Annotated in this window: 54 protein-coding genes and 1 tRNA gene (2 of these 55 running past the window's edge); 39 read left to right on the top strand and 16 right to left on the bottom strand. The window is 59.1% G+C overall.

The genetic code is table 11. The annotated features are described in order from the left end of the window. Window positions 1-41 carry the end of a UDP-2,3-diacylglucosamine diphosphatase LpxI gene (gene lpxI, locus JJ917_04925; protein ID MBO6698157.1) on the top strand. The gene continues 850 nt to the left of window position 1, outside the view, so only the last 41 of its 891 coding nucleotides appear in the window; the start codon falls outside the window, past its left edge; it ends in the stop codon at window positions 39-41. Further along, window positions 38-1,249: a lipid-A-disaccharide synthase gene (gene lpxB, locus JJ917_04920; protein ID MBO6698156.1), complete on the top strand. Its 1,212-nt coding sequence runs from the start codon at window positions 38-40 to the stop codon at window positions 1,247-1,249. Before lpxI ends, lpxB begins: the two co-directional genes overlap by 4 nt. A 40-nt stretch (window positions 1,250-1,289) precedes the next feature. Here the strand turns inward: lpxB and gltA are convergent, their stop codons facing one another. Next, window positions 1,290-2,594 carry a citrate (Si)-synthase gene (gene gltA / locus JJ917_04915; protein MBO6698155.1) on the bottom strand — a complete coding sequence of 435 codons (1,305 nt, stop codon included), beginning with the start codon at window positions 2,592-2,594 and terminating at the stop codon, window positions 1,290-1,292. A gap of 237 nt (window positions 2,595-2,831) precedes the next feature. After that, window positions 2,832-4,274 carry a glutamate--tRNA ligase gene (locus tag JJ917_04910; protein MBO6698154.1) on the bottom strand — a complete coding sequence of 481 codons (1,443 nt, stop codon included), beginning with the start codon at window positions 4,272-4,274 and terminating at the stop codon, window positions 2,832-2,834. Window positions 4,275-4,436: 162 nt separating this feature from the next. Between JJ917_04910 and JJ917_04905 the strand changes: the two genes are divergently transcribed. Beyond that, window positions 4,437-6,692 (top strand): ComEC family competence protein, encoded by a 2,256-nt coding sequence (locus tag JJ917_04905; protein ID MBO6698153.1) that lies wholly within the window; start codon window positions 4,437-4,439, stop codon window positions 6,690-6,692. Here JJ917_04905 and lipB read toward each other — a convergent pair. Further along, on the bottom strand, window positions 6,689-7,429 hold the full coding sequence (gene lipB / locus JJ917_04900) for a lipoyl(octanoyl) transferase LipB (GenBank protein ID MBO6698152.1): 741 nt from the start codon (window positions 7,427-7,429) through the stop codon (window positions 6,689-6,691). The genes JJ917_04905 and lipB overlap by 4 nt on opposite strands. A 114-nt stretch (window positions 7,430-7,543) precedes the next feature. On the opposite strand from lipB, the gene JJ917_04895 reads away from it, so the two are divergent. Then, window positions 7,544-7,780, top strand: a complete 237-nt coding sequence (locus JJ917_04895) for a FliM/FliN family flagellar motor switch protein (protein ID MBO6698151.1) — start codon at window positions 7,544-7,546, stop codon at window positions 7,778-7,780. 125 nt (window positions 7,781-7,905) lie between these two features. Continuing rightward, window positions 7,906-7,992: transfer RNA gene (locus JJ917_04890), tRNA-Leu, on the top strand. Between the two features lie 54 nt (window positions 7,993-8,046). Here JJ917_04890 and ggt read toward each other — a convergent pair. Further along, window positions 8,047-9,834, bottom strand: coding sequence for a gamma-glutamyltransferase (ggt, locus tag JJ917_04885; GenBank protein ID MBO6698150.1), 1,788 nt, complete (start codon window positions 9,832-9,834; stop codon window positions 8,047-8,049). Window positions 9,835-10,214: 380 nt separating this feature from the next. On the opposite strand from ggt, the gene JJ917_04880 reads away from it, so the two are divergent. Next, window positions 10,215-11,015 (top strand): helix-turn-helix transcriptional regulator, encoded by an 801-nt coding sequence (locus tag JJ917_04880; protein ID MBO6698149.1) that lies wholly within the window; start codon window positions 10,215-10,217, stop codon window positions 11,013-11,015. Window positions 11,016-11,420: 405 nt separating this feature from the next. Further along, entirely contained in the window at window positions 11,421-12,530 is a 1,110-nt protein-coding gene (locus JJ917_04875) for a SagB/ThcOx family dehydrogenase (protein ID MBO6698148.1), read from the top strand. 4 nt (window positions 12,531-12,534) lie between these two features. Here JJ917_04875 and JJ917_04870 read toward each other — a convergent pair whose 3' ends face one another. After that, window positions 12,535-13,530, bottom strand: coding sequence for an ester cyclase (locus tag JJ917_04870; GenBank protein ID MBO6698147.1), 996 nt, complete (start codon window positions 13,528-13,530; stop codon window positions 12,535-12,537). 133 nt (window positions 13,531-13,663) lie between these two features. Here JJ917_04870 and JJ917_04865 point away from each other — a divergent pair, with 133 nt between their 5' ends. The 10 genes from JJ917_04865 (at window position 13,664) to JJ917_04820 (ending at window position 23,762) form a co-directional block, all read left to right on the top strand. Continuing rightward, complete coding sequence (locus JJ917_04865) at window positions 13,664-14,710, top strand: ABC transporter ATP-binding protein (protein MBO6698146.1); 1,047 nt, start codon at window positions 13,664-13,666, stop codon at window positions 14,708-14,710. An 83-nt stretch (window positions 14,711-14,793) separates the two neighbouring features. Then, window positions 14,794-16,020, top strand: a complete 1,227-nt coding sequence (locus JJ917_04860) for an extracellular solute-binding protein (GenBank protein ID MBO6698145.1) — start codon at window positions 14,794-14,796, stop codon at window positions 16,018-16,020. 84 nt (window positions 16,021-16,104) lie between these two features. Beyond that, window positions 16,105-17,127, top strand: a complete 1,023-nt coding sequence (locus JJ917_04855) for a sugar ABC transporter permease (GenBank protein ID MBO6698144.1) — start codon at window positions 16,105-16,107, stop codon at window positions 17,125-17,127. Window positions 17,128-17,301: 174 nt separating this feature from the next. Then, a complete protein-coding gene (locus tag JJ917_04850) occupies window positions 17,302-18,279 on the top strand; it encodes a carbohydrate ABC transporter permease (GenBank protein ID MBO6698143.1) in 978 nt (325 codons plus the stop codon). Window positions 18,280-18,451: 172 nt separating this feature from the next. Further along, the gene (locus tag JJ917_04845) at window positions 18,452-18,994 is read left to right on the top strand and encodes an ester cyclase (protein ID MBO6698142.1); all 543 of its coding nucleotides are present in this window, start codon (window positions 18,452-18,454) and stop codon (window positions 18,992-18,994) included. Next, on the top strand, window positions 18,991-20,055 hold the full coding sequence (locus tag JJ917_04840; GenBank protein MBO6698141.1) for an ester cyclase: 1,065 nt from the start codon (window positions 18,991-18,993) through the stop codon (window positions 20,053-20,055). Before JJ917_04845 ends, JJ917_04840 begins: the two co-directional genes overlap by 4 nt. Beyond that, window positions 20,052-21,026 carry a nuclear transport factor 2 family protein gene (locus JJ917_04835; protein ID MBO6698140.1) on the top strand — a complete coding sequence of 325 codons (975 nt, stop codon included), beginning with the start codon at window positions 20,052-20,054 and terminating at the stop codon, window positions 21,024-21,026. Before JJ917_04840 ends, JJ917_04835 begins: the two co-directional genes overlap by 4 nt. 3 nt (window positions 21,027-21,029) lie before the next feature. Next, the gene (locus JJ917_04830) at window positions 21,030-21,995 is read left to right on the top strand and encodes a cupin domain-containing protein (protein ID MBO6698139.1); all 966 of its coding nucleotides are present in this window, start codon (window positions 21,030-21,032) and stop codon (window positions 21,993-21,995) included. Beyond that, window positions 21,988-22,629, top strand: coding sequence for a class I SAM-dependent methyltransferase (locus tag JJ917_04825; protein ID MBO6698138.1), 642 nt, complete (start codon window positions 21,988-21,990; stop codon window positions 22,627-22,629). Before JJ917_04830 ends, JJ917_04825 begins: the two co-directional genes overlap by 8 nt. Before the next feature lie 8 nt (window positions 22,630-22,637). Then, window positions 22,638-23,762 (top strand): cobalamin-independent methionine synthase II family protein, encoded by a 1,125-nt coding sequence (locus JJ917_04820; GenBank protein ID MBO6698137.1) that lies wholly within the window; start codon window positions 22,638-22,640, stop codon window positions 23,760-23,762. Window positions 23,763-23,769: 7 nt separating this feature from the next. Here JJ917_04820 and JJ917_04815 read toward each other — a convergent pair whose 3' ends face one another. Next, window positions 23,770-25,335 (bottom strand): altronate dehydratase, encoded by a 1,566-nt coding sequence (locus JJ917_04815; GenBank protein ID MBO6698136.1) that lies wholly within the window; start codon window positions 25,333-25,335, stop codon window positions 23,770-23,772. A gap of 150 nt (window positions 25,336-25,485) precedes the next feature. Between JJ917_04815 and JJ917_04810 the strand changes: the two genes are divergently transcribed. From JJ917_04810 to JJ917_04800, 3 genes are read left to right on the top strand one after another with little or no spacing between them, the layout of a single operon-like run. Continuing rightward, window positions 25,486-26,286, top strand: a complete 801-nt coding sequence (locus JJ917_04810; GenBank protein MBO6698135.1) for a GntR family transcriptional regulator — start codon at window positions 25,486-25,488, stop codon at window positions 26,284-26,286. After that, entirely contained in the window at window positions 26,283-27,266 is a 984-nt protein-coding gene (locus tag JJ917_04805) for a TIM barrel protein (GenBank protein MBO6698134.1), read from the top strand. Before JJ917_04810 ends, JJ917_04805 begins: the two co-directional genes overlap by 4 nt. Further along, a complete protein-coding gene (locus JJ917_04800) occupies window positions 27,263-28,177 on the top strand; it encodes a bifunctional hydroxymethylpyrimidine kinase/phosphomethylpyrimidine kinase (protein ID MBO6698133.1) in 915 nt (304 codons plus the stop codon). The genes JJ917_04805 and JJ917_04800 overlap by 4 nt, the downstream gene beginning before the upstream one ends. A gap of 8 nt (window positions 28,178-28,185) precedes the next feature. Here JJ917_04800 and JJ917_04795 read toward each other — a convergent pair whose 3' ends face one another. After that, complete coding sequence (locus JJ917_04795) at window positions 28,186-29,214, bottom strand: aldo/keto reductase (protein MBO6698132.1); 1,029 nt, start codon at window positions 29,212-29,214, stop codon at window positions 28,186-28,188. A gap of 108 nt (window positions 29,215-29,322) precedes the next feature. Here JJ917_04795 and JJ917_04790 point away from each other — a divergent pair, with 108 nt between their 5' ends. Genes JJ917_04790 through JJ917_04775 form a run of 4 tightly spaced genes read left to right on the top strand, consistent with a single transcriptional unit; the run spans window position 29,323 to window position 33,261 of the window. Continuing rightward, window positions 29,323-30,129, top strand: coding sequence for a BtpA/SgcQ family protein (locus JJ917_04790; GenBank protein MBO6698131.1), 807 nt, complete (start codon window positions 29,323-29,325; stop codon window positions 30,127-30,129). Then, on the top strand, window positions 30,126-31,217 hold the full coding sequence (locus tag JJ917_04785; GenBank protein MBO6698130.1) for a M42 family metallopeptidase: 1,092 nt from the start codon (window positions 30,126-30,128) through the stop codon (window positions 31,215-31,217). The genes JJ917_04790 and JJ917_04785 overlap by 4 nt, the downstream gene beginning before the upstream one ends. Then, entirely contained in the window at window positions 31,214-32,713 is a 1,500-nt protein-coding gene (locus JJ917_04780) for an FGGY-family carbohydrate kinase (protein ID MBO6698129.1), read from the top strand. The genes JJ917_04785 and JJ917_04780 overlap by 4 nt, the downstream gene beginning before the upstream one ends. After that, window positions 32,710-33,261 (top strand): 6-phospho-3-hexuloisomerase, encoded by a 552-nt coding sequence (locus JJ917_04775; GenBank protein MBO6698128.1) that lies wholly within the window; start codon window positions 32,710-32,712, stop codon window positions 33,259-33,261. The genes JJ917_04780 and JJ917_04775 overlap by 4 nt, the downstream gene beginning before the upstream one ends. A gap of 13 nt (window positions 33,262-33,274) precedes the next feature. On the opposite strand, the gene JJ917_04770 is transcribed toward JJ917_04775, so the two are convergent. From JJ917_04770 to JJ917_04760, 3 genes are all read right to left on the bottom strand, one after another. Beyond that, window positions 33,275-34,195 carry a carbohydrate ABC transporter permease gene (locus JJ917_04770; protein ID MBO6698127.1) on the bottom strand — a complete coding sequence of 307 codons (921 nt, stop codon included), beginning with the start codon at window positions 34,193-34,195 and terminating at the stop codon, window positions 33,275-33,277. Between the two features lie 9 nt (window positions 34,196-34,204). Next, window positions 34,205-35,230: a sugar ABC transporter permease gene (locus JJ917_04765; GenBank protein ID MBO6698126.1), complete on the bottom strand. Its 1,026-nt coding sequence runs from the start codon at window positions 35,228-35,230 to the stop codon at window positions 34,205-34,207. A 179-nt stretch (window positions 35,231-35,409) separates the two neighbouring features. Next, window positions 35,410-37,083: an extracellular solute-binding protein gene (locus tag JJ917_04760; GenBank protein MBO6698125.1), complete on the bottom strand. Its 1,674-nt coding sequence runs from the start codon at window positions 37,081-37,083 to the stop codon at window positions 35,410-35,412. Between the two features lie 337 nt (window positions 37,084-37,420). On the opposite strand from JJ917_04760, the gene ugpC reads away from it, so the two are divergent. The 6 genes from ugpC to JJ917_04730 are packed head-to-tail and all read left to right on the top strand — an operon-like array spanning window position 37,421 to window position 42,928. After that, window positions 37,421-38,470 (top strand): sn-glycerol-3-phosphate ABC transporter ATP-binding protein UgpC, encoded by a 1,050-nt coding sequence (gene ugpC / locus JJ917_04755; protein ID MBO6698124.1) that lies wholly within the window; start codon window positions 37,421-37,423, stop codon window positions 38,468-38,470. Next, a complete protein-coding gene (locus JJ917_04750) occupies window positions 38,467-39,114 on the top strand; it encodes an SGNH/GDSL hydrolase family protein (protein ID MBO6698123.1) in 648 nt (215 codons plus the stop codon). Before ugpC ends, JJ917_04750 begins: the two co-directional genes overlap by 4 nt. Window positions 39,115-39,132: 18 nt before the next feature. After that, on the top strand, window positions 39,133-39,585 hold the full coding sequence (locus tag JJ917_04745) for an RbsD/FucU family protein (protein ID MBO6698122.1): 453 nt from the start codon (window positions 39,133-39,135) through the stop codon (window positions 39,583-39,585). Between the two features lie 9 nt (window positions 39,586-39,594). After that, window positions 39,595-40,527 carry a ribokinase gene (locus JJ917_04740; GenBank protein MBO6698121.1) on the top strand — a complete coding sequence of 311 codons (933 nt, stop codon included), beginning with the start codon at window positions 39,595-39,597 and terminating at the stop codon, window positions 40,525-40,527. Between the two features lie 9 nt (window positions 40,528-40,536). After that, window positions 40,537-41,286, top strand: coding sequence for an SDR family oxidoreductase (locus JJ917_04735; GenBank protein MBO6698120.1), 750 nt, complete (start codon window positions 40,537-40,539; stop codon window positions 41,284-41,286). After that, a complete protein-coding gene (locus JJ917_04730) occupies window positions 41,279-42,928 on the top strand; it encodes a thiamine pyrophosphate-binding protein (GenBank protein MBO6698119.1) in 1,650 nt (549 codons plus the stop codon). Before JJ917_04735 ends, JJ917_04730 begins: the two co-directional genes overlap by 8 nt. On the opposite strand, the gene JJ917_04725 is transcribed toward JJ917_04730, so the two are convergent. Then, a complete protein-coding gene (locus JJ917_04725) occupies window positions 42,925-44,358 on the bottom strand; it encodes an FAD-binding protein (protein MBO6698118.1) in 1,434 nt (477 codons plus the stop codon). The two genes, JJ917_04730 and JJ917_04725, sit on opposite strands and share 4 nt — an antisense overlap. A gap of 176 nt (window positions 44,359-44,534) precedes the next feature. Between JJ917_04725 and mgtE the strand changes: the two genes are divergently transcribed. Next, window positions 44,535-45,950: a magnesium transporter gene (gene mgtE, locus JJ917_04720; protein MBO6698117.1), complete on the top strand. Its 1,416-nt coding sequence runs from the start codon at window positions 44,535-44,537 to the stop codon at window positions 45,948-45,950. Window positions 45,951-45,954: 4 nt separating this feature from the next. On the opposite strand, the gene JJ917_04715 is transcribed toward mgtE, so the two are convergent. Then, window positions 45,955-46,428 carry an isoprenylcysteine carboxylmethyltransferase family protein gene (locus JJ917_04715; protein MBO6698116.1) on the bottom strand — a complete coding sequence of 158 codons (474 nt, stop codon included), beginning with the start codon at window positions 46,426-46,428 and terminating at the stop codon, window positions 45,955-45,957. A gap of 197 nt (window positions 46,429-46,625) precedes the next feature. On the opposite strand from JJ917_04715, the gene JJ917_04710 reads away from it, so the two are divergent. Continuing rightward, entirely contained in the window at window positions 46,626-46,994 is a 369-nt protein-coding gene (locus JJ917_04710; GenBank protein MBO6698115.1) for a hypothetical protein, read from the top strand. On the opposite strand, the gene JJ917_04705 is transcribed toward JJ917_04710, so the two are convergent. Further along, window positions 46,963-47,904, bottom strand: a complete 942-nt coding sequence (locus JJ917_04705; protein ID MBO6698114.1) for a DMT family transporter — start codon at window positions 47,902-47,904, stop codon at window positions 46,963-46,965. The two genes, JJ917_04710 and JJ917_04705, sit on opposite strands and share 32 nt — an antisense overlap. Before the next feature lie 320 nt (window positions 47,905-48,224). Between JJ917_04705 and JJ917_04700 the strand changes: the two genes are divergently transcribed. Further along, window positions 48,225-48,635, top strand: coding sequence for a rhodanese-like domain-containing protein (locus tag JJ917_04700; protein ID MBO6698113.1), 411 nt, complete (start codon window positions 48,225-48,227; stop codon window positions 48,633-48,635). 10 nt (window positions 48,636-48,645) lie between these two features. On the opposite strand, the gene JJ917_04695 is transcribed toward JJ917_04700, so the two are convergent. After that, window positions 48,646-48,975 carry a helix-turn-helix transcriptional regulator gene (locus tag JJ917_04695; protein MBO6698112.1) on the bottom strand — a complete coding sequence of 110 codons (330 nt, stop codon included), beginning with the start codon at window positions 48,973-48,975 and terminating at the stop codon, window positions 48,646-48,648. A gap of 258 nt (window positions 48,976-49,233) precedes the next feature. On the opposite strand from JJ917_04695, the gene JJ917_04690 reads away from it, so the two are divergent. Then, a complete protein-coding gene (locus JJ917_04690) occupies window positions 49,234-49,674 on the top strand; it encodes a DUF1489 domain-containing protein (protein MBO6698111.1) in 441 nt (146 codons plus the stop codon). Here the strand turns inward: JJ917_04690 and JJ917_04685 are convergent. Continuing rightward, window positions 49,671-50,504, bottom strand: a complete 834-nt coding sequence (locus tag JJ917_04685) for a pantoate--beta-alanine ligase (GenBank protein ID MBO6698110.1) — start codon at window positions 50,502-50,504, stop codon at window positions 49,671-49,673. The genes JJ917_04690 and JJ917_04685 overlap by 4 nt on opposite strands. 106 nt (window positions 50,505-50,610) lie before the next feature. Here JJ917_04685 and JJ917_04680 point away from each other — a divergent pair, with 106 nt between their 5' ends. Then, complete coding sequence (locus JJ917_04680) at window positions 50,611-51,318, top strand: VWA domain-containing protein (GenBank protein MBO6698109.1); 708 nt, start codon at window positions 50,611-50,613, stop codon at window positions 51,316-51,318. Further along, a complete protein-coding gene (locus tag JJ917_04675) occupies window positions 51,315-52,046 on the top strand; it encodes a DnaJ domain-containing protein (protein MBO6698108.1) in 732 nt (243 codons plus the stop codon). Before JJ917_04680 ends, JJ917_04675 begins: the two co-directional genes overlap by 4 nt. A gap of 44 nt (window positions 52,047-52,090) precedes the next feature. Here the strand turns inward: JJ917_04675 and JJ917_04670 are convergent, their stop codons facing one another. Continuing rightward, entirely contained in the window at window positions 52,091-53,386 is a 1,296-nt protein-coding gene (locus JJ917_04670; GenBank protein ID MBO6698107.1) for a D-alanyl-D-alanine carboxypeptidase, read from the bottom strand. Between the two features lie 330 nt (window positions 53,387-53,716). On the opposite strand from JJ917_04670, the gene JJ917_04665 reads away from it, so the two are divergent. The 3 genes from JJ917_04665 to clpA form a co-directional block, all read left to right on the top strand. Further along, window positions 53,717-54,049 (top strand): phasin family protein, encoded by a 333-nt coding sequence (locus JJ917_04665; protein ID MBO6698106.1) that lies wholly within the window; start codon window positions 53,717-53,719, stop codon window positions 54,047-54,049. A gap of 437 nt (window positions 54,050-54,486) precedes the next feature. After that, a complete protein-coding gene (gene clpS / locus JJ917_04660; protein MBO6698105.1) occupies window positions 54,487-54,840 on the top strand; it encodes an ATP-dependent Clp protease adapter ClpS in 354 nt (117 codons plus the stop codon). Between the two features lie 9 nt (window positions 54,841-54,849). After that, window positions 54,850-56,669: the 5' portion of an ATP-dependent Clp protease ATP-binding subunit ClpA gene (gene clpA / locus JJ917_04655; protein ID MBO6698104.1), read on the top strand. 640 nt of this gene lie beyond the right edge of the window; only the first 1,820 of its 2,460 coding nucleotides appear in the window; the start codon lies at window positions 54,850-54,852; the stop codon falls past the right edge of the window.

Below are 56,669 nucleotides of genomic sequence, written 5' to 3'. Positions count from 1 at the left end.
CGGCGTTTGTGCCGACCAGTGCTGAAGATATGCCAGCATGACCGAGCCAGCTGCCGATCCCAAACGCGTGTTTTTCGTCGTCGGCGAAGCGTCCGGCGACCGGTTAGGCGCCTCGCTGGCTGCCGAACTGCGCCAAGGTCATGGTGATGCGGTCACGTTCGAAGGTCTTGGCGGCGAAGGGCTTGCCGAGCAAGGCTTGGACAGCCTTTTCGACATTGAAGACATCGCGGTCATGGGCCTTGCGCCCGTGGTCGCGCGGCTACCGACGATCCTGAGACGGATCAAGCAAACGGCTGATGCGATCATCGCCTCCAAGCCGGATGTGGTCGTCTTGATCGACAGTCCCGACTTCACCCACCGCGTCGCCAAGCGTGTTCGCAAAGCGACGCCCGAGATCCCGATCATCGGTTGGGTGTCGCCATCCGTCTGGGCGTGGCGTCAGAGCCGGGCGGCGACAATGCGTGCCTACATCGATCACCTTTTGGTTCTGTTACCCTTTGAGGTCGAGGCCCATTCAAGACTTGGCGGGCCGCCGGCCAGCTATGTTGGCCATCCCTTGATCGACGAGTTGGAAAGTCTGCGCCCACAGTCCGCCGACGAACGTCCCGCGCTCGGCGAAGGCGCCACGACTGTTCTCGTCATGCCAGGAAGCCGGGGCGGTGAAATCGCCCGCCACTTGCCGGTTCTGAGGGAGACGCTCGCCCGTGCCAATGAGTTGATGAGGCAACGCGGCGCGCCGACACCCATCTATGTCCTGCCGTCCGTGCCGAAGCACGCTGCTCACATTACCCAGTTTGTGAAAGACTGGCCGGTGACGATCACCGTTGTCGGTGATCAGGAGGGCAAGCGTGCTGCGATGCGCAGGTCCCATGCTGCCATCGTCGCGTCCGGTACGGCGACTCTGGAGGTCGCGCTCGCTGGTATCCCCATGGTCGTACTCTACAAGCTGGATTTTTTGGCGCACCTGTTTCGCCGTCTGGTGAAGGTTTGGACCATCATCCTGCCCAATCTGGTGCTCGGACGACCTGTGGTGCGCGAATATGTCGATGAAACCGCGCGACCGGAGGCGCTGGCGCGCGCGCTTGTGCCGCTGATAACGGACACGCCCGAGCGCCGGGCGCAGATTGAAGCCTTTCAAGAGCTTGATGCGCTGATGGCTGGACCGGATGATCAAAGCCCCGCTGCGCGCGCGCGCGTGGTGGTTGATCGGTTTTTATCTTTAGACAGAACATTAAAAAGCCGGCCTTAATGGCCGGCTTTCTCGTTTGCTCGTTGACTGTTCAACGAACCTATTTGCGGCGCGACATCGACACATAGTCGCGTTGCGCTTCACCCGTGTAGAGCTGGCGCGGGCGGCCGATGCGTTGTTGCGGATCTTCGACCATCTCTTTCCACTGGGCAATCCAGCCGACCGTGCGGGCAAGCGCGAACAGCACGGTGAACATGTTCGGCGCAAACCCAAGCGCTTTCAGCGTGATACCGGAATAGAAATCGATGTTCGGGTAGAGTTTCTTGTCGATGAAATACTCATCCGTCAGCGCAATGCGCTCCAGCTCCATCGCCACTTCCAGCATGGGATCATCGGTGATGCCGAGCTCGCCGAGAACCTCATGGCAGGTCTTCTGCATGATCTTGGCGCGTGGATCGTAGTTTTTATAAACCCGGTGGCCAAAGCCCATCAGACGGAAGGGATCGTCCTTGTCCTTGGCGCGGGCGACATAGGCCGGGATGTTCTCCACCGAGCCGATTTCGGCCAGCATGTTAAGCGCGGCCTCGTTGGCGCCGCCATGGGCAGGACCCCAAAGGCAGGCAATACCAGCCGCGATGCAGGCAAATGGGTTGGCGCCAGACGAACCTGCCAGGCGAACCGTCGATGTCGACGCGTTCTGCTCATGGTCGGCATGCAGTATGAAGATGCGATCCATGGCACGGGCGAGCACAGGATTGATCTTGTACTCCTCGCACGGCACCGCAAAGCACATGTGCAGGAAGTTGGCTGCGTAATCGAGATCATTGCGCGGATAAACGAACGGCTGACCGATCGAGTATTTCAGCGCCATCGCCGCAATCGTCGGCAGCTTGGCGATCATGCGAAGCGAGGCCACCATCCGCTGGTGCGGGTCGGAAATGTCGGTGGAGTCGTGATAGAACGCCGACAGAGCGCCGACGACGCCACACACAATCGCCATCGGGTGTGCGTCACGACGGAAACCGGTGAAGAACCGCGCCATCTGCTCGTGCAGCATGGTGTGGCGGGTTACGCGGTTGTCAAAGTCGGCCTTCTGAGCGGACGTTGGCAACTCGCCGTAAAGCAGCAGGTAGCAGGTCTCCAGAAAGTCACCATGCTCGGCCAATTGATCGATCGGATAACCGCGGTGCAGCAGAATGCCCTTGTCGCCATCGATATAGGTGATTTCGGATTCACAGGATCCGGTTGAGGTGAACCCAGGATCATAGGTGAAAGCGCCAGTCGTCGCGTAAAGCTTTGATATATCAATGACATCCGGACCAATCGTTCCGGAGCGCACCTTGAATTCATGCGTATTGCCATCAAGGCTCAGGGTCGCTGTTTTGTTGCCGTTGGTATCGCCCATATGAGACGCTCTCCTCTTTTTGTCGGACCGGAGCGTGGGCTGGGCGAGGTCGATCCATCAGTCTTTCCCAAGTCGGGAAAAACGGATGGTTATGCCGCAACGCACCCATCGGTCAGGCTGTGGGGAGTGGGTAGCGAAATTACCGCCTGCCCACAAGCCGCCAAAGGACGCATAGACAGGCGAGTTTTGACGCCTGTCTTCGTCAAAATATGCCATAGATTCAAACCGTTGAGAAATCTATGCGGCAGCTTGGTCGCCGATGCGCGCCAAGGACTCATCGCGGCCCAGCGCAATCAGAACATCATAGATCCCAGGACTGGTCTTCGAGCCCGTCAACGCGGCCCGCAAGGGCTGGGCAACGGCACCGAGTTTGATGCCGGCGTTTTCCGCATAGGCTTTCGTGGCCGCTTCAAGCGCTTCAGCATCCCAATCGGTAAGACCCGAGTAAGTGCCATGAAGGGCTTTCAGATGGGCGCGGGCCTCGTCGGTCAGCAGAGCGGCAGCTTTTTCTTCCAAAACCAGAGGGCGCGCGGCGAACAGGAACGCAGCGCTGTCAATGAGTTCAACCAGGGTGCGGGCACGTTCGCGCAGGCCCGGTAGCGCCACGTCGAAACGGTCTTTGGCCTCGCCCTCAAGCGGATCGGGCAGTTTATCGCGATTGGGCAGGTAGGGCAGGCTTGTCGCCAAGGCCACCTTGAAGTCGGCTTCGTCCATTGAGCGCATATAGTGCGCGTTGAGGGCCGTCAGTTTCTGCACATCAAAGCGCGCGGCTGACTTGCCCATGCCGTCAAATCCGAACCATTCAATGGCTTGTTCGGTGGAGAAAATTTCATCGTCGCCATGTGCCCAACCGAGGCGCGCCAGATAGTTACGCATGGTTTCCGGCAGGAACCCATCGGCGCGGTAGGCTTCTGCCCCCACAGCGCCATGGCGTTTGGAAAGCTTCGCCCCATCGGGGCCGTGGATCAGGGGAATGTGGGCAAACACCGACCGGTCCCAGCCGAGCGCATCATAGATGACGCTCTGTCGGGCGGCATTGGTCAAATGATCATCGCCGCGAATGACGTGCGTGACGCCCATATCATGGTCGTCCACGACGACGGCGAGCATATAGGTCGGCGTGCCGTCGGACCGCAAGATGATGAAATCGTCGAGGTCTTTGTTCGGCGTTTTGACCGAACCCTGGACCTTATCGTCTACCACCGTCGCGCCATCCTGCGGCGCCTTGATCCGCACCGCAAAGGGCGCGCCGGCTGGTGCATCGCTGTCGGGCCTGTCGCGCCAGCGACCATCATAGCGGGGTGGTTTACCGGCGGCGCGCGCCTCTTCGCGCATCTGCGTCAGCTCGTTCGGTGTCGCGTAGCACTTATAGGCTTTGCCTTCGGCGAGCAGTTGGTTGGCCACCTCAGCATGCCGGTCGCCACGCTGCGACTGGAAAACCGTCTCGCCATCATGATCGAGACCAAGCCAAGCAAGGCTGTCCAAGATCGCGTCGATAGCCTCGCTGGTGGATCGCGCCTTGTCGGTGTCTTCGATGCGCAGCCGCATTACACCGCCAACCGACTTGGCATAGAGCCAGTTGAACAGGGCCGTGCGCGCGCCACCAATGTGCAAAAAGCCGGTGGGCGAGGGGGCAAAACGGGTGACGATCGGCGGGGTGGCGTGACCGGATTGGCTCATATCAGGCAGGGCTCGCTTGTGGCAGGATAGGATCGCCGCGCGGCGCGTAGGCTGCAAGGCGGCAGATGAGGGTGTTCAGGGAAATGGCGTGCTCGCACTTACCATGTTTGGCGCTGCACACAACCATTGGCCAGCACGCCCAGAACGTATGGCTCGCGCGCCATGGCTGAGGAAAACCACAAGACAGGCGCCAATCCAAAGGCGCTCTCATCCATTGCGCTGGAACGGCTTGTCGCCGTCGGTGGCGTCGGCCGATCGCGACCGTTCAGCGTCGTTGAAGACGATGTGGACAACGAAAAATCTTGGGTTTCCCGCGGGGTTCTTGCCCTTGGCCGCGCGGTGGATGCCTCGCTATCCATGGGCCATGGCCCTGCTTGGTTGGTGGTTGCATTCGGCGCGGGCTTGATCGGCTATTTCGCGCTACCGCACGAACCGGCGCTCTGGGCATTGTATCCTGCGGCGCTGGTGCTGGGAGTTTTGAGCTGGCGTAATCGCAATCAGGCATCAATTCATGGAGTTCTGCTGGCGTTCTCCTTGGTTCTTGGCGTGCTTCTCGGTGCGCAAACCGCGCGCATCGCCGATGCGCCGCAAATCTTGCGCGAGACGACGGACGAGGTCACGGGGCGGATTGTTCGCTTGGAACAACGCACGCCGACGCGCGCCAGGCTGACGCTCGATCAACTCGCGATCGAGGATATCGCGCCCGACGCCACGCCTGACCGCATCCGCATCACCGTCATCGCTGAACCCGGCACCCTAGCGCCCGGCGATCACATCGAGGTTCTCGCCCGGCTTGGATCACCGCCCGAACCGGTGATGCCTGGTGCGCGCAACATGCGCCGTGAGCTTTACTTTGATGGCATCGGCGCAACGGGGTTTAGCTATGGCCGACCAACGCGCATCAGTGCGCCGTCGGTGGACGATCTTGGCGTCGGTTCGGTCCACCAGGCCATTGAGCGGACGCGGTTAGGTGTTGCGCAGCGGATCACCGAGGTCCTGCCTGGCGACACCGGCGCCATCGCTGCGGCGCTCTTGGTTGGTATCCGTGATGGACTATCGGAAGAAAGCGCCGAGGAATTGCGTCGTGCTGGTCTAGCCCATTTGCTGGCGATCTCAGGCATGCACATGGCCATGATGACCCTGTCGGCCATCGCGCTCATCAATTTGCTGCTCGCGCTTCACCCGTCAGCATCAGCGGCAAGCTCCACGATGCGATGGGCAGCGCTCGGCGGGTTGATCATTGCATCGGGTTATCTGGCCTTGTCGGGCGCCAGCACGGCCACGCAGCGTGCCTTCGTCATGATCGTGCTTGTGCTGGTGGCCATGATGGCGAGCCGGCGAGCGTTGACGATACGCGGCGTGGCGTTCGCCGCCATCGTGGTGTTGGTCATCCACCCCGAGAGCATCCTCGGGCCGAGCTTTCAGATGTCTTTTGCCGCCACGCTCGCATTAATCGCCTTCTACGGCGCATGGACGACCTCGCGCAGCACCTGGGCGTGGCGCATGGCGTTGGAGACCAGTCGGGCAGGGGCACTCTTCCGACCTCTCTCGGTAATTGGCGGAATTGCGCTAACCTCGCTGGTCGCGGGGCTCGCCACAGCGCCGTTCGCCGCCTACCACTTCTCTTTCGGTGCACCGCTCGGATTGATTGGCAATGTGCTGGCGTTGCCGCTGGTCTCGCTCGTCATCATGCCGGCAGGCCTGTTGGCACTGTTTTTGACGCCCTTTGCGCTGGAATCCGCCCCGCTCGCGGCCATGGGGTTTGGGATCGACGCGGTCATGGCCGTTGCACGATGGGTCGCGAGCCTTGAGGCATCGCGCATTGGCGTGCCGGCGATCACGCCGCAAGCCTTGCTCCTGATGACCTTTGCCGGATGCGTGGCGGCGCTTTTTGTCGGCAGGGCGCGTTTGCTGGGCTGCGTGCCGCTCGCTCTGATTCCAGTGGTCGGTCTGTTTCAACCCGTGCCGTTGCTGATCGTGGAACGTCAGGCGCAGACGGTCGCCCTGGTTGATGATGCACAAGGCAGCGTAACCAGCATCGATCGGTCGATCAGGCGCGGCAGTCGCTTTTCGGTCGATATGTGGCATCAGCGGTTAGCGCTTGATCCGTCTCAGTCAAACGGGTCATCGCTCTGGACCTGTGATCCGCTCGGCTGCGTGGCAAGGCTCGACACAGGTGTCGTCGTCGCCCACATTCTCGACCCGGCCGCGCTGGACGAGGACTGTCGGCTAGCATCAGTCGTGATCACAGAGCTTGACGCGCCATCAGACTGTGAGGCAGCCGTCATCATCGATGCAAGCACATTGCGTGACCATGGCGCCGTGACTTTGGTCGCCGATGACGTTGAACCGTCTGGATTGCGCTTTTGGCCGACCTTTGAGCGCCGGACGCGCCCCTGGGAAGTGGTGGCGGACTAAGCCGGTTGCGACACCGCGAGCGGCCCAAACAGGCTTTCCGCTTCCCCCTTGAGGGCCAGGTCGAGATCTTCCATCGTCACGGGCAGTCCGAGATCGACCAAGCTCGTGACCCCATGCTCGGTCACCCCGCACGGCACGATGCCGGAGAAATGCTCCAGGTCCGGCTCAACATTGATGCTGATGCCGTGAAAGCTCACCCATTGGCGCACCCGTATGCCAATCGCCGCAATTTTGTCCTCAGCAACGGTCCCAGGAATGGGTGAGGGCTTTTCCGGCCTTCGCACCCAAACGCCAACGCGATCCTCACGCCGCTCGCCGCGAACATTAAAGCGATCAAGCGTCGCAATGATCCAAGCCTCAAGACCGGCAACGAATGCGCGCACATCCTTGCCGCGCCTGTTGAGGTCGAGCATCACATAGGCAACGCGTTGGCCGGGGCCGTGATAGGTGTACTGGCCGCCTCGACCGGTCCTGAAGACAGGGAACCGATCCGGCGCCACCAGATCGGCGGCGTCTGCACTGGTGCCAGCCGTGTAAAGTGGCGGGTGCTCGACCAGCCAGATCAGCTCATCTTTGCGACCATGGCGGATGTCTGCAACACGCTCCTCCATCGCCTCAACAGCAGAATCATAGTCCACCAAGCCGGGCTCAACGCGCCATTCAATGGGCTGGTCCGCCAAGAACAGCTGATCGCCATCAAGGGTTGCTTCGCGAAGAATGGGATGGATCTCCTGGATTTCCGGTGCGAGGGGCGCGGAAGGCCCGCCAACGCTAGGGCCTTAAACATGCGTTAACCATCCGGCCCCAATGGTGGGAACGCAATCGTTCCTCCTAATGAGTTTCCGTGCCCGATGCAAAATCCCATTGAAAGCATCTCCGTTGATATCGCCGTCGAGCTTGGCGCCGCCGTTATGCCGGTTCACCAGCTTCTGCGGATGGGCCGTGGCGCGGTCATTGAACTGGAAACGCTGCCCAACGAGCATGTAAAGGTTTTGGCCAACAATATGCAGATCGCCGAAGCCGAAGTCGTTGTCAGCGGCGACGCCATTGCCGTTGCGATCACGCAAATCGGCAAGTCTGAGCTTTAACGCCTGATTTCAAAGACCTTTTGGTTGGTAGGCGAAAAAAACATGTTTTCGCTGACACCAGCCCTTGAGACTGTAAGCGGCCTTTGGTATCAGCGCCGCTCTGGACGAAAATTTCAGAACATTTTGCGGTCGTGGCGGAATTGGTAGACGCGCAGCGTTGAGGTCGCTGTCCGGTAACACGGGTGGAAGTTCGAGTCTTCTCGACCGCACCAAATGAATAAGCCCCATGGTTTCCCATGGGGCTTTTTTGTTGAAATTTCAGGGCGTTATTCGCCGAGCGCAATGCCTTCGCGGCGTGGGTCGGCGCCACCGGACAGGCCATCGCCGATGGCGATAGCGTGCAGGCCAGACGTCAATGCGCGGACATTCACCTCATAGCCCATTTCTTCCAGCGGCCCTTGAAAGTCGACAGCGTTCGTACCTTCCTCAACGTCATAGGTGCCAAAGCGATTGACCAGATGCGGCATGTTGATGGCCGCCTGAACATCCATGCCCCAATCCAGATGGGCAATGATCGTTTGCGCGACGTAACCGATAATCCGGCTGCCACCCGGCGACCCGATGACGAGGATCGGCGCACCATCCTGCAATACGATGGTTGGGGACATGGATGAGCGCGGCCGTTTGCCAGGCTCGATCCGGTTGGCAATCGGCACACCGTCACGTTGGGTTCTGAAGGAGAAATCAGTCAGTTCATTGTTGAGCAGGAACCCGCCCGGCGCCATGACGCGCGATCCGAATCCGTTCTCGATCGTTGTTGTCATCGACAGTGCATTGCCGAAGGCATCGACAATCGAGATGTGACTGGTCGATGGAAACTCCAGCGATTCATCATCCGCCAGCAGCATTGCATGATCCCATTCGGGCATCCCGGCTGATACTTCCGGCAAAGCATCATCACCGGCCAGCAGTTCGGCCCGCATGGCCAGATAGCCTGGATCAACCAGCCCTTCGGTCGGCATCGGAACAAAGTCACTGTCGGCCATGTAGCGACCGCGATCGGCGAACGCCAAACGCGAGGCATCGCCAATGATCCGCCACGCGTCAGCACTCTCCGGTCCCATGCCTGCAAGATCGTAGGAGGCCGCCATGCCGAGGATCTGGCCCACTGTCAGCGCACCGGACGACGGTGGCCCCATGCCACAGACGTCGTGACCGCGATAATCAGCGCACACCGCCTCGCGCTCGATCACCTCATAGAGTTCCAGGTCGGTGAGACTGAGATGCCCGGGATTACCCTCAGCGCTGCGCACCGCCGCGACGATACCCTCCGCGATTGGGCCGGTGTAGAAAGCCGATGTGCCTTCGGCCGCGATGGCGCGGAGCGTATCGGCATAGGCCTGATTGGTCAGCGTTGATCCTTCGGCGAGCGGTGCGCCGCTGGGGAGAAAATAGTTCGCCGTCGCAGGAAAACGGCTGAGCCGTTCAGCATCGCCAGCTACCAGCGTTGCGAGGCGCGGCGAGACAGTGAAGCCCTCTTCGGCGTGATTGATGGCAGCGTCAAACAAGCTGCCCCAATTGGCGTTGCCCCATTGGCGATGGGCCGCCTCCATGAGGGCAGGGGTGCCTGGCGTGCCAACCGACAAACCGCCAACCACCGCATCGAAAAACCGTAACGGCTCACCAGTTTCGTCTTGAAACAGCGTTGGTGTGATCGAAAGTGGAGCCGTTTCGCGCCCATCAAGCGTTGTGACCTCGCCGGATTGCGCATCGTACCAAACCAGAAACGCGCCGCCACCAAGGCCCGAGGACTGCGGCTCGACCAGACCCAGAACCGCTTGGACGGCGACCATCGCATCGGCAGCTGTCCCACCTGCGCGCAGAACATCGGCGCCGGCCTCAACCGCCAGCGGATTGGCCGCTGCGACCATCCAATTGTCCGCCTCAACAGGCAGTCCGGCTTCTTTGGCCTCCATCGCGGCCATGGCCGCATCGCTGAGCTCTGAAAATGCGCTTTGCGACGCCATTTCCGGTGAAACATCATCGGCTGCTTGCTGGGCCAAGGCCGTGGACGTCATCAACGCCGCCACTGTTAGGGCAAAGGTGATCCGCATGCTGGTTCCTCCTCAAGGTGTTTTCTTATGAGGGTGGATCAGTGAGTCAAAACCGGCAAGCCAATTATCAGCGACATCGCGTTTCGACTGCCAAATGTGATCGACTGAAAGGTTGGATACCTGTTCCGTGCATGCACGTTCAAAATTGAAAAGACGGCTCACTATCGGTTATTCACGATATTCAGCGGATTTTCACCAATCTGCGCACTGGCGGTACCAGGAATACTTGTTCGATCCTTGACGACGGTTGCAACCTTCGGTGAAGTTGGGCCTTCGGTTGGCACCGGCATTGGCATGGATGTGATCAGGACCTCAGACTATCGCCAATGCATGTCTTGATGTGAGCAGAAGAGGGCGCTCTTTCGCCCCGGGGATCGACGATGGAAGTACGCGAAGTGTTCGCGCGAAATCTGCGCAATCTGTGTGAAACGCAGCCAAGCATTGCAAGCGTTTGCAGAGATGTCGACATTAACCGCCAACAGTTCGCACGTTACCTGAGCGGCAAGGGTTTGCCCAATGCGGGGAATCTTGAGAAAATATGCGAGTATTTCGGCATCGTCGAAGCCGAATTGTTCAGCTCCAATAGGTTGGTCGATGCGAACCAGGACCTCAAAAACAAACACCCCGTCAGCCATCAGCTCATGAGCATGCTGGACGACGAGGAACTCGCCCATATCGACCCCGGGCTTTATTTTGTCGATTTCACTGGCCCGCAACACGAGAACACTGTGGTGCGGTCTGTGCTCATCGTTAGGCGCCTTGGCAACATCATGGCATTTAGACGCATCACTGGGTTCGGGGAGCGTCGGAGCAGCTGGTGGTCCCAATATTATGGTGATCACCAGGGCGTCATCATAGAGCGTCGCGGGAATTTCTATTTTTTGGGCATTAACAGCACCGGGACCCGTGAACCATCGATGCTGGTGCTGCGCTACGCAGTAACCGATCGGTTTGTGCTGGTCGGTCATGCTTCCATCATCGGCCCAACCGGACCAACAACGATGGCAGCCGTGATCACCGCTGCACCGAAAGCGATGAATTTGCGCGGTGCGTTGCGCAATGCCCGCTCGCACGCGGTGGACGCACCGACCATACCGATGGACGTGATCGATTTGTTGGATATCGAGCGACACAATCTCGCCAAGAAACCGGCCCCCTTGATCCACGCCATTCCGCCGTGATCTCAAACGAAATCGATAAGCCATTGTGGCCCGCCCCGTTGAAAGGGGCGGGCCTTTTTCGTTGTCTCCACAGCCTCCGGAAGCGATACATTCGCACCCTTCGCACTTTGTGCGAAGGGCGTGTGCGCATCGTTCAATCTGCGCGCACCCTTCGCAATAGGTGCTGCTCGCGAACTTCGGTCCGAAATTTCATGGTCAAGGCGGTCGCAATGAGGCGGCGAAAAACACCTTTTTGGAGAATGACCATGACCCTTGATCTGACCGTAATCACTGTCTCTTCCATCGACGGCGTTGACACACCTGCAATGTCCTACGACAAGCGCTAAGGCGTTGGACTGCAGACTGGCAGCTTAACAAGCTGCCAGTCTTCGTCCTCATGCCAGTTAAGCCTATCAGGGGAATTGCATGCACTATCGGGCGGCGCACGCCTTAGTTTTTTATGCCGAAGGCGAGACTGGACTGATCGGTCTCAACTACCTCCAAAACAAGCGATTTGCCGGCAAGGCCGACATCATCACTTTGCTAAGCTCGATGGGCGACTGGAACACGGTCGATGCCCTCGCCAAAACTCTCGGAGTGACCGACCCGGCACTCCTTTCCCAAAATCTTGAAAACCTTGCCGATGCTGGCATCGTGATCCGCGAAGGATCGAGCGAAGCCGCACTCGAGGACGCGCATTTCTCCGCCTGGAAATGGGGGGCGCCGGCCGCCCTTTACCACCACATCGTCCAGGATCGACAGGTTATGTCGGTCGATGAGGCCCTGGAAAAACAGCGCGAGAAGATCGACACCACCGATCAGCCTGACGCCTATTTCGTGCCCGACACCGACGCAGACAAAATCGAGCTGCCGCGCGCATGGGCGGTCGACGGTGCCAAACTTGGCGCGACGATGGATGCCCGGCGCAGCGTTCGCGAGGTCACCGGCGCGCCGGTGTCGCTGGACGCTCTATCCGACTGCCTGCGCGCCGGCTTTGGCATCAATGGCTACACGCAAAATGAAGCCGGTGTAAGGTTGCCCTATGGGCTGACGCCATCGGGCGGCGCGCGCAATCCTTATGACGCCTTTGTCTACGTTGATGCGGTCGACGGCTTGGCGCCAGGCATCTATCGCTATGCGCCGCTTGCCCATGCCTTGGTGCCAGTCGGTGAAGCGGGCAGCAGCTTCTCAGAAATGCTTGGCGGGCAGGATTGGCCCGACCGCATGGCGTGCTTCATCCTAATGCGGGCCGATTTCGCCCGTAGCATGTGGAAATATGATGATGCGAACGCTTATCGCGTCATGCTCATCGAGGCCGGGCACATCGGTCAAAACATTATGCTGGCCGCCACAGCGCATGGCCTGACGGCGTGTCCTTCGGCGGCCCTCAACCACGCGCAGGTGGCGCACGATCTCGGTCATAGCGACGATCCGGTCAAAGCGGCGATTTATGCGCTCGGGTTAGGACATCCCAACGCTGAGGCGGCAGACGCACAGATCATCACCGATGCCGATCTGCCGTTTGCAATGACATAGGTGCTCAACCGGCCAGACTTTGGGCACGGGCGATCAAATCGACCCCCATCTGCGCCATCAAATCATTGTAATCTAGCAAGACCCAGTTCTCCATGATCTTGCCATCGGCGCAGCGATAAAAGTCCATCACGCGCAGCGTCAAAGCACGGCCATCGGCCTTCACACCGAGATAGTCACCCTGAAACGTCATGGTCATCGAGGGCCAGCCGGAGATCGCGGCATAATTGCCGTCACCGATCCGGCAGTAATGGTTGCCGCCCTCGCGGTCTGGAAAGGCGCGTAAGAAACCTTCCCGGTGGTCCTTCACAAACCCTGACCATAGATAGTTCGATCCGATACCTGCCGGTCCGAACCACAGCATGTCCTCGTGCCAGTAGCCCGACGCACCCGTCTGGTTGCTCGATGAAAACGTGTTGGGGTCGAAGTGATGGAGGTCCGCCAGCATGCCTTCCACCACATCAAGCGACGCCTTCCCCTGACTGGCGCCGCCTGTGGGCAGCACGCCGTCATGGGTCGCCGGGCCAGGAAACAGGGTCTCCAACCCATAAGACAGGCCAAAGGGATCGATGCCGCACTGGCGGATCATGTCCGGGATGTCAAGAATGATCCGCGCCTTGGTGATCAGGCCATCATCGATCCGATAGAACTCGCCGGCGCGCAGAAACATGAGGTGATGCGATGGCTCGATCCCGAGAAACGGCGCATCGAAATTGCCAAGATAGTGCGTCACCGAAGCCACCCATTGCCCACCTTCTTCTCGGCGATTGTCGCCGCCAATGAAAATCTCATCGCGCCGTTGCACGCGGGTGAGGGCATTGCGCAAGGGCCGCAAGAACCCGTCGAGAACAGCATCCGGCCCGACAAGGCGGTTGATCGGATGCGAAAGTTCCCAATTGCAGTCAGGCGCCAGGTGCTCATGAACGAGATCGGTGAGCACTGATTCCGGTGCGCGTACCAGCATGTTTAGAAACGTGTGCGCATTTGCTCGAAAATCAGTCATATGTCGTCCGAAAACCGTGAAGTGCCAAAATGGTTTGCAAAGGTATGCAAATTGGCTCTTGCCACGGTTTGTTTTGTGTTGAAAGCTCGCCGACGCACGGATTGAAAAACAATAACACCGTGTGGGAGTGGCTATGGCTGAGATTCAATTGCGCAATGTGTGCAAGCGTTGGGGCTCATTTATCGGCGTCGATGATTTCGATCTGACCATTGCCGACCGAGAATTTCTGGTCCTTCTTGGCCCTTCAGGCTGCGGCAAGACCACAACCATGCGCATGATCGCAGGGCTGGAAGAAGCTACAAGCGGCGATATCAACATTGCCGGCCGGCGGGTGAACGATCTCGATCCCAAGGATCGCGATATTGCCATGGTGTTCCAGAGCTACGCGCTCTACCCGAACATGAATGTCTACGAGAACATTCGCTTTCCGCTTAAGGTTCGCAAGGTGCCGCAAGCTGAGCACGATGCGCGCGTGCGTCGCGCGTCGGCGATGGTGGAGTTGGATGAGTTTCTGCACCGCAAGCCATCCGAACTGTCCGGCGGGCAACGCCAACGGGTCGCGCTTGCCCGGGCCATTGTGCGTGAGCCGAATGTCTTCCTGATGGATGAGCCGCTGTCGAATCTCGACGCAAAGCTGCGCGTGTCGACCCGCGCGCAGATAAAGAACCTGTCCCATGAACTGGCCGTCACGACGATTTACGTGACGCATGACCAGATCGAAGCGATGACGCTCGCCGACCGCGTGGTGGTCATGAAACAGGGTGTGGTCCAGCAAGTTGGAACGCCCACCGAGATCTACGACAAGCCGGCCAATACCTTTGTGGCCGGCTTTATCGGTTCGCCTGCAATGAATCTCATGGAAGGCAGGCTGGAGGGCGGCACTTTCAAGGGCGACAATGTCGAAGTGTCGGGACTTCAAGGGCCCAATGGTCCTGCAGTGCTCGGCTTCCGTGCCGAAGATGCGCAGATCACCAATGCCGGTGAGATCAATGCGCCGGCCTATTCGGTCGAGCTTCTCGGCGATGCCACCATGATTACCGTGAAGGCGGGTGGCGCCCTCATCGCCGTGAAGGCGCATAAAGACTACCGCACCAAGATCGGAGCGCCGGCTGCTATCGCGGTGCCGCCCACCATTTGTCACCTATTTGATGCCGAGAGCGGTCTGCGGATCGCCGATTAGTTGAGTCCAAGATTTGGGCCGTTTCGGCCTTCGAGATAATCGCCGAGCCAGAGGCCGGCCAAAACCAAGGGAGAGACAATCTCATGAAAAAACTTCTTCTCGCCAGTGCCGTATCGATCGGTGCGATCATGGCGTCCGGCTCGGTGGCGTATGCCGACTGCGCTATCGACAATGATGTGGAACTGTCGTCGCTGACCGCAGGATTTGAGGCCTGGAAGTCGGTCACCGACGCGATGGCTGAATGCGGAAATTTCACCGCTGAGCTTGATCAGGAATTCCGCACCAAGCAGCCGGCGGCCTTCGCCGCTGACCCCGCCCTTTATCAGATCGGTGGCGTGTCGAACGGGACGGTCACGCCGCTGCTAAACGAAGGCACAATCCGCCCGCTTGATGATCTGGTGGCTGCGTATGGCCAAGATCTGTCACCCAACCAGCTGATCCGTGTCGATGGCCAGATCATGGCCGTGGCGATGATGGTGAACACCCAGCATCTGATGTACCGCCAGGACATCTTCGATGATCTTGGCTTGGATGTTCCAACGACTTGGGACGAGGTCATTATCGCTGCTGAAGCGATCCAGGAAGCTGGCGTGGTGGAGTATCCGCTTGGCGGAACGATGAAAGCCGGGTGGAATATCGCTCAGGATTTCAACAACATGTTCCTCGGGTTTGGCGGGAATTTCGTCAATGATGACGGCACACCGAACGTCAATTCCGACGCTGGCGTGAACGCCCTGGAGATGATGGCGCGCCTGACGGAGTTCATGGACCCGGAGTACCTGGTCTCCGACAGCACCTATGTGCAGCAGCAGTTCCAGCAGGGCACCATCGCGATGGCCAATCTCTGGGCCTCGCGCGCTGCGGCCATGGACAATCCTGATGAGAGCCAGGTTGTGGGCCTGGTCAGCACGGCTGCTGCACCGCGCGCCATGCCCAACGGTGCGCCTGCCACCACCTTGTGGTGGGACGGCATCGTAATCGCCTCCAACATCACCGACGACGAAGCCGAAGCCGCCTTCCAGGTCGCGCTGGAAGGCATCGACACCGACATGGTGATGGAAAACAACGAGGATGCCATCTGGCTGATCCCGGGCTATGAGCCGAACCGTTTGGCCGAAGGTGCCATCGCCACGGCAACGTCCGACCCTGCGCCGCAATCCTATCCGTCATCGACAGAAATGGGGCTGATGCACACTGCGCTTGGCAACCAGCTGCCAGCCTTCTTCACCGGCGAACTGTCGGCCGAAGAAACGCTCGAAGCAGTGGAAACCGAATATCTCACGGCCGCTGAAGAAGCCGGGATTCTCTAAACCGAAAAACGCCGGGACCGGCCCACGGGTCGGTCCCGGTCCGCAGCAAGGCCCATTCGGCAAAACCACGGAAAGGGAGATGGCATGAAGTTCCGCACTTTCGCCGCCTTTGTTGGCCCATCCATCTTCCTGATGCTGCTCTTCATTGCGGCGCCGTTGGTCAGCGTCTTCACGCAGAGTTTCTACCTGACGCAGCCGGTCGTCGAACTGGTGACCGAAGAGGTCTGCACGCCAGGTTTTCTGCAACAAACCTGCACCACCGAAACCCGCAGCCAACCGGTTTTGGATGACAATGGTCGGGTGGTTCGCGAAACGACGTTTGTCGGGCTGCAAAGCTATCGCAACGTCTTGGAACCCGAACGTGCCTGGGCGGCAGTCTCCAACTTCGATATCGGTGGGCTGCTCGCCATCGACTTTTGGAAGGCGCTGCGCTTCACGCTCACCTTCACATTGATCACGCTGCCCCTGGTGATCGGCGTCGGGCTGGCGATTGCGCTAGCCGTCAACAATGCCGCCAAGGCGGTCCGCGGCCCGGTGATCTTCGTTTCCCTGCTACCCTTCATCATCACGCCTGTGATTGGTGCGCTATCCATTCGCTGGCTCTTCGTCGGTGACGGCATCCTGACCCGCGGGCTTGAATGGTATCTGGAGCGCGACATCGCGATGTTCGCACAAGGCTGGACCATCGAGATTTTGATGCTGTTCTATCGCGTCTGGCACGTCGCGCCGTTTGCATTTGTGATCTTCTATGCCGGCCTTCAGACGGTGAACTCCGACACAGTGGAGGCGGCGATCATTGATGGCGCGTCGCGTTGGCAGCGGCTCTGGTACATCATCGTGCCGCATCTGATGCCGCTGATCGTTTTCGTTGCGCTGATCCACTTGATGGATGCCTACCGGGTATTTGAGGAGATCGTCGGCTTTTCCTCGCAGGCCCATGTCATTTCGCTGCAATGGCTGACTTACGACTTCCTGCAGCCAGATGATTCCGGCAACCGGGCCGTCTCGCGCGCCTCTGCATCGGCCATGTTGACGATGATCGGCATCGTCATCCTGCTCATCCCTCTGCTGCGCAAAACCTGGCGCGATCACCGGGGGACCCGCTAGATGTCCGGCCCCAAGGCATTGCGCCAACCTCTCGCCCTGCGTGTCGCGTCTGGCAGTTTCTTGGCCTTTTGGTGTTTGCTCGCGGCGTTTCCGATCTTCTGGATCGCGGTGATGAGCTTCAAGGCGCCGGTGGATGCGTTCGCCGGCAATCCTCTGGACGTCATTTTGGGCCCGATGACCCGCGCTGCTGGCCAGGGTCTGACGGTGATCGATATTGTCGTCGGCATCGCAGCGCTTTACGCCGCGTTTCAAGTGGCCGTACGGGCGTTGCCAAGGTTCGTTGCCATCGACGCGCCATGGAGCAACCCGGTCCTTCGCTGGGTGCTCGCCAGCGCGGCGTTCGCTATTGGTTTTGTGCTGGTTTTCTTCGGCCTGCTGCCGCCAATCCTCGGTGCTATCAATGGGGCGCTCGGACTTGAGCCGGTCATAGGTCTGACCACCGTTCACTACCAAGCCGTCTGGGTGGAGAACGAGTTTTGGCGAAATTTCGTCAACTCTCTCATCGTTACAGTCGGTGTGGTGACGATCTCGCTGACCGTCGGCACGCTCGCCGGATATGCGTTGGCACGCTCAGGATCCCAGCTGGCGTTCTGGATCCTGATCATCGCGCTCATATTCCGCGCCTTGCCGCATTCGGTGCTTGTTGCAGGTTATTTGCCGGTCTTCGTGAACTCGGCAGCCATCCTGGAACCGATTCTTGGCGAGAACGCACCCACCCTTTACGGCCAGCCCCTGGCGGTGATTGCGGTGTTGGTTTCCATCAACCAACCCTTCACGATTTGGATGCTGCGATCGTTCTTCATGAGCATCCCGGCCGAGCTGGACGAGGCGGCCCGTGTTGACGGCTGCACACATTTCCAGGCGTTTCGTTGGGTCATCATGCCTGTTATGTGGCCGGGCGTGATCACCACCGGCTTGTTCTCGTTCTTGCTCGCCTACAATGATTTCCTGGTGACATCGCTGCTGCTTGACCAGTCCAACCAGACAATGGTGCCGGCTATCGCTGGATACTTTAACCGAGAAACCACCACGACTGATCAGGTGGAGGCTGTGGCAGCAGCCGTTTCGATCACCGCCCCACTGTTTCTTCTGGTTATGATCTTCCAGCGTCAGATCGTTTCTGGCCTCACGGCAGGAGCGGTCAAAGGATGAGCGCAACAGCAGAGTGGTCGTTGCTTGCAACGGAGCAGAGCGTCGAGAAATGAGTTCCAACGCTCGCCATGGCGCAATGCGTCGCCACCCAGCCCTCAATCGCATGCCCCGCGACTTCATAAGGCGTTGAGACACCGCATCTCATCACTTCAATTCCTTATGAGGGCAAAGCATGACAGGTTCGCGACCTGAGCACGCGGCATTAAGCCGTGATACCGACTTATCCAAAACAGATGAAACACGCCGTGTTATCGAGGCCATGGTTGATGGTCTCAATGACCATCGCATCGACGACATGGGTGACTTTTTCGCCGAGTCTTTCCGTTGGATGGGCAATTTCGGCTGCGGCACCAAGAACGGTCTAAAAGCCTTTCAGGCCAACTGGCAAAGGCCGTTTCAAGCGGCTTTCTCCGACAAGGTCTGTATCGACGAAGCCCGTTTGTTCATGGGCGAGTGGGCCGCCGCGTTCGGTCGCCAAGAGGCGACTCATTCCGGCACATTCATGGGCATTGCACCGACCGGCAAACGCATCACGATCCGTTACATGGATTTCTGGAAGGTCGAGGACGGGCGCATCACCGACAATTGGGTGATGGTCGATTTTCCCGATGTCCTTTCTCAACTTGGCGTCGATGTCTTTGGCGGCGAAGGGTGGGAAGCCTTTGATCGTGGTGAGCGTGAACCGCCCAAACCGCAAGCATCGGAGGCAGCATGATGGATGCACCTACACGCCACAAGGCCTTGCTCGCGCCCTATCGCGCCGCCCTCTACGACTATGACGAAAACACATTGCTGGCGGTAATGGATGATCTGTTCTGTATCAATGTGGATGCCAATTTCAGCCATCCGATAGGCAGCCTTGTGGGCCCGGCGGCCATGTTTGTCGGCACCTTTGCGCCGCTTGCCAACGCTTTCCCCGATTTCGAACGCCGTGACACCATCGTGATGGCCGGGCGTACGCCCGAAGGGCAGCATTGGGTCGGGTGTGGTGGCTATTACGCCGGCACGTTCCAACGACCCTTTCTGGATATTCCACCAACCGGTCACATGGCAGCGATACGCTTTCATGAATTTTTTCGATTTGAAGAGGGCAGGGTGGTGGAAATTCAGGCGCTCTGGGATATCCCTGAGCTGATGATGCAGGCTGGCGCCTGGCCGATGCAGCCAAGCCTTGGCCGCGAGTGGCAAGTTCCGGCTCCGGCAACCCAGGATGGCTTGATTTCAGGGCCTTATGATGAGGTGACGAGCCGCGCCACCTGCCAGCATATCATTGACATGCTGCAGGCGATGAAACGCCACCCGTCGCAGGGCGGTCCAGAGGTCATGGAGATGGACCGATTTTGGCATGAGAAGATGAGCTGGTACGGCCCGAGCGGTATCGGGACGGGCAGGGGGTATGAAGGCTTCCGCAACTGGCATCAGATCCCGTTCTTGGCCGGTATGCCCGATCGCGGCCAATATGTGGACGAGATCACCTACCACTTCTTTGGCGATCGCAATTACGCAGCCGTAACCGGCTGGCCGAACATGATCCAAACCATCAGTCATGATGGTTGGCTTGGCATTCCACCCATCAACAAGCGCATCACCATGCGATCACTTGATTTTTGGCGGCTGGAAAACCGCAAAATTCGGGAAAACTGGGTGATGGTCGACCTGCTCGACATGTACAATCAAATCGGGGTCGATGTGCTGGCGCGCATGCGCGACTTCAACAAATCAAAACAAGGCTTTGAACCGTTCACCGGGCGAGCCATCGCAGGAGCGTTTGCATGAAGGGTTTCAGCCAGCGATGGAAGGACTTTCCCGACTACATTTTGGGCATCACCAAGGAAATCTGGGAAGATCGCGGCATCGCGACGCTCGAACACTATTATGCCGATGATGTCATCGTGCGTATGCCGTCGGGCATCTCAGTCGGCAATCGCGGCTCGATCAATTCCACCATGGCGGTGCTCGCCGAACTACCGGATCGGCAACTGCTTGGCGAGGACGTTATCTGGTCAGGTAGCGCTGAAACCGGCGATCTCTTGTCCTCGCACCGGCTGATGTCGACAGCGACGCACAGCCGCGACGGTGTTTACGGTAAGGCAACCGGCAAGCAGCTTCGCTACCGGATCATTGCCGACTGCGCGGCGGCGGATGATGCGATTTTTGACGAGTGGTTGATCCGCGACAATGGCGCCATTGCCCGCCAGGTCGGCTGGGATGTTGCAGCCTTTGCCCGCCATCAAATCGAGACGGAAGGTGGGCTCGATTACGCTTCGCGGCCTTTCACGCCCTCAGCTGACAAACCCGGGCGCTACAAGGGCACCGGCAATGATCATGAGGTTGGCGCACGCTATGCCGACAACCTGCAGCGCCTTATGCGGGCTGACTTTGCCTCCATTCGCGACACGTATGATCGCGCCTGCCAGATCGACATGCCCGGCTACCGGACCGACCATGGCTGGCAGGCTGTGGATGCGTTCTGGCTCAGCCTGCGCGCTGCCTTTCCCGATGCAACGTTCGATATCCACCATCAGATTGGCATGGACAATGCTGATGGGTTTCCGCAGCGCGCGGCTATTCGCTGGTCATTGACGGGAAAGCATGCCGGCCATGGCGCCTTCGGTGCACCGTCTGGCGCCGAGGTCCACATTATGGGCGCAAGCCATGCCGAATTTGGCCCATGGGGGCTGCGCCGAGAGTTCGTTCTTTTTGATGAAGTTGCGATCTGGAAACAGATCCTATTGGCCACAGGATAACCAATGACCCCAGAGGAAATGGAATCGCGCATCGTGCGCTACGGCGAACTGAGGCCCTGCAAGACGGCCTTTATTGATGCCCACACGCCGGGGTCGGATCAGAAAGAGAATTTCACGATCATTGGTGGCGGCGTATCGGAGTCGCCCGATCAGCATGTGCACATTGCGATCCCACACGGCTTCAACATCGGCGCAGCGGGGCAACCGCCCAAGTGCCGCAACTCGCTGCACTCCCACCGCACAGCTGAAGTGTTCTTTGTGTTGTCTGGGCGCTGGCGATTCTTCTGGGGACGTTGGGGCACCGCCGGGGAGGTCATCCTTGAAGAAGGCGATATCTTCAACATCCCGACGGGCATCTTTCGCGGTTTTGAAAATATCGGCACGGACTATGGGATGATCATGGCCATCCTGGGCGGCGATGATGCCGGCGGCGGCGTCATCTGGGCGCCACAGGTGATCGAAGAGGCGACTGGCCATGGGTTGGTTCTGTCCGAGGAAGGCAAACTCTACGACACCAAAAAAGCCGAACACTTACCCGACGGAGTGAAGCCAATGCCGCTGCTCACCGAAGCGGAGCTGAATGCCTATCCGGAACCTGTGACGGCTGACGTCGTCCCACGCTATGTGGCCCGCCATTGGGACATGGTGGCGCTGGCGGATCGAACACCAGCCAAGGTCATCGGCGAGCACGGCATGCTGCGAGATAAGCCAGGATTCGAGATGGATTTCATCACTCGGGCCTCCGCCAGCGAGGCCATGCATAGCCATGACAGGCCGTCGGTCCTGATGCCGGTGAAAGGCCATTGGCGTGTCGACTGGGAGGGCGGCACGACGGTTCTCGCGCCCGGCGACACGATGAGCGTGCCGGAAAATGTGATGCATCGCGCGATGCCGTCGATGACCGGCGAGGCTGCGCTTTACCACGTCGTCGCCACCAACGACCCTGCCGGGCCAACGTGGAATGGCTGACGATACCGTTTCATCGGAACTGGCCGCCACGCACGACCGAACCGGCGAGGTCTATGAAGAGCACGCCGCAGCCTATGATGCCCACCGCGCCAAACGGCTGTTCGAAAAACCGTGGCTTGACAGGTTTCTGGCGAAACTGCCGAACGGCGCGGATGTCCTCGACCTTGGCTGCGGGACCGGTGACCCAATTGACCGGTATCTGCTGTCACAAGGGTGTCAGGTGATCGGTCTTGATGGTGCGCAAGCGATGCTGGACATCGCCCAGCGAACCTTTCCTCAAGCGACGTGGCTGCACGGCGACATGCGGCAGCTTGATCTTGGTCGCCAATTCGACGGCGTTCTATCGTGGGATGGGTTCTTTCATCTGTCTCGGCAGGAGCAATCAGCCGCGCTTCCAATCATCGCCGACCATGTTTGTGAAGGCGGGGCGCTGCTGCTGACCATCGGCCACGAAGACGGCGAAGTGACCGGGACAGTGGAAGGCGTGACCGTCTATCACGCGAGCCTTGCAATCGATGCCTACCAGACGCTCCTCGAAGCTTCGGGATTTCAATCTGTTGAGTACGTTCTGGAAGACCCGGACTGCGACTTCCACTCCGTCATCCTCGCAGGCAACAAACAGACCGCCAATTAAGGAAACGCATCATGCCCGTCCTATCCACCCATGTCGGCTCGCTGCCGCGCAGCCAAAAGGTTGTTGATTTCATCTTCGCCCGCGAGCGCAAGGAAGACTTCGATCAAGTCGCCTTCGATGCGGCGATGGCCGAACATGTGATGGAAGACGTACGCCGTCAGGCCGAAGCAGGAATTGACATCGTCTCCGACGGTGAGACCTCCAAGATCAGTTACGCGACCTATGTGAAAGATCGCTATTCGGGCTTTGATGGCGACAGCCCACGCAACGCGCCGGCGGACCTGAAACTGTTTCCAGATTTTCTCAAGCGCCTGGCCGATAGCGACGGCACGCCCAAATACGCGCGGCCAATGTGTGTCGGTGAGGTACAATCACTAGGGCAGGGTGAGCTGGAAAGGGATATCGCGAACTTGAAAGCGGCAATGGACATGTATGGCGTCGAACGCGGCTTCATGAATGCAGCTTCACCAGGTGTTATCTCGCTCTTTTTGCCAAACGATTTCTATCCCAACCGCGAGGCCTATCTGGCAGCGCTCGCCGAAGCGATGCGCGACGAATACCGCACGATTGTCGATGCTGGCCTTGACCTACAGTTGGACTGTCCGGACCTCGCGTTATCGCGACACATGCTGTTCAACGACCTGTCCGACGATGAGTTCGTGAAAGTTGCGCAGCAGAACGTTGACGCCCTCAATCAGGCTCTTGAAGGCATCCCAGCAGACAAGGTGCGCGTGCACATTTGCTGGGGCAATTATGAGGGACCGCATGTCTGCGACATCAGCATGGCCAAGATGTTCGACACGCTGATGAGCACGCGGGCACGTTACGTTCTTTTCGAAACCTCCAATCCGCGCCATGGCCACGAATGGACGGTGTTTGCCGATCGCAAGGCCGACATCCCAGACGACAAGGTGTTGGTACCCGGCGTCGTCGATACGACCACCAACTTCGTCGAGCATCCCGACTTGGTGACCCAGCGCTTGCAGAGGTTTGTCGATCTTGTCGGCTCTGATCGCGTGATCGCCGGGTCGGATTGCGGGTTTGGTACCTTTGCCGGTTTCGGCGCGGTGGATCCTGAAATCGCCTGGGCCAAGCTTACGACGTTGTCGGAAGGGGCAAAGAACGTCAGCTAGCCGGTGCTCACATCACCGCGCCGAGCTGCCAGGGCACGAATTCTGCGCCGCCAAACCCTTGCCGTTCGCTTTTGGTCTTTTCGCCCGATGCCACGCTGACAAGGTTACGCAGGATGTCCTCGCCCTTTTCCTTCAAACTGACGCCGTCGGAAAGCACATCGCCGCAATTGATGTCCATATCATCGGCCATGCGCTCATACATCGGCGTATTGGTTGCCAGTTTGATGCAAGGGGTCGGGATGTAACCGGACACAGACCCGCGCCCCGTGGTGAAGGCCACCAAATTGGCGCCGGACGCGATCTGACCTGTGACCGAACACGGATCGTAGCCTGGCGAATCCATATAAACGAAGCCATGCGTCGTTATCGGTTCGGCATATTTGTAGACATCGACCAGCGGTGCAGCACCGCCTTTGGCGACAGCGCCCAGCGACTTTTCCAGGATCGTCGTCAGCCCGCCGCGTTTGTTGCCGGGCGAGGGGTTGTTGTCGAGCTTGCCGCCATGCATCGACGTGTAGCGTTCCCACCAATGCACACGCTCCATCAGCTTGTCGGCAACTTCCGGGGACACCGCACGGTGTGTCAGCAAATGTTCGGCGCCATAGATTTCCGGCGTTTCGGACAGAATAGACGTGCCGCCTGCTTTAACCAGCAGATCAGACGCATAGCCGAGCGACGGGTTGGCCGTGATGCCCGAATAGCCGTCCGATCCACCACATTGCAGGCCAAGCGTCAGGTGCGACAGCGGCGCGGGCGCGCGCTCGACGGCATTGGCGACTTCTGCCAGTTCGCGCAACAGGCTGACGCCGCGCTCAACCGTCTTGGCGGTGCCGCCCGATTGTTGGATGGTCATGTAGCGAAAGGCACCATCGGCCCTTGGCCGCCCTTTGCCGATCAGATCGCTAACCTGCATGACCTCGCAACCAAGGCCAACCAGCAAAATTCCGCCGAAATTGGGATGCTGAGCATAACCAGACAATGTGCGGAACAGCGTGTCGTAGCCTTCATCGTCGGCGGCCATACCGCAGCCGGTCCCGTGAACGATCGGTGCAATGCCATCAACATTGGGAAACGCATCAAGCAGGCCGCTTTTTTCGGCCGCCTCGGCGATGAAACGTGCCACCGACCCCGAACAGTTCACCGAGGTCACGATACCCAGATAGTTGCGCGTCCCGACACGTCCGTCTGCACGATGATAGCCCATGAACGTCATCGGAAGATCGGCTGAGGTATCGACCGAAAAAGCGTCAGTACGATCGGCCTCCAACCGAACCGCACCATCGTTGGCTTGATCGCCCATGGCCAAGTTATGGCTGTGTACATGCTCGCCCACGGCAATGGGAACGCTGGCGCGCCCGATCATTTGGCCATAACGGATCACGGGATCGCCGACCGTATGGTGTTGGCGCGCGATTTTGTGGCCTTGCGCGATACGATCGACCGTGACGAGGTCCAGAGCCTCAAGGCGCACACCCGCACCGATGTCTTCGGTTGCCACCGCAACGGTATCATTGGGATTGAGCAAGAGTGCCCGGCGGTCAGCACCGGGCGAGGCATCACTGTTCTTGGACACGCAGGGAAAACCTCTTCAAACGGGCCGATGATGCCCCAAACCTAGGCGCATCGTCGCCTTGCGGTGCATCCGCCGTTCCAACATGATGGGCCGCGTGGCAAGCAACCGGCAATCAGTTGACAGCCCTTGTCGCACGACTAACATGCTAACATGCTACAGCTGGATCGGGCGACGGTGCAAGACCAAACACGACCTTCACAAACCGATCCCGACGCCGTTGAACCGGTCCGTGTGAGCCGGACACAGGCAACCGTCGGCACGCCGCCGAACCTTGCTAGTCTTGATGATTTCCCCGGAACGCTTGCGCAGAAAACTTACGGCTCGCTGAAGAAGGCCATCCTCTCGCTTCAGCTCAAACCGGGCGAAGTTCTTCGAAAACCTGAAATCTGCCAACAGTTGGGAGTATCTCGCTCACCTGTCGCTGAAGCGCTGGCGCGCCTGGCGGTCGAAGGTCTGGTCGATGTCGTGCCGCAGGCGGGAACCTTTGTCGCGCGTTTTTCTATCGACGAGATTCGCGAAGGCGCGTTTCTGCGCGAAGCGCTGGAGCTGGCAACCGTCGAACTGCTCGCCACTACGATCACCGATGATCAACTGGTGCAACTAAGGCGGAACCTGCGCATTCAGGCGGCTCTGGTTGGAGATGGTGATTTTCCAGGTTTCTACCAAATGGACGGCCAGATGCATGAGCTGATGATGTCGTTCACCGGCTTCAAACGTCTGCCGCAAATTGCCGAAACCAGTTGGGTGCATGTCGATAGGGCCCGGCAGTTGATCTTGCCGCAGCCGGGGCGTGTGCAGGCGACGCTGAAAGAACATGAGGCGATCTTGGATGCGTTGGAGAAGCGCGATCCCGACGCCGCGCGGATCGCCACACGGCATCATTTGCGCCAGTTGGTTGCCTTGCTGGAGCCAATGATGCGTTACAAACCGGAGCTCTTCGTGAGCCTATGAACCGTGACCTGGCCAACACGCCGCGTTATGCCGCGCGCCTCAACGCGTTCAAGATTGGCCTGCCCGGCAAGCCAAACGCCGAGGACATGCTGCGACGTGCGGCAAGCGTCGACGGGCTGAACGCCGCTGATCTTAATTACCCGGATCATTTCGAACACCACACCGCGCGCGAAATGAGGGCGGTGATGGATGGTTGCGGCATGGCGCTCAACGGTTTGGCGATGCGCTATTACACCGATCCTGGTTTTCGCCTCGGCGCGTTCACCCATCCTGACAAAGACGTGCGCCAAGCAGCCATCGACATCACGAAAAAGGGTCTGGATACGCTTGCTGAAATGGGCGGCACCTTGATGACGCTATGGATGGGACAGGACGGGTTCGACTACGCATTTCAAGGAAACTACCAGCAAATGTGGGACGACACGATCGCGGCCATCCAAGCTGTCTGCGATCATAATCCCGCGCTCGATATTGCCATTGAATACAAGCCCAACGAACCGCGCGCTTATGCGTTGATGCCGGATATCGGCACGACGCTTTTGGCCATAAAAGAGGCCGAGCGCGCCAATCTTGGCGTCACGCTCGATTTTGCCCATGTGCTCTATGCCGACGAGATGCCGGCCCATACAGCGCATCTGATCGCCCGCCATTCGCGGCTGCTTGGCGTGCATCTCAATGACGGCTACGGCAAGCGCGACGACGGTTTGATGGTCGGATCGGTTCATCCGTTCCAGACGCTGGAGCTTTTCGTCGAGCTGGCGCGCCAAGGATATGCCGGCACGATCTACTTCGACACGTTTCCCGATCATGGCGGCCTTGACCCCTGCGCCGAGGCTGCGACCAACATCGCGATGGCCGACAAGCTGCGGGCAGTGGCCGCTGATCTGGTCCTTGACGAGAGACTGTCGGACGCCATTGGCAAGCAAGATGCAACGGCAAGCTTGCGCATCGTGTCAGATGCCTTGTTCGGCGGCCCATGAGTATTCTGGTTGTCGGCGCGATCCACCATGACGTCATAGTCGATGCACCGCGTCTGCCACGCATCGATGAAACCCTGACAGGAAGCGCCGTTCGGTATGCGTTCGGTGGCAAGGGCGGCAATCAGGCCGTTGCAGCAGGCCGCCTCGGCAAGGCGCTGAACATCCCGGTCGCCATGGCGGCCTCTGTTGGCGCCGATCCGCCAGGCGACGCAGCGCTCCAGACTCTGCACCAAGCTGGCGTTTCAACCGACCTGGTTCAGCGTGTTGAAACACCGACTGGCATGAGCGTTGCCATCAGTCTTCCGGACGGAGGCTATGGCGCGGTCATTGTGTCGGCCTCAAACTTGGAGCTGGATGCATCGGCGATCGCGATGGCGTCTGGTACGCAATGGGTCGTGCTGCAGAATGAGTTGCCATCACCGGTCAACGAGGCTGTGGCTGCGCAAGCCAAACGGGTGGGCGCGCGTGTTCTCTTGAACGCTGCCCCAGCCCGGCCACTGGCTGGTGGCCTCGCAGACCAGCTCGATCTCCTGGTCGTCAACCGCGTCGAGGCGGCGGACATGCTGAGCCTTGACCCTGACACGCTCGATGGCAAGGCTGCCACGCTCCAACTCGCCGCTCTGTATGGCTGCGCCATCATCGTAACGCTCGGTGATCAAGGGCTTTGGATGATCGATCTGGATACGACCGAGCATGTGCTGGCTTTTGCCGTGCCAGTTATCTCCACCCATGGGGCAGGGGACGCCTTTATCGGTGCGTTGAGCGTTGCCCTCTGCAACGGACAATCACTTGTCGAGGCCGCCCGTTTCGCTTCTGCCGCGGCAGCGCTACACGTATCGACGGAGGTGGATGCCCGCGCATCCCTCACCCATGACGCCATCCAGGCGTTCGCTCAGACGTTCAAGCACTAAAACGCTTATCACCCTTGCACCGGCGCATCTTGGCGCATCAAACCGTCAGCTTTCAGATCCGCCCATAAAGCGGCGGGGATCTCAGCTTGCGCCGCTGTGACGTTCGACTCCATCTCGGCCAATCCCTGGCCGCCGGGGATCACCGACACGGTTGTCGGGTGGCGCAGCGGGAATTGGAAGGCAGCATCTACCAGGCGCACGCTGTGGCGTTCGCAGACAGCCTCGATGCGGGCAACTCGATCGAGCACCTCCTGGGGCGCCGGGTCATAATTATAAAACGCACCGGGTTTCGGTCCCGTAGCAAGCACGCCAGAATTGTAGGGACCCCCGATCACCAACCCAATGCCGCGCGCCTCGGCCAGCGGAAGGAACGTCTCCAACGCCTCCTGCTCCAAAAGCGTGTAACGGCCGGCCAGCAAGAAAAGGTCGAAATCCCCTTGCTCGGTGAGCGTCTGGCAAGACTGCCATTCATTAACGCCGCCACCGAACGCCTTGATCACGCCTTGCTCGCGCATTTCCGAAAGCGCCTTGTAACCGCCATCGTTCATCAGCTCGGAGATCTTGGCATCGAGCGCTTCCTGGCTGCCATGGTTGAAGATGTCGAGGTCATGGGCAAACAGAATGTCGATCCGATCGATCCCCAGCCTTTCTAACGAAAACTCCACCGAGCGCATCACGCCATCATAGGTGTAGTCGTAGATTTCGTTGCGCGAAGGCACGTCGAACCATTTGTCCAGGCCGTCGCGTTTATCCGGCGTTGTGACCGTAAAATAGCGACCAATCTTGGTCGAAAGCACATAAGAATCGCGCGGCTTGCCGCGCAGAAAATGATTGAGCCGCGTCTCTGACAGGCCGAGCCCATACAGCGGCGCGGTATCAAAGTAGCGCACACCCGCGTCCCAGGCGGCATCCAGCACTTGGTGGGCTTCTTCGTCGGAAATCGCCTTATAAAGATTGCCAAGCGGCGCCGTGCCAAAGCCAAGCTCGGTAAAGGTCAGCCCGCCATTGCCGAGCCGATCCCAGTGGCGCGTTTTCAAGGGTGTGGTTGATTGCATCGAAGCCTCCCGCGTTGCTAACATGCTAGTATAAACAGTGTGCAACGCCTACCGCGATTTGACGGTTATGGCGTGAGAAATGGAGTTGCAATGGATCGGTTTGTTCAGGCGTTTGGGACGGAAAAACCGATCATTGCGATGGTCCATCTTGGCGCCTTGCCGGGTACGCCCCTCTTTGATGCCGAGGGGGGTCTGACCAAGCTTCTCGATGATGCGCGCAAAGACCTTCAGGCGCTTCAGAGCGCCGGGTTTGATGCCATCATGTTCGGCAATGAGAACGACCGCCCGTACGCCTTCGACGTTGATCCGGCGTCAACAGCAACGATGGCGGCGATCATTGGCGCGCTGAAGCCGGACATCACGCTGCCCTTTGGTGTCAACGTCCTCTGGGACCCCATGGCCACCGTCGCGCTTGCCGCTGCGACCGGAGCAGCTTTCTGCCGAGAAATCTTCACCGGGACCTATGCCAGTGACATGGGCGTCTGGGCGCCGGACGCCGGCAAAGCGCTGCGCTATCGCGATTCCTTGAGCCGCAACGATTTGCTGATGCTCTACAACGTGTCAGCCGAGTTCGCCGATAGCTTGGATCGCCGACCGCTACCGGATCGCGCCCGCAGCGCCGTCTTTTCCTCCATCCCCGACGCGGTGTTGGTTTCCGGCCAGATCACCGGCGAGGCAGCCAAGATGGAAGATCTGGAAGATGTGAAAGCGGCGTTGCCTGACACGCCCGTGCTCGCAAACACGGGCGTCAAACACGAGACGGTTGGTGATGTGTTGGCGATCGCCGATGGATGTGTCGTCGGCTCGGCTCTGAAAGTCGATGGGCACACCTGGAATGCCGTCGATCCGGACCGCGCCAGTGACTTTATGGACCGGGTGCGGGCGGCGCGCGCATGACGATCGCCGATGATCTTGAAGCGTTGATGCTCATCCCAGGCCTGTCGGGCCATGAAGAACGCGTTGCCAAAGCCATTCGTGCACGGCTCGACGCCATTGGGCTTGCGCATCGCACAGACCGTCTGGGCAATATCATCGCGACCCAGGAGGGGGATCCGTCCGCGCCATCGGTGATGCTGTTCAGCCACATGGATCAATTGGGCTTTGTCGTCCGCAAGGTTACCGATGATGGATTCATGAAGGTCGAGCGCCTTGGCGGCGTTCCCGAGCGTGCGCTGGCCGCCCAGCCGGTTCTGCTCTGCGTCGGTGAAGGCAGGGACGTGCCTGGTGTGATTGCCAACAAGGCGCACCACGCCACGGCACCTGAGGAGAAGTATCAGGTCGTCCGCGCACCGGACCTTGTGATTGACGCTGGCTTTGCAAGCAAAGCGGAGGCCGAACAGGCCGGCGTCAGAATCGGCACGCCGGTGGTCTATCGACCACGTGTTGAGCGCGCTGGCGAGCATCGGATCGTCGGCACCAGCGTGGACGACCGGGCCGGCTGCGCGGTGCAACTGGCCGTCGCCGACTCATTGGCCAAGCGCTCCGGCGGCCCAACGGTTCACCTGGTGTTTTCGGTGCAGGAAGAGTTCAATCTGCGTGGGGCCGTCGTCGCTGCGCAGACTTTGAAACCGGATATTGCCATCCAGATCGACCTGATGTTGGCCACGGATACGCCCGATATGGCTGACCGAGGCGAGATGCACCTGGGCGGCGGACCGGGGATGAGCCTTTATTCGTTCCACGGGCGCGGCACGCTGAATGGCGTCATTCCGCATCCGGCGATGGTGCGCTTGATGGAAAAGACCGCAGAAGAGCAGGGCATCCCGCTGCAGCGCTCGGCGCAGGTCGGCGTATTGACCGACCTGTCTTACGTTCAATTGGTCGGCCAGGGTGTAGCGAGCATCGATGTCGGATTCCCGATGCGGTACTCCCATTCGGCCAATGAGTTGTGCGATCTGCGTGACCTGAACGCGTTGGCCAACCTCCTTTCCAACGCCATCGCCGCCATCGGCCCTGACTTTTCCTTATCAAGAGAAATCGCATGACGACCTACTCGCTGGGTGTCGATATTGGCACGTTTGAATCCAAAGGCGTCTTGGTCGATGAGTCAGGAGCTATTGTCGCGCAGGCTGCCCGTCCGCACCAGATGATCGTGCCGCAGGCGGGTTGGGCGGAGCATCGTCCCGATGAGGATTGGTGGGGCGATTTCGTTCACATCACCAAGGCGCTTCTCGCCGGAAGCGGGGTCGATCCGAAGGCCATCAAAGCTGTGGCAACGTCGGCAATAGGTCCCTGCATGTTGCCGGTTGATGCCGACGGTGCGCCGCTGATGAATGGCGTGCTTTACGGCGTCGATACGCGGGCGGCCAAGGAGATCGACGACCTTAACGCAGAGCTTGGCGAAGATGCCATTCTTGAGCATTCCGGCAACGCGCTGACCTCGCAGGCCGTCGGGCCCAAAATCCTATGGTTCAAGCGTAATCATCCCGAGCTCTGGGCAAAGACCCACAAGATCCTGACCGCGACGAGCTATCTGACGTTCAAGCTGACCGACCGCTTTGTCATCGATCACTACACGGCGCCCAACTCCGCCCCGCTTTATGACATCAAGGCCCAAACTTGGTCGGACGCGCTGGGGTCGGCCATCTGCTCACTGGACATGATGCCGGAGTTGATGTGGTCCACCGAGATCGCCGGGACTGTAACCGCCAAAGCAGCCGCCGAAACCGGGCTGGCGGAAGGCACGCCAGTCACCTGCGGCACCATTGATGCAGCCGCCGAGGCGGTCAGTGTTGGAACGCTCGACGCTGGCGACATGATGATGATGTACGGCTCGACCATCTTCATCATCACGGTGACGGAGAGCCAGCTTTCCGACCCGCGCCTGTGGCACGCGCCCTGGCTGTTCGAGGGTGAGTATGCGGCAATGGCTGGCTTGGCGACATCCGGGACACTGACGCATTGGTTCCGCGATCAGTTTGCTAAGGAGCTCTCAAAGGAAGAGGCCTTTCCGGTCCTCGCCGCGGAAGCTGCGAATTCTCCGCCAGGTGCGAAAGGCTTGCTTTGCCTGCCTTATTTCTCAGGTGAGCGCACGCCTATTCATGATCCGATGGCAAAGGGTGCTGTCTTTGGGCTCGATCTGACGCACACAAGGGGTGATCTCTATCGGGCTGTGATCGAAGGCATCGCCATGGGCACGCGGCACGTCACCGAGACGTATGCCGAAGCCGGTCAGGTGCCAAAACGTTTGCTGGCCGTCGGCGGCGGCACCAAGAACGAACTGTGGCTTCAAGCGACGTCTGACCTTACCGGCCTTGATCAAATTGTGTGCTCGGTGACCACTGGCGCCAGCTATGGCAATGCGTTTTTGGCGCGCCTGGCACTTGGCGAGGTGACAAAAGACGATCTGCCAAGCTGGAATCCGGCCGCGCGCACGGTCAAAGCGGGACGCCATGAAGCTTATGAAGCCCAATACCCGTTGTTCAAGGCGCTGTACGAACAGACCAAGGACATCGCCCATCGTTTGGGTGACAAGGCGTGACGGATATTGCACCCGCGCTCGACGAATTGCGGCGCGCAATCGAGTCCGTCGATCCGGCGGCAAAAAGCGCATTCATTGACCGCATAGTTGCCGCCAGGGGCCATCATCTGATGGGCTATGGTTGCGGACGCGAAGCGATCCAACTGCGCGGCTTTATCATGCGTCTCCACCATCTTGGGCTCAATGTCTCGATGCAGGGCGACATGACCGCACTGCCGCTTGGACCCGAAGATTTGCTGTTGGTGACGGCGGGTCCTGGCGATCTCTCAACGGTTCGCGCCTTGATGGAGCAAGCGCGCAACGCGGGTGCTGATCGTTTGCTCATTACAGCCGTCGGCGACGCGCCGCTTGCTGATCATGCAACGCAGACGCTTGTCCTTCCAACAACGACTATGGCCAATGACCAAACCTTACAGCCAGTGCTACCAATGGGGTCGCTGTTTGAAGGCGCATTGTTTCTGCTTTTCGAGTTGATGGTCCTCGAATTGCGGGAGTGCCTCGGCGAAACGGCCGAGACCATGCGCGCACGCCACACCAACATGGAGTAGGGCGTTACCTCCCTTACTTCACTGCCCCAGCGGCCATGCCTTTTATGATGAAGCGCTCCAAGGCAACGCCGATCACGATCAGCGGCAGGATCGCTGCAAACGAGAGCGCCGCCATCGACCACCAACTGATCCCCTGAGAGCCGGTCTGGCTCGCCACCATAACGGGCAGTGTGTTGGCATGCGTTGAGGTTAGCAAAGCGGCGAAGAAATACTCGTTCCAGGTGAGCACCAACGACAGAATGAAAGCCGCGACCATGCCGGGCAGGGCTATCGGCAGGATGATGGTGCCAAAGGCGCGCCATATCGACAGACCATCGACCAGCGCCGCCTCTTCCAGTTCTGTTGGAATGCCGGCGAACTGATCGCGCATGATCCAAATGACGATCGGCAGAACGGTCAGCGTGTAAAGCAGGATGAGCCCGATGCGGGTGTCGAGCAGATCGAGCTCGCGATAAAGCACGAGAAAGGGCAGGGCTAGGACAACCGGCGGTAGGATGAGCTGCGACAGGAAGAAGAACGAGATGTCCTGATTGCGCATGAACCCGAATTTGAACGAGAACCGCGACAGGCCGTACGCGGCCAGACTGCCAAGCACCACCGCGAGCGTCGAGGCCGACAGCGATGTGATCATCGAGTTGAAAAAGCGCTGCATGAACTGTTCGCGCACGGTGGACTCCGCGCCAATCGTTTCAGGCGACAGGCCGAGCGAGCGCCAACCGAGCCAGGCCGGGCGATAATCGACCCAGGGGATCATGTTCCCGCGCATCACGTCTGGAGCCATTTTGAAGCTTGTCGTGATCGTCCAGTAAATCGGGAAAAGGCAGACGATCGTCCAGACGATCAAAATTCCGTAGATGACGAGTTTCGAAGTGAACCACCGTGCCCGGTGGGCAAGGTCGGTATCGCTGTCATGAAAGATCTGCTGCTCCGCCATCTCTGATCCCTAATAACGCGGCCGCATCCAGCGGTCGGCAAGCTTCATCAGGATCGTCATCACAATCACAATAAGCACCAGATAGACCATCGCCAGCATGGTTCCGTAGCCGACATTGGAGCGGTCGCGATACTCACGGAAGATGAAGCTGGTGACCGAGTCCGTCGCCCCGCCGGGGCCGCCTGCCGTGACATTGATGATGATATCGGCAAGCTTCAGCTTGAAAATGATGCGGATGAGAATGGCCGTGATCGAAACCGGCAGCATCAACGGGAATGTGACCTCCCAAAAACCGCGCCAACCTGAGGCGCCGTCCACCTTGGCGGCCTCTTGCACTTCCTTGGGGATCGCCTGAAGACCGGCCAAAATCATGATCATCATGAACGGAATGAACGTCCACGCATCCATGATCATGATGGTGAGGCGGGCAAGCTCCGGGTTGCCGAAGAACGATACATTTTCGACGCCAATCTCGCGCAGGAATCTGGAGATTGGGCCAAAACGAACTTCCAGCATCGATTTGCCGATCATCCAGCTGACCGCAACCGGCGACAGCATCAGCGGCAGCAGAAACGCCACGCGGAAAAATTTCCGCGCCTTAATCTGACTGTTGAGCAACAGGGCAAGACCGAACGCGATGGCGTACTCGACCAGAATGGCCAGCGTATACCAGACCATGTTGGTGAGCGCGTTCCAGTAGAACGGGTCGTTCCACATCTGACGGACATTGTCCCAACCGTTGAACTGCCGGCCATCGGGCGAAGAGAGGTTCCAGTCCGAAAACGCAATCACCAGCCCGAAGAGCAGCGGAAAGACCACCATCGAGATGACGAAAAGCGTCGCCGGCAACACGAACAAGACGCGTTTGCCTTGTTCGCCGCGCACGAGCACCTGGCCGGCGCACAGGCAAATTGCCCATAGAACATAGGCATAGAGCGTTGGCCGCCAGCTCTCAAAGCTTGGGTCAATTTGACCGGTTGCACCGAGAGTCTGAAAGGCCGCAACGGCAATCAGGAGCCCCAAGGACCCCCACATGATAAATCGGCCGAACGCGCTGCGTTGAGCCGATATATCATCATTGGTGACAACGTGAAGAAGATCGCCTTGGGCGGCCACCGGCACTCATCCCTTGCAGGCCCGAAGGGGCAAAAGAGGCGGATCGACGGGCACACGTTTCGTCATCACGTGTGCCCGCCAAGCCCGCAAGTTGGCCGCTAAAGGCCGAGGGAGGCTCGGTAGAGCGCGATTTGGCTTTCGCGCCCGATCTGATCGGTGATCCGCTCCCAGGCCGCGGCGATGGCATCCGCCGTTTCCTGAGCCGATCCGTACTCGCCAGCAAAGCCTTTTGCCAGCTCGTCTTCGGCCACCGAGTAGTACTGGAAGATCCCCGGGATCCGGGGCTCAATGGCCGCATTCGGGTGATTGTAGCTATCAAGGTTGGAACCAAGATAGTCCTCCACAAATGGACGGTCATACCCGGCCGCTTCCCACTCATCGAACTGGAAATGTGAGTTGCGGTAAGGCTGGAAGCCCGATGGGTAAGCCGACGCCCAGAGCGACAGATCCTTGCCACCCAGATGCGCAGCCGCCGACCAGGCAGCCTTGCGCTTCAGATCATCGCCTTCCACGCGGTTGGTCACATAAATGCCCCAGCCGATATAGGCGTTGTTCGGCGAGACGTTCGGCGTGTCTTCCCAAGCGCCGGCCACCGAGTTGTAGACCCGTGAGGTCCCGGGGTTGATGTCGAAGCCGACCACATCACCGACGACGGACGAGTCCGATGTGCGTGCATTCGAGCCCACATCGCCCCACCAGTTGAGCATCGCACCGGTTCCAGCCAGGAACTGCTGGAAGGCCGTCGTGCCGGGATCGGCATTGATCTGATCAGCCGGATAGGCACCCGGCGTTGCGATAAGATCCATGACATCCTGAATGGCCTGCACCCAGCCAGGATTGTTGACGCGTGGCGCCATGGTTTCTGGATCGAACAGCCAAGCCGGATCATCGGGATGCTTCACGTACGGCGCGGCACGGTTTTCCAGGAAGTAGAATCCGAAGCCGCCCCAACCCTTCAGCGGGTCGAGATAACCGTGGGCGTCTAGGCCGGTCAGTGGATCAGTTTTGCCGGCCAGGAACTTGGAGTGCGCGTTGACCATCTCCCAGGTCGTTGGCTGTTCCCACGCGCTGTCATTGCCGGCGTCGGCCCAAGCCTGCGCCAGTTCCTCGCTCTCATAGTAGTCGGTGCGGAAAGCGAAGGTGTGGCAGTCGCCATCGATGGAGACGCGGTAGGTCTTGCCATCCCAGGTGCCGACTGGCGCTTTGAGATAGTCCACATAGTCATCCATATCGATGAGCTCTGCGACCCAATCGGGCATCTCGTTGAGAAGGCCGCGACCGGCGGTGTCACCTTCGAATGGGGCGCCCATCTCGATAATATCAAAATCAACGGTGCCGGTGGCAATCGATTGCTGCAGGCGGGCGTTGTAGTCGGCTTGCGCAAGATCGATCCAATTGATTGTCGCGCCTGTGTACTCTTCCCAGGAGCGCAAGAAACCACGGAACAAGAAGTTGTGGAGGTTCTGGTTGTTGAGACCCATAAAGGTCAGCTCAACGCCTTCGAACTCGCCTTCGGCAACGACTTCGCGGGTCGGCCCAAGGCAAAGCTCGCCAACGCGCTGCCAATCAGCATCCGTGGGAGAGCCCATGCCGACGCCTGGGATGCGCAAAATTTCGGCGCGAACATCCGACTGCGCAAAAGACCTGGCTGGCTTCAAAACGCCGCCTGCGCCAGTGAACGCAGCAGCCCCGGCCAAGGCGGTGGAACCCTGAAGGAAGCGTCGCCGCGTCAGACCGCTTTTCACGGCATAGTTGTAAAGATCCACTTTCATTGAGGTTCCTCCCATCATGTGGCCGGGCAGTATCGCTCCAACCAACCGGATGCCCGTTTTTGGGCTTATCTGGCGCCGGGTATGCGGCCCAAGAAGACCGTGAAAACTGCGCCAATTTCTTTGCGCAAAAACGCCCGGCGAAACACCCGACTGCGCCCTTACGTTGAGGACTGTCTCAACGTTAAGGACCCAAGTCAAGCCGCTAACATGTTAGCATGTTGAGAATGGACAGAGCGCAGCGCTTCGGCTAGGTCTTGCCAAAAGACGTACGGGGCAACCGTACCATGTCTTGCTTGCCGCAAAGCGGGCGGGACGAAGGCTGGGAGTACGCAGAACCATGGCAGAAGTCACCGTCCGCGAGGTGCGCAAAAGCTACGGACCGGTTGAGGTTCTCCATGGCATTGACGTCGATATCGACGATGGCCAGTTCGTCGTTCTGGTTGGTCCGTCAGGTTGCGGAAAATCGACTCTTTTGCGCATGATCGCGGGCTTAGAAAGCATCACCGGCGGCACCATTCAAATCGGTGAGCGGGTGATCAACAATCTGCCGCCGGCCAAGCGCGACATCGCGATGGTGTTCCAAAACTACGCGCTCTATCCACACAAAACCGTTTCGGCAAACATGGGCTTTGCGCTCAAAATGCAGGACATGCCGAGGGCGGAAATCAGTGAGCGCGTCAACCGCGCAGCCGATATTCTCGGGCTTCAACCCTACCTGAAACGCTATCCACGCGAGCTATCGGGTGGCCAGCGTCAGCGCGTTGCGATGGGTCGGGCGATTGTGCGCAATCCGCAGGTCTTTCTTTTTGATGAGCCGCTCTCCAATCTCGATGCCAAGCTTCGCGTCCAGATGCGCTCTGAAATTCGTGAGTTGCACCAACGCCTGAGCACAACAACCGTTTACGTCACGCATGACCAGATCGAGGCCATGACCATGGCCGACAAGATCGTGGTGATGCGCGATGGCCATGTCGAACAGGCCGGCGCGCCCCTGGACCTCTATGACCGCCCCGCCAACACGTTCGTGGCCAGTTTCATTGGGTCGCCGTCGATGAATCTCATCGATGGCACAATTGAAGGCACAGAGTTCACCGCTGAAGGCATTCGTTTTAACCTTGGCCAAGCAGCAAACGGGCACAGCGGCAAAGCGGTGGCGGTGGGCCTGCGCCCAGAGCATCTGACACCTGCCGATCAGGGGTTTCAGGCGACCATTGCCGTTGTGGAACCTACGGGCTCGGAAATCCATCTTGTATCGCGGGTCGGTGACCGGGATATCGTCAGCGTTGTGCGCGAGCGCCAACCCTTTTCGGTCGGCCAGACGGTTACTCTCAAACCAGATGTCAGCCAGGTGCACCTTTTCGATGCGCAGACCGGAGCGCGGCTGTGACGGCCAAGACCGTTCTCTGCTTCGGCGACAGCAACACGCACGGCACGATGCCAATGGCGTCCTTCGGCGACAAGGGCCGGTTCCCGTTCGAAAGCCGTTGGACGTCGATTATGGCTGGCGCGCTTGGTCCGGGGTGGCACGTGCTTGCCGAAGGGCATCCAGGACGAACAACGGCGCACGACGACCCCCTCGAAGGCGCGCACAAGAACGCCCAGCGCTCGTTGCTTGCTCTGCTCGAAAGCCACCGACCGATCGATCTCATTGTCATCATGCTCGGGACCAATGATCTGAAATCGCGCTTTCAGGTAACGCCCACCGAGATCACACTTGGTGTTGAAACACTGGTTCAAGTTGTGCGTGCCAGCGGATGTGGTCCGAACAAAACGGCGCCTGACTTGCTGGTGGTCGCACCACCGCCGCTGACCGACTCAGGCGTCCTGATGGAGTTCTTTCAGGGCGGCGTGGAGAAGTCGCAAAAGTTCGCACAAAGCTTTGCTGCCATGGGCGAACGCGCCGGCGTGGCGGTTTGGGACGCCGGAAGCGTCTGTTCCATGTCGCAGATTGACGGTATTCATTTGGATGAAGAAGGCCATAGAGCCTTGGGCCTTGCGCTGGCAGACCAGATTCGCCAGCTGGGCCACTAGCGAAAAGGAGGAAGCGCCATGCTCAAGGGAATCGATCCGCGCCTCAATGCCGAGGTGCTCTATACGCTCGCTGCAATGGGCCATGGCGACACGCTGATCATCTCGGACACCAACTTTCCCGCAGACTCCATAGCCCGGCAAACCGTTGTCGGTGACCTGCTACGTATCGGCAATGTGACGGCGGGCGAGGCGGTTGAAGCGGTGCTCTCCGTTTTTCCGCTCGATACCTTTGTCGATGATTTTGCCGGCCGGATGGAAATCGTCGGTGAACCGGACACCATACCACCTGTTCAAGACGAGGTTCAGGCTGCCATCGATGCGGCCGAAGGAAATCACCGCCCGATGGTGAGCATTGAGCGCTTCGCCTTTTATGACATGGCCAAAGAGGCCTACGCTGTCATCCAAACCGGTGAGCGGCGGTTCTACGGCTGCTTTATGCTGCGCAAGGGTGTGATCCCACCTGAAGCCTAGGAGCGCATGATGGCCGATGTTGTTATTCTCGGTGTGTTCGTTGCCGATACTGCCTATCGCGCGCCGCGCCAGCCAAAAATGGGTGAGACGATCCTGGGCGAGAGCTTTGCACTTGGCCCTGGCGGAAAAGGCTCCAATCAGGCCGTCGCCGCCGCAATGGCTGCGGGCGACGGCGACGTGTCGGCGCACTTCATCACCAAGCTTGGCGAGGATCCATTTGCCGATATGGCGCTTGCGACCTGGCAGGAGGCTGGCGTTAAACCGGCCATCAGCCAGCACGCCGACAGCTACACCGGCGCTGCCTACATCTTTGTGGAATCCGGCACCGGCAACAACGCCATCATCGTTTCGCCGGGCGTAGCCCGCACGATAAGCCCGACGGACATCGATGCACGGGGCGATCTCATAGGGTCCGCGAGCGTTTTTGTGACGCAATTGGAACAGCCGATGGAGGCTGCGGTCCGCGCGCTTCAAATCGCCAAAGAAGGTGGCGCCCGCACCGTGCTCAATCCCGCACCGGCTGATACCTTGCCGGACGGCATGTTGGCGCTTTGCGACTTCGTGACACCCAATGAATCCGAAGCCGAGGCCTTGGTTGGTCGCCCTGTGGTGTCCGTCGATGATGCGCGTGCGGCGGCCAAGCTTCTGCGCGACCAGGGTGCTGGCGCGGCCATCATCACGCTCGGCGAACAGGGCGCACTCTATGACGACGGAAGCGTCAGCGAACACGTTCCAGCCTTCAACGCCGGCCCAGTCGTAGAAACAACCGGGGCAGGGGATGCCTTCAACGGAGGCTTTGCAGTTGCCATTGCTGAAGGCGGCGAACCGGTCGAGGCAGTACGCTTTGGTTGTGCGACCGCAAGCCTTTCGGTGACGCGCGCAGGCACCGCGCCCTCCATGCCCACGCGGGCCGAAATTGATGAACTGTTGAGCTCAGCATAGGACAATTGAATGGGACGTTTGGACGGCAAAACTTGCCTTATCACTGCCGCCGGCCAAGGCATCGGCAAGGCAACGGCGCTGGCGATGACCGAAGAGGGCGCACGCGTTGTTGCCACCGACATCAATGAAGCTGCCCTTGGTGACCTTGACGCGGGCGGATGCGAAACCCGTGTGCTCGACGTTCGAGACCCAGTCAGTATCGCAGAAGCCCAGAAAGCCGTCGGTGCCTTGGATGTGTTGTTCAATTGCGCAGGCTTCGTCGCACATGGAAGCATTCTCGATTGCGATGAGGAGAGCTGGGCCTTTTCGCTCGATCTCAACATGACAGCGATGTTCCGCGTCACCAAAGCCTTCCTGCCGGACATGATCGGTACTGGAGGCGGCACTATCATCAACATGTCGTCTGCCGCTTCATCCGTGATGGCGGTGCCCAATCGGTTTGTCTACGGCGCGACCAAGGCAGGCGTCATCGGCATGACGAAATCCATTGCCGCCGATTTCATCGGTCAGGGCATTCGTGCACACGCCATCTGCCCAGGCACGGTGGAAAGCCCGTCGCTGGAAGATCGTATCAGAAAACTCGGTGAAACCATGGGCGGCTATGAAGCGGCCAGAGCTGCGTTCATCAGTCGACAGCCAATGGGCCGGATCGGTAAACCTGAAGAAATCGCCGCTCTGGCTGTCTATCTTGCGTCCGATGAAGCAGCCTATTCCACTGGCACGATCCACGTGATCGATGGCGGCTGGAGCAATGTCTGAGGCGCCAGTCCACGGCGGAACTGTTCTCATTGATGCGCTGGCGGCCCAAGGCGTCAGACGCGTGTTCTGTGTGCCCGGCGAGAGCTATCTGGCCGCCCTCGATGCGCTTCACGACGCCAAGATAGAAACCATCGTTGTTCGCCAGGAAGGCGGCGCCACCATGATGGCCGAGGCCCATGGCAAGCTGACGGGTAAGCCTGGCATCGCTTTCGTGACCCGCGGACCCGGCGCGACCAATGCCGCGTCGGGCGTTCATGTGGCGTTCCAGGATTCCACGCCGATGATCTTGTTCATCGGCCAGGTCGCCACCGACCAACGCGATCGCGAAGCCTTCCAGGAAGTGGATTACCGCGCGATGTACGGCCCGCTCGCCAAATGGGTGGCAGAAGTCGATCGCGTCGATCGTATCGGCGAATATGTCAGTCGCGCCTTCCATGTCGCCCAAGCCGGTCGGCCCGGGCCTGTCGTGCTCGCGATGCCTGAGGACATCTTGTCCGCAACGCTTCATGAGCGGCCGCGAGTGCCGCCGGCTGCCACCTTACCGAAAGCCGAACCGTCAGTCGGAGACGTTGAAGAGGTCGCCCGTAGAATCAGCGAGGCAATACGCCCGTTTGTGATTGTCGGCGGGGGCGGTTGGACAGGCGAAGCCGCATCGGCACTTGCTGTGTTTGCCGAGAAGGCCCAGGTGCCGGTGGGCACGTCGTTTCGCTGCCAAGATTTTCTCGACAATCAACACCCCAACTATGCCGGCGATGTCGGTATTGCGCCCAATCCGGCGTTGGCCAAAACCATTGATGCGGCTGATCTCATCCTCGCGCTTGGGCCACGCCTCGGCGAGATGACAACCAGCGGCTACACGCTACTCAAACCACCGAAGACGCATCAGGCGCTCGTCCATGTTCATTCCGACGCTAATGAGCTTGGCCGTGTCTACCATCCCGACGTTGCGATTGCCTGCCGACCAGCGGCGATGGCCATCGCGCTGGCCGACGCAGCGCTTCCTCCGGCCGCTGACAGGACCAGCTACGTCGAAGGTTGTCGTAGCGGTTATGAGGCCTGGCAGGAACCGCAACCGACGACCGGTGATTTGCGCATGGAGAGTGTGATCAGCCACCTCAATAGGGTGCTCTCGGACGATGCGATCCTCACCAATGGCGCCGGCAATTACGCTGCCTGGCTCCATCGCTACTATCGCTACCGGACTTGGCGCACGCAGCTTGCGCCGACCTCCGGCTCGATGGGCTATGGACTGCCGGCGGCGATTGCTGCCAAACTCGAAGCGCCAGATCGTGACGTTATCTGCCTGGCCGGTGACGGTTGCCTGCAAATGGTGATCCAAGAGTTTGGAACGGCCGTTCAGTACGGTGCGAACGTCATCGTCTTGGTTGCGAACAACGGTGTCTACGGCACCATTCGCATGCACCAGCATCGCACCTATCCAGGCCGCCCGTCAGGGACTGATCTGAAAAACCCGGACTTCGCGGCGCTTGCGAACGCCTATGGTGGTTATGGCGCGACGGTAACCCGCGACGAAGATTTCCCCGCTGCGTTCCAAGCCGCGCGCCAGGCGAAGCGGCCAGCCATTCTTGATCTCAAGATCGACCCACGCGCCGTTTCGCCACGCATGGTGCTGGACGGTTAGAGGGGCAGAATCTTGCCGGGGTTCATGATGTTCTGCGGATCGAGCGCTTGCTTGATCGCGCCCATGACATCGACCGCCTCGCCAAGTTCACGGCGCAGATAAGGCGCTTTGCCTTGGCCGATCCCGTGCTCGCCGGTGCAAGTACCACCGGCCTCGATCGCCATTTCATTGAGCCATCCGACATAAGCCTTGGCGCGCGTGACCTCATCCTCGTTGTCCATGTCGATGAGCGGCAGAACGTGGAAGTTTCCGTCACCGACATGGCCAACAATCGGCGCCAGGAATCCTTCTTCTTCAGCGCGGGCCTGCGCTTTGCCGATACAGGTGGCAAGTTGCGAGATCGGGACACAAATGTCGGTTGATAGGCCCTTGGCGCCGGGTCGCAGTGTGAGGCTCGCCCAATAGGCATCGTGCCGGGCCTGCCAGATCCGATTGCGCTCTTCGGGACTGTTGGCCGACGGCATTGTTGTCCCGCCATGATCATCAACGATAGCCTTAAATAGGTCTGTGTATTCGGCAACCGCCGTTTCCGAGCCGTGAAACTCAACCAGCAGCAATGGCGCCTCATCAAAGTTCAAATTCGCATAATCATTGATAGCGCGCACCGTCAGCGTGTCGAGCAGCTCAATCCGGGCGACCGGCACGCCATATTGCATGGTCGCGATCACCGCTTCGCTGGCCTCGGCGACTGAACGAAAGGAAGCCGCAACACTGCCAACGGCTTCGGGGATGCCGAAAAGGCGCACAGTAAGCTCGGTGATGATGCCCAGCGTGCCTTCCGAACCGATCAACAATGCGGTCAGATCATAGCCGGCAGAGCTTTTGCGCGCCCGATGACCGGTGCGAACGATGCTGCCATTGGGTAGCACCGCTTCAACCGAGATGATCATATTCTTCATTGTACCGTAGCGCACCGCATTGGTGCCCGAGGCTCGCGTGGCGGCCATGCCGCCCAGTGTGGCGTCTGCGCCGGGATCAATGGGAAAGAACAGCCCTTGGTCGCGCAGCGTGGCGTTCAATTGTTTGCGCGTGACGCCAGGCTGCACAACGCAATCGAAATCCTGGGCGTTCACGCCAAGAACCTGGTTCATCCGCGACAGGTCAATCGAAATGCCGCCTTCTGGCGCATTCACATGGCCTTCCAACGACGTGCCGACGCCGAAAGGTATGATCGGTACATCATGCGCGGCGCAGGTCCGCACCACGAACGCGACGTCGTCGGTTGAACTGGCAAACACCACAGCGTCGGGCGGTTGGTTTTCGATCCAGGTTGTGGTGTGGCCATGCTGCTCACGAATGGCATCGCCGGTCTGAAACGCCGCGCCGAATCGCTCAGCAAAGGTCTCCGTCACCGTTTTCCAAGTGGTAGCCGAAAAACGACGGTCGGCAATCGCTGCCGGAGCAGCTGAAGTTGACGCGGCAGTGGACATGAAATCTCATCGGCTGGCGGCGGAAACGGGATGCTCCGACAATCGGTTGCACAAAACTATGAAGCTTGGCGCGGAATATGCAACCGCTTGATTGCCGTGCGCGTAGAGCGGTGTAACAACACCGGGCAGGGCATTGAACAAACGTTCCCGCAACGGTCATCGAACGGCACCAACCCATGGCACCAGAGCTAGAAACTGCACAGTCCGTTCCCGGGGCGGAAGCTCCGCCGCCCGATCCGATTCGCACTGAGGACGATCATCTCCTGCGCGATTATGTCGAATCGATACGCAATGCACTTGGTGAGGAAAACGCTGATGAACTGCGCGTGCTCACCGATCAGCTCTACGTTTCGGAGGTCGCCGAGCTTCTGACGATCTTGTCGGAGGAGGAACGTCCAAAGCTGATCGAGTTGATCGGCGAAAATTTCGATTTCGCAGCGTTGACCGAAGTCGATGAACAGATTCGCATCGATGTTCTCGACGCTCTGCCTTTGCATCTGATCGCAGCTGGATTCGTCGAGCTTGAGTCCGATGATGCCGTCTACATTCTCGAAGATCTGCCTGAAAACGCGCAAGCCGAGATCCTGCGCACGATCCCGACCCTGGATCGGCTCGCCCTGCAACGGGCCCTTGATTACCCCGAGGAATCGGCCGGTCGGCGCATGCAGTCCAACTTCATTGCCGTACCACCTTTTTGGACGGTTGGCCGGGCGATCGACTATATGCGCGAGGCAAGCGACCTGCCTGAAGAGTTCCACGATCTGTTCGTGGTCGATCCGGGGTATCGCCTGCTCGGTTTTGTCAAGCTCAATCGCATGCTGCGTTCCAAACGCCCGGTCACCATCGAGGCGATCATGGATGAGGTGCAGGAAATCAGCGCCGAGACCGACCAGGAAGATGCCGCCCGCACCTTCCAGAAATACGACCTGACCTCTGCGGCCGTTGTCGATACAGGTGGCCGGTTGGTTGGTGTCCTCACCATCGACGATATCATCGACGTTGTGCAGGAAGAGGCGGACGAAGATATCCGCGCGCTCGCCGGTGTTGGTGATGAAGAAGTGTCCGATAGTGTGCGCGCTATCACCCGCTCGCGGCTGCCATGGCTTTGCGTCAACCTGGCAACGGCCGTTCTGGCATCTCTGGTGATTGGCTTATTCGATGCCACGCTTGAACAAATGGTTGCACTCGCAATCCTGATGCCGATCGTTGCCTCCATGGGTGGTAACGCGGCCACACAGACCATGACGGTAGCCGTGCGCGCACTGGCTACCCACAGCCTCGATCCCTACAATATGGGCCGTGTGGTTCTGCGGGAAACCTATGTCGGCTTGGTCAATGGCGGTGCATTTGCGCTGCTTATGGGTGTGGTCGCAATCGTCTGGTTTGGCAGTGCAGGCCTTGGTTTCGTCATCGGCGCGGCGATGATTGTCAATATGCTGGCGGCAGCGCTCGCCGGTATTCTCATCCCGATCATCCTCGACCATTTCAAGATCGATCCAGCGATTGCCTCCAGCGTGTTCGTCACGACGGTAACCGATGTGGTCGGCTTCTTTGCGTTTCTTGGTCTGGCCGCCCTATGGTTCGGGATTTGAGCGACTATAACCAGCGCCGGACGCGCGAGGTGTAGTCGGCCCATTCGCGCGGGAAGCGTGCCGCCAGATGGGCCTCTTCGCGGCGGATCGCAAAATGGCCAATCGCGAAAGCAAGCGCTGGCGCAAGCACGATGTGCCACAGCGATCCGGCCAAAAGTCCAACGCCGACCAAGATCATCAAATTGCCGACATAGATCGGGTTGCGGGAATAGGCGAAGGGCCCATGCGTCACCAGCGCTTGTGATCCACGATGCGGCAGGATTGTCGTTTTTGCCCGGGTGAATGTGAAAGACGCCCATGCATCCAGACCCAAGGCTAAAGCAATCAGGACGAAGCCAGCAAACTGGCTAAATGACGTTCGTGCGACGTCGAAGGGCACGACGGCGCGCAACACGAAACCTAGACCAATGAAAAGAACCAACAGCACTGGCGGCCAGGGGAAGCGGTTCGGTCGCTCTTCGATGTTCCAATCGCTCATGTTTGCTGTCCTACGTCGGGGTCCTAGCCGGTATTCAACGAAGGCCCGACACAAGGCATGTTGCAGCGCGGCAACACCAGCGCCTTCATGGTGAAAAAGGCCTTACCGGGCCCATGATAAATGTTTTCGAAACGGATTGCTGTGATATGTGACGCGCCGCACAGATTAGTTGACCTGTCCATGGAATAGCTTGCCCCATGCTCAAGCGGATTGCCCTTTTTATCCTTGCCCATATGGCCTTTCTCGGTGTTGCCGCTGCGATCGTTGCCGCATCGACGACCAATGCGGACGCGCAGCGCAGCGACAATCCCTATGACATGCGCTTCGTGACCACGCAGGAACAGCCTCTGCGAGCTGGCCCTGAGATGGACAGTGCCGTTTCAGGAACGGTGGAAGCTGGCGTGCGCGATGTTGCCATGCGTTGGTGCCGTCCAGAATTTGATTTCCAAGGATGGATGTTCGGTTCCCCGCGTGCCCAACAAAACCAGTTGAACGAGCGCATGTGCGAAGTGAACGCCGATGGTCAAATCGGCTTCATTCCCGGATCGGCGCTTCGCGTTCAGTAGGCGTTCCGGCCCGTCGTTTTAGTCGCGCCACGCCTAGCCCTACCAGTATCAGGCCAAGGCCAGCCAGCAGGCTGAGCGTTATGGGCTCTGATAGCCAAAGCGCAGCGATACCCACGCCAAAAACTGGCACAAGATAGATGCTGAGCCCGAAATAGCTCATGCCAACAGTGCGGATGAGCGTGTAGCGCAGAATGTAAGCACCGCCGGTCGTGATCGCGCCCAAATAGAGCATTGCAACCAGCGCATCGCGGCTTAAGCCACTGACAATCATCACGATATCTGGCGCCATTACCGGCGTCGCCAAAACCAGAAGCAGGCTGCCAAAGCCCAAAACGAGGCTCGCAAGCTGATGCGGTGGCACATCTGTGATCCGTCGAACAAACACCCCTGAGACGGCGTAACAAGCGCTTGCCGCAAGAGCTGCGGCTTGTGCCAAGCGAGCTTCGAAATTGCCGCCCGACAGGCCTGTGAAGGCATCAACGCCAAGGACGATCGCAACTCCGAGAAAGCCAATCGCAACGCCTGCGAGTTTCGGGCCGGAAAGCCGGTCGTCACGGGTGGCGACATGGCTCATCAATAGCCCGAACAAAGGCCCGGCACCCATCAGGAGTGCCATCAGCGATGCATTGATGTGCTGCTGCGCCCACGTGACCAGAAAGAACGGGATGATGAGGTTGAAGGCGCAGAGGAAGGCCAGCAGCGCCCAACTGCTCCCTCGCGACGGCCAAACCCAACCGCGAGCCAGCGCATAGGGTAGCAACACCGCAAAGCCGATCAGCACACGGGCAAGCACCAGCCCAAATGGGCCAAGTTCCGGCACAGCGATCTTGATGGCGGTAAAAGCGGATCCGTAGATCGCTGCCAGCAAGATCAAAAGCAGGACGTCGGAAAAGGTGGCTGGCCGGATCACGGTGAGTCGCTACACGCGGCAATCCGTTTTGGCAAACGACGACAAGAGCGTTCACCATCAACAATTGAATTGCTGCTATGCAAAAATGGTACCTTGCGGTGCGGTAAACACTTCGTTAATGAGCCGCACGCTTCGCTGTTTCAAGTCTGTTTGCGAGGCGGTGTGAGGGCTTCATGATCAATAGTGATACGGTTTCTTGCTGGACGGCTGCGCGCTGGACAGTGGCTTGCGCCTTATGCGTTGTAGCCTTGGTCTGGTTTTTTGGCGGCTTTGAGACCACCGCTCTTGCGGTCGTGTCCAACTAGATTGCACAAAGCGTCATGACTGACGCGACCGACAGTCTCCCAAGTCCAGGCAAGGCGGCCCAATTGGTTGCCGAAGCAGACGCCGCCGTGGGCCATATCACAGCTGAGGCGGCTAAAACGCTCCTGGAAAACGAAGAATCCTGGTTCATCGATGTACGCGATGTCCGCGAGCTCGCGAAAACTGGACGCATCCCCGGCGCAAAGCATTGCCCGCGCGGCATGCTCGAATTCTGGATCGATCCGCAAAGCCCCTATCACAAGCCGCTTTTTGCCGAAGAAGCACAGTTTGTCTTCTACTGCGCCAGCGGTTGGCGATCGGCGCTCGCTGCCCAAACAGCCAAAATGATGGGATTGGATCAGGTTACGCACCTGAAGGGCGGAATATCAGCCTGGATTGACGCCGGATTGCCTGTCGAGCAACGCTGATCCCGAAAAACTAGCCGGTGAAGATATCTTGCAGCTTTAGCAGCAGCTCTTCGACCCGCTCATCGGCAATCCGATAAAAGGCCATCTGACCGTCCTTACGGAAATCAACGAGATTATCGGCCCGCAAACGAGCCAGATGTTGCGACATTGCCGATTGGCCAAGGCTGATCGATTGCGAGAGAAACGACACGGTCGCTTCGCCCTTAGCTGCAAGTAGGCATAAAATCATCAGCCTGCGCTCATTGGCAATCAGCTTAAGATAGCTGGCGGTTTCTGCCGCATTGATATTCAGCGAACCGTAACCGGTGCTTTGGGCGGCAAAAGGAGTTTGGTCGTTCATCGCAAATCGTAATGCTGTTAAATCAAAGTTGGCCAAACAAGCCTTGGCACCGCTGTTCGCAATAGGGCCTATCTGATGGCGTTAGGTTAGCTTCACGGAGGCCGTAGCGCCTATCCGTGATGCTCCATACGTAGTGCAGTTCTAGACGTTTGGTTGCGTTGAAAACGGACTGCAATTCAAGCTTGAGACCTGTGGATCGCCCGCATCACATGCGTAGTATTGCTTGGTTTGGCAGATATCACGGGGCATGATGCCGCGATGAGCCTTCACCTTCTGAAATTATGCGTCGGTGCCGAATCGTTGGACGATCATCGGCATTGGGTGGCGATGACATTGGAGCGCAAACGCCGCGGCGGTCTCCCGGTTGAGCAACTCCACACCACGCGCATGGTCCCCAAGCAGCGTGACGCGCTTCTTGATGGTGGATCGCTCTATTGGGTGATCAAAGGCACGATTGCCTGCCGCCAACGGCTGCTCGACATCCGCCCGTTCAAGGACGACGACGGCATCAGTCGTTGCCACCTGGTGCTTGAGCCGGACTTGATCGCAACCCGGCCGCAGCCAAGACGACCGTTCCAGGGTTGGCGTTATCTCAAGCCAGAGGATGCGCCCGCCGATCTGGCAAACTTGGCAGGCGAGGGGGCGGAGGCGATCGAGCCGTCGATGCGGCGCGATCTTGTTGAGCTCGGACTGCTCTAGACGGCGATATTGTCAATCAAGCGCGTTTTCCCAAGCCAAGCCGCCGCCAACAACCGCGCATTTGTGAGGTCGGTCATCGGCCCGAGGGTATCCTTGTCGCGCAACGCGAAATAGTCAGGCTTAAATCCTGCCGCTCTGACGTGGGCGAGTGCCGTTCCGACCGCCCGTTCTTCGCCTTCGTCGGCCAGCAAACTGTCGCGACAGGCCTGCAGCGCGCGGTGCAGCTCTGGCGCGCGTTGGCGCTCGTCCGATGAAAGGTAAGCATTACGCGAGGATAGCGCGAGGCCGTCGGATTCTCGGATGGTTGGGCTTGCCTGGATCGAAACGGGTATTTTGAGGTCCTCGACCATGCGTTTGATTACGAGCAACTGTTGATAGTCTTTCTCGCCGAAAACCGCCACGTCGCACATGGCAGCAAGAAGTAACCGACTAACGACGGTTGCCACACCGTGAAAAAAATGCGGGCGGAAATCAGCTTCCAGGCCAAGCGCAGGTCCTTCCATGATGATGCGCGTGGCATCGTTCGGCCCGTAAATCTCATGCGCGTCAGGGACGAAAACAGCGTGCACGCCGGCTTTTTCCAGCGCTGCTAGATCGTCAGCCTCCTGGCGCGGGTAGCGATCGAGATCCTCGTTCGGCCCGAACTGGGTGGGGTTCACAAAGATCGTCGCAATTACTGCATCAGCGCGGTTCGCGGCATCGCCAACAAGGGCTAGATGCCCAGCGTGGAGCGCGCCCATTGTTGGTACAAGGGCGCTGGTCTTGCCAGCGGCCTTGAGCGCGGATTGAATCGCGCGAAGGTCAGAAACGGTGCGACAAACGAGGGTCATGGATGGCTAATCTGTGCTGAAAAGGGCAAGTGCGGCCACGAAACGCAGCCGGTTTGTCCGCCCTATACCCTTCTCAAGCTGCCTTGTGCATCCCAAATGAAGACGCATGACGAAACAAACGCCTACCGTCAAACCTGACACCAAGCCGACAAAGGCCAGCAAAACTGGTTCTGTCGATGCGTTCGTTGCCGCCCTTGGCAGCGCCCCGAAGCCCGGCTCATCCGGTCGATTGCTGTTCGCACTTGATGCCACGCTTAGCCGAGAACGCACATGGGACCGGGCGATGCACATCCAATCGGCGATGTTCCAGGAAGCCAACACGGTCAACGGCTTGGCGATGAAGCTTATCTACTTTCGCGGTTTCAATGAATGCCGCGCCTCGGGATGGCAAACCGACGGCAACTCACTGGCCCGTTTGATGCAAGGCATCGGATGTCTCGGCGGCCAGACGCAAATTGGGCGCGTCCTAAGCTTTGCCCGCAAGGAGATCGCCAAGGCCCCTGTCCCCGCACTGGTCTATATTGGCGATGCCGTCGAGGAGGACGCCGATGCGCTCAGCCAGATGGCCGGTGAACTTGGGCTTCTCGGTTGCAAGCTGTTCATGTTCCACGAAGGGACTGATCGCTTTGCTGGCAGTGTATTCCGCTCGATGGCCAACAACTCCGGTGGTGGTTATTTTCAGTTTGACGAACGTTCAGCCGAAACGTTAGCGCGTCTCTTGCAGGCCGTGGCGCGCTATGCCTCCGGTGGTCGCGCAGCACTTGAGAGTGCGCAAAGCCGGGAAGGGCGTCTTTTGCTGGAGCAGATGCGATGATCTATCTGATCTTTGGGCTGGTCCTCTTGGCACTGTTCCTCCTCGCCGGACGGGCCTTAACAAGGGTTCCGGCCGCCAAGATCGCCCAGCACGCGCGCTTCGGTGGCATTGCATTGCTGGTCGGTCTGGCGGGGTTGTTGCTGCTCACAGGTCGCGTTGGCGCCATGAGCCATGTGTTTGCGCTCGCCAACCATGCCATGCGCAACCGCGCCATGTTTCGTGGGCGACCCAAAGGCTTTGATGATGTCGATGGGGTGTACGGTGCGCAGCGGACGAGCGGTGGTCCGACGGTCAGCACCAAATATCTGGAAATGAAGCTCGATCAAGGAACCGGAGAAATCGCAGGCACCTTTATCGACGGTCCATGGAAGGGCAGGGCGCTTAACGCCTGTTCCCGCGATGAACTCACCAACGCGCTTGGCGCGATGGCCGATGATGGCGAGAGCGTGCGCTTGTTAGAAGCGTACCTGGACCGCACGTTTGCCGGTTGGCGAGAACACCATGACCAAGGGTCGAGTGGCCGGAGCGCCGGCGCGGCGGATACGGGCGGCATGGCTGAAGACGAGGCCTATGAGATCCTGGGGCTTCAGGCGGGCGCCAATGCCGACGCCATTCGTGCGGCGCACCGGCGTTTGATGGCTAACATCCATCCCGACAGAGGCGGATCGACCTACCTTGCGGCCAAGGTCAATCTTGCCAAGGAAGTTTTGCTGAAGTTGCACGGCTGATACTCCTAAAACACAAAAAGCCGAGAAAGATGTGGGCTCGTCCGTTAGCGGTCTGGGCGGACCGCGAGGCAAGCAAAGCTTTGCGCTTCCAAGGCGCTACAGGCAGCCTGTGCGCGGTCTCGGCTGTTGAACCCGCCGAACCTGGCACGCCAAAGGGTCGCGCCGTTGGATTGAATGCTTTGCGTGTAGGGCGTGCGCGCGGTCAGATCGTTCACCCGTCCCCTGGCTTGCACCAACATATTCACAGCGGCCTCTTGGCTCGGTAAAGCGCCGATTTGGATGGTCCATCCATCCACCGGAACGCTGCCGAGCTGCATCCCACCTGGCGCGGACGCGGTCGCAGTTGGCGCTGCAGGGGAATGCGTTGCCACCATGCTTGCCGAAGCTGGTGCGGAAACCGTCGCCACTTCAACGGCGGCCAGCGGTGCGGGCAATGGTTGCGGCGGCGTCGACGCCATCATTGCGTTCGCCGCGGCAAAGGCAACCGCAGGCAGGGCTGCTGGATGCGGCACAGGCGAGGGTGGATTGAACTGCGCACGCGCAACCAGCAGGCGAGCGGTACGTGGACCGGTGGATGCCTGTGGCAGATGCCGAGCAATCAGGTCACGCATATGGGCGTTACGGCTCGCGCCAGTGCGTCCACCCATCACAACAGCAACAATGTGGCGGCCACGATCATTGACCGAGGATAGCAGGTTGAAGCCGGACGCTCGGATGAAGCCGGTTTTGATGCCATCAACGCCGCGCACCGTGCCAAGAAGACGGTTGTGATTGCGGTAGGTGCGGCCAGCATAACGGAAACTGGTGGTCGAGAAGACCTGGTAGCGCTGTGGAAAGCGCTCATAGATCGCACGTCCCATCAAAACCATGTCGTGGGCGGTGGTGCGCTGTTCGCGGTTGGGCAGGCCGGAGGCATTTCGGAACGTTGTGTTGCTCATGCCAATGCGGCGCGCCGTTTCGGTCATGCGCTGGGCAAAGCTCCATTCGGTGCCACCAATATGTTCAGCAACAACCGATGCGGCATCGTTGGCCGATTTCGTGACCAGCGAGAGCATCGCATCGCGGACAGTGATCGTTTGACCCTGACGCAATCCGAGTTCGGAAGGCGGTTGGGATTGGGCATGCGCTGATACGTTCATGCGCGTATCGAGCGAAAGGCGGCCAGCCTCCAGCTCTTCAAACAGAATGTAGAGCGTCATCACTTTTGTCAGCGATGCCGGGAACCGCGGCGCATTGGCATGTCGGGAGAAAAGGACCTCGCCATTGCGCGCGTCAACGACCAGCGCCGCATAACGGGGATTGGCGTTGGCCGAAGAAGGTCCGGAAAACGAACCGAACATGACGCCAACAGCAACAAGCAGTGCAAGCCAAGCCTGCACCAACGATACTCTACGCAACACACTACCACCCATTGGTTTTCCTGCTCAGATACGCGAGCCGGTACGCCCCCAAAGCTTTCTGTCCAGGCAGAACGCGCTTGAACCAAGCTTTGGCGGTCAAACTACGGATTTAAGGGTTTCAGAAGGGTTAAATGCACGGCAGAAATTGCAATTTGTGCAGCGCAACAATTTCGTCTTGACAGCAATGTTGCGATGCACATATATCGTTGTGCGCTGCAAACAAAGGCGGCCCATCTTTTCAGACGATAACCACCTTATGGAGCTAAGGACATGATGACGAATTTCGACGATATCCAGAAGACCGGCAAAGAAAACATGGACTTGGCGATGGCCTCAGTGGCCGCTATGTCCAAAGGCGTTCAGGCGCTGGCCCTGGAAACCCAGGATTATTCCAAGAAAGCCATGGAAACCGGTTCTGCCGCCATGGAAGACCTGCTTGCAGCCAAGTCGCTCGACAAAGCTGTTGAAGTGCAGTCCGATTACATGAAGTCCGCTTACGAAGCGTTCGTTGGCCAGGCAACCAAAGTCAACGAAATGGTCGTCGACCTCGCCAAAGAAACCTACAAGCCTTATGAAGGCATGTTCGCCAAAGTGGCCAAATAAGCTGACGCGGTCGCATTGAGCCGCCGCCGAGTGGGTTCGATGCCGACATATTGAGAGTTGATCGATCATTTGATCGGTCGCGCTCCAACTGTCTCAAGAAGGGCTGGTGCCGCATGGCACCGGCCCTTTCTTTTGTCGCTCATGCACACTGTTTTTGCGCGTCATGGCGTTTGAATATCGCCTGGCTGCCTGCAGCCGAAGACGCTCGCGCAGGCAAGCCACCGTCTGCCCCTTTAAATCTTGCAGGTGGCGCATATTTAATAGGCTGTGCCCGGCAGATTATTGGCCTTGAAGGCACCGCTATTGTGCTTCACCATCCAACCCAATCAGACTGCACCATGGTATTAACGACCGTGATCGCCGAACCGACGCAATTGACCAGCCCGACCATGTCCGACCTGACCAAGACCAACTCCGCGCTGCCCCCCGTGATCCGCATCCCAAAGACAACGCTTTCTAGCGAGGGCGCCGATGGGGGTGATGATGACGATACCGGCAGCGGTACGGCCGTCATCACGCGCACCAAACCCAAGGTCAAACGCCCCAATCTGTACCGGGTATTGCTGCTCAATGATGATTACACACCGATGGAGTTCGTCGTGCACGTGCTTGAGCGGTTCTTTCGCAAGACCCGTGATGAAGCGACCCAGATCATGCTGCATGTCCATCAGAACGGTGTGGGCGAATGCGGCGTCTACACCTACGAAGTGGCGGAGACCAAAGTGACTCAAGTCATGGATTTCGCCCGACAGAATCAGCACCCTTTGCAATGCGTTATGGAAAAAAAGTGAGAGCCGCCTGTGCCAACCTTTTCCCGTAGTCTTGAAAAAGCCCTGCATCGCGCCTTAGCCGGCGCCAATGAGCGCAGTCATGAATATGCAACGCTGGAGCACCTGCTTCTGGCGCTCATGGACGATGAGGACGCGCTCGGCGTCATGCAGGCCTGCAGCGTTGACGTAGCCGCGCTCCGCGATGCTGTTGCCGACTATGTCGATCACGAACTGGTCGACCTCACCGCCGAAAACGGCGAAGAGGCCAAACCAACCGCTGGGTTTCAGCGCGTTATTCAACGCGCGGTGATCCACGTACAGTCTTCCGGCCGTGATGAAGTGACCGGCGCCAACGTTCTGGTTGCCATCTTTGCCGAACGTGAAAGCCACGCCGCCTACTTCCTGCAAGAGCAGGACATGACCCGTTATGACGCGGTTAATTACATCTCGCACGGCATCGCCAAGCGTCCGGGTGCGAGCGAACCGCGCACGCCGCGCGGCGCCGATGAAGAAGTGGGCGAGGGTGAAGGTCGCGAAGCGAAGAAAAACGAAGCGCTGGAAGCCTATTGCGTCAATCTCAACGAGAAAGCCAAGGACGGTAAGATTGATCCGCTGATCGGTCGCGGCAAAGAGATTCAGCGCACCGTGCAAGTGCTCTGCCGTCGTCAGAAGAACAATCCGCTGCTTGTTGGTGACCCAGGTGTTGGTAAAACGGCCATCGCCGAAGGCTTGGCCAAACGCATCGTGGACGGTGACGTGCCACAGGTGCTCGCCGATGCGACCGTGTTCTCACTCGATATGGGCGTGTTGCTCGCCGGCACGCGCTATCGCGGCGATTTCGAGGAACGTCTGAAGCAGGTCGTCAAGGAAATCGAAGCCTATGACGGCGCGATCATGTTCATCGATGAAATTCACACCGTGATCGGCGCCGGCGCGACCTCCGGTGGCGCCATGGATGCCTCGAACCTGCTCAAACCCGCACTTGCCGCCGGCACGCTGCGCTGCATTGGCTCGACGACCTACAAGGAATACCGCCAGTTCTTCGAGAAGGACCGGGCGCTCGTTCGCCGATTCCAGAAGATCGATGTCACCGAGCCAAGTGTGCCGGACGCCATCGAGATCCTGAAGGGCCTGAAGCCCTATTTCGAGGACTATCACAAGGTTCGCTACACCCATGATGCCATCAAGACGGCCGTTGAATTGTCGGCGCGTTACATCAATGACCGCAAACTGCCGGACAAAGCCATCGACGTGATCGATGAGACCGGTGCCTCGCAGCAATTGGTGCCCGAAAACCGGCGCCGTAAAACCATCGGTGTCAAAGAAGTGGAGAACGCCATTGCTTTGATGGCGCGTATCCCACCCAAGAACGTTACAAAAGACGATGCCGAAACCATCAAAGGGCTTGAGACCAACCTGCGTCGGGTGGTCTTCGGTCAGGATGATGCAATCACTGCGTTATCCGCCGCCATCAAGCTGTCCCGTGCGGGTCTTCGTGAGCCAGAAAAGCCGATTGGCAACTATTTGTTCTCCGGCCCGACCGGTGTCGGCAAGACCGAGGTCGCCAAGCAACTCGCCAATCTGCTTGGCGTGGAACTGCTGCGGTTCGATATGTCGGAGTATATGGAGCGGCACGCCGTTTCACGGCTGATCGGCGCGCCTCCTGGCTATGTCGGCTTCGACCAAGGTGGCTTGCTGACCGATGGTGTCGACCAGCACCCTTATTGCGTGCTCCTGCTTGATGAGATCGAAAAGGCCCATCCGGACCTCTTTAACGTGCTCTTGCAGGTCATGGATCACGGCAAGCTGACCGACTCCAATGGTAAGGAAGTCGATTTCCGCAATGTGAT

It is taken from the genome of Hyphomicrobiales bacterium (genome assembly GCA_017642935.1).
Taxonomy (GTDB): domain Bacteria; phylum Pseudomonadota; class Alphaproteobacteria; order Rhizobiales; family MH13; genus MH13.
This window is presented reverse-complemented; position numbering and strand designations above follow the sequence as displayed.

What these genes read in the sequence shown, in the direction of transcription:
- lpxB (MBO6698156.1), top strand. Translation starts at nt 38, where the DNA reads ATGACCGAGCCAGCTGCCGATCCCAAACGCGTGTTTTTCGTCGTCGGC.
- gltA (MBO6698155.1), bottom strand. Translation starts at nt 2,594, where the DNA reads ATGGGCGATACCAACGGCAACAAAACAGCGACCCTGAGCCTTGATGGC.
- JJ917_04910 (MBO6698154.1), bottom strand. Translation starts at nt 4,274, where the DNA reads ATGAGCCAATCCGGTCACGCCACCCCGCCGATCGTCACCCGTTTTGCC.
- JJ917_04905 (MBO6698153.1), top strand. Translation starts at nt 4,437, where the DNA reads ATGGCTGAGGAAAACCACAAGACAGGCGCCAATCCAAAGGCGCTCTCA.
- JJ917_04895 (MBO6698151.1), top strand. Translation starts at nt 7,544, where the DNA reads ATGCAAAATCCCATTGAAAGCATCTCCGTTGATATCGCCGTCGAGCTT.
- ggt (MBO6698150.1), bottom strand. Translation starts at nt 9,834, where the DNA reads ATGCGGATCACCTTTGCCCTAACAGTGGCGGCGTTGATGACGTCCACG.
- JJ917_04880 (MBO6698149.1), top strand. Translation starts at nt 10,215, where the DNA reads ATGGAAGTACGCGAAGTGTTCGCGCGAAATCTGCGCAATCTGTGTGAA.
- JJ917_04875 (MBO6698148.1), top strand. Translation starts at nt 11,421, where the DNA reads ATGCACTATCGGGCGGCGCACGCCTTAGTTTTTTATGCCGAAGGCGAG.
- JJ917_04870 (MBO6698147.1), bottom strand. Translation starts at nt 13,530, where the DNA reads ATGACTGATTTTCGAGCAAATGCGCACACGTTTCTAAACATGCTGGTA.
- JJ917_04865 (MBO6698146.1), top strand. Translation starts at nt 13,664, where the DNA reads ATGGCTGAGATTCAATTGCGCAATGTGTGCAAGCGTTGGGGCTCATTT.
- JJ917_04860 (MBO6698145.1), top strand. Translation starts at nt 14,794, where the DNA reads ATGAAAAAACTTCTTCTCGCCAGTGCCGTATCGATCGGTGCGATCATG.
- JJ917_04855 (MBO6698144.1), top strand. Translation starts at nt 16,105, where the DNA reads ATGAAGTTCCGCACTTTCGCCGCCTTTGTTGGCCCATCCATCTTCCTG.
- JJ917_04850 (MBO6698143.1), top strand. Translation starts at nt 17,302, where the DNA reads ATGACCCGCGCTGCTGGCCAGGGTCTGACGGTGATCGATATTGTCGTC.
- JJ917_04845 (MBO6698142.1), top strand. Translation starts at nt 18,452, where the DNA reads ATGACAGGTTCGCGACCTGAGCACGCGGCATTAAGCCGTGATACCGAC.
- JJ917_04840 (MBO6698141.1), top strand. Translation starts at nt 18,991, where the DNA reads ATGATGGATGCACCTACACGCCACAAGGCCTTGCTCGCGCCCTATCGC.
- JJ917_04835 (MBO6698140.1), top strand. Translation starts at nt 20,052, where the DNA reads ATGAAGGGTTTCAGCCAGCGATGGAAGGACTTTCCCGACTACATTTTG.
- JJ917_04830 (MBO6698139.1), top strand. Translation starts at nt 21,030, where the DNA reads ATGACCCCAGAGGAAATGGAATCGCGCATCGTGCGCTACGGCGAACTG.
- JJ917_04825 (MBO6698138.1), top strand. Translation starts at nt 21,988, where the DNA reads ATGGCTGACGATACCGTTTCATCGGAACTGGCCGCCACGCACGACCGA.
- JJ917_04810 (MBO6698135.1), top strand. Translation starts at nt 25,486, where the DNA reads ATGCTACAGCTGGATCGGGCGACGGTGCAAGACCAAACACGACCTTCA.
- JJ917_04805 (MBO6698134.1), top strand. Translation starts at nt 26,283, where the DNA reads ATGAACCGTGACCTGGCCAACACGCCGCGTTATGCCGCGCGCCTCAAC.
- JJ917_04800 (MBO6698133.1), top strand. Translation starts at nt 27,263, where the DNA reads ATGAGTATTCTGGTTGTCGGCGCGATCCACCATGACGTCATAGTCGAT.
- JJ917_04790 (MBO6698131.1), top strand. Translation starts at nt 29,323, where the DNA reads ATGGATCGGTTTGTTCAGGCGTTTGGGACGGAAAAACCGATCATTGCG.
- JJ917_04785 (MBO6698130.1), top strand. Translation starts at nt 30,126, where the DNA reads ATGACGATCGCCGATGATCTTGAAGCGTTGATGCTCATCCCAGGCCTG.
- JJ917_04780 (MBO6698129.1), top strand. Translation starts at nt 31,214, where the DNA reads ATGACGACCTACTCGCTGGGTGTCGATATTGGCACGTTTGAATCCAAA.
- JJ917_04770 (MBO6698127.1), bottom strand. Translation starts at nt 34,195, where the DNA reads ATGGCGGAGCAGCAGATCTTTCATGACAGCGATACCGACCTTGCCCAC.
- JJ917_04765 (MBO6698126.1), bottom strand. Translation starts at nt 35,230, where the DNA reads ATGTGGGGGTCCTTGGGGCTCCTGATTGCCGTTGCGGCCTTTCAGACT.
- JJ917_04760 (MBO6698125.1), bottom strand. Translation starts at nt 37,083, where the DNA reads ATGAAAGTGGATCTTTACAACTATGCCGTGAAAAGCGGTCTGACGCGG.
- ugpC (MBO6698124.1), top strand. Translation starts at nt 37,421, where the DNA reads ATGGCAGAAGTCACCGTCCGCGAGGTGCGCAAAAGCTACGGACCGGTT.
- JJ917_04745 (MBO6698122.1), top strand. Translation starts at nt 39,133, where the DNA reads ATGCTCAAGGGAATCGATCCGCGCCTCAATGCCGAGGTGCTCTATACG.
- JJ917_04740 (MBO6698121.1), top strand. Translation starts at nt 39,595, where the DNA reads ATGGCCGATGTTGTTATTCTCGGTGTGTTCGTTGCCGATACTGCCTAT.
- JJ917_04735 (MBO6698120.1), top strand. Translation starts at nt 40,537, where the DNA reads ATGGGACGTTTGGACGGCAAAACTTGCCTTATCACTGCCGCCGGCCAA.
- JJ917_04730 (MBO6698119.1), top strand. Translation starts at nt 41,279, where the DNA reads ATGTCTGAGGCGCCAGTCCACGGCGGAACTGTTCTCATTGATGCGCTG.
- JJ917_04725 (MBO6698118.1), bottom strand. Translation starts at nt 44,358, where the DNA reads ATGTCCACTGCCGCGTCAACTTCAGCTGCTCCGGCAGCGATTGCCGAC.
- mgtE (MBO6698117.1), top strand. Translation starts at nt 44,535, where the DNA reads ATGGCACCAGAGCTAGAAACTGCACAGTCCGTTCCCGGGGCGGAAGCT.
- JJ917_04715 (MBO6698116.1), bottom strand. Translation starts at nt 46,428, where the DNA reads ATGAGCGATTGGAACATCGAAGAGCGACCGAACCGCTTCCCCTGGCCG.
- JJ917_04710 (MBO6698115.1), top strand. Translation starts at nt 46,626, where the DNA reads ATGCTCAAGCGGATTGCCCTTTTTATCCTTGCCCATATGGCCTTTCTC.
- JJ917_04700 (MBO6698113.1), top strand. Translation starts at nt 48,225, where the DNA reads ATGACTGACGCGACCGACAGTCTCCCAAGTCCAGGCAAGGCGGCCCAA.
- JJ917_04695 (MBO6698112.1), bottom strand. Translation starts at nt 48,975, where the DNA reads ATGAACGACCAAACTCCTTTTGCCGCCCAAAGCACCGGTTACGGTTCG.
- JJ917_04690 (MBO6698111.1), top strand. Translation starts at nt 49,234, where the DNA reads ATGAGCCTTCACCTTCTGAAATTATGCGTCGGTGCCGAATCGTTGGAC.
- JJ917_04685 (MBO6698110.1), bottom strand. Translation starts at nt 50,504, where the DNA reads ATGACCCTCGTTTGTCGCACCGTTTCTGACCTTCGCGCGATTCAATCC.
- JJ917_04680 (MBO6698109.1), top strand. Translation starts at nt 50,611, where the DNA reads ATGACGAAACAAACGCCTACCGTCAAACCTGACACCAAGCCGACAAAG.
- JJ917_04675 (MBO6698108.1), top strand. Translation starts at nt 51,315, where the DNA reads ATGATCTATCTGATCTTTGGGCTGGTCCTCTTGGCACTGTTCCTCCTC.
- JJ917_04670 (MBO6698107.1), bottom strand. Translation starts at nt 53,386, where the DNA reads ATGTTCGGTTCGTTTTCCGGACCTTCTTCGGCCAACGCCAATCCCCGT.
- JJ917_04665 (MBO6698106.1), top strand. Translation starts at nt 53,717, where the DNA reads ATGATGACGAATTTCGACGATATCCAGAAGACCGGCAAAGAAAACATG.